This window comes from Burkholderia sp. 9120 (assembly GCF_000745015.1).
GTDB lineage: Bacteria > Pseudomonadota > Gammaproteobacteria > Burkholderiales > Burkholderiaceae > Paraburkholderia.
In genome coordinates, this window is record NZ_JQNA01000001.1 from 115,344 (window position 1) to 172,713 (window position 57,370).

Below are 57,370 nucleotides of genomic sequence, written 5' to 3' on the forward strand. Positions count from 1 at the left end.
GGCCTTCGCCCTTGCGGTCTTCGGTGATCAGCGCGATCCCCGCGCGCACCGCGTCCGACGGCGAATCGATCCGCACCGGCGTGGGCACGGCGCCCGGCGTCGCCGCCAGCGCCACGCTGCCGCTGTCTTTCTGATCGGCGCCGTAGATCAGCCGCATCAGCTCGGTGCGCCCCGCGCCGATCAGACCGCTGATGCCGAAAATCTCACCCGCGCGTACCTCGAACGACACGTCGCGCACCACCTTGCCGCGCGCGAGCCGGTCCACTTTCAGCAACGGCGCGCCGATGTTGCGCACGCCCAGATCGATCCGCTCGCCGAGTTCGCGACCCACCATCCACGTGACGATCTGGTCGCTCGTGAGGTTGGCCATCGCGTCGACATGCACCAGCCGGCCGTCGCGCAACACCGCGATCTGTTCCGCGACCCGCGCCAGCTCTTCGAGCCGGTGCGAGATGTAGACCAGCGCCACGCCGCGCGCCTTGAGACGGTCGATCTGTTCGAACAGCAGATCGACTTCGCGCGCGGTCAGCATCGCGGTCGGCTCGTCGAGGATCAGCACGCGGCAGTCGTCGATCAGATTGCGCGCGATTTCCACCATCTGCTGATGACCGATGCCGAGTTCGCCGACCAGCGTGTCCGGGTCGATCGCATCCAGCCCGACCTGCGCCATCGCCATGCGCGCATCGTCACGCAGCTTGCGGCCGTCGATCCAGCCGAAACTGAACGCACCCGCGCGCGGCAAGCGGTTCAGGAACAGGTTTTCGGCCACCGACAAGGTCGGCAGCAGATTCAACTCCTGCATCACCATGCGCACGCCGAGCCGCTCGGCGTCGGTGCGGCTCGACGGCGCGTAAGGCTCGCCGCCGAGGCGCATCGTGCCGGCGGTCGGGTCCACGAGCCCGCCGATAATTTTGGACAGCGTACTCTTGCCCGCGCCGTTCTCGCCGGTCAGCGCCAATACCTCACCGGCGCGCAGCGACAGCGAGACATCGGCGAGCACCGGTTCGGCATAGGTCTTGCCGATACCGCTGACGGACAGTACGGCAGGCAAGGCGTCGTGGTCGGTTGAATCCATTGCAATCCTGGTTCATGGCGGCCGGACCGGCCTCACGCGATTTCGCTCGCATGAAGCCGACGCCGGCCGCCACGTGTCATGCCGGCCCAATGCGCGGAATGCGCGGGCGCCAACGGCCGCGCCCCTCCCGCCGCGCAGCCACCGTCATGACGCTTACCTCTGGATTTAACGGCGGCCCGGCAGGTTTCTTGAGCGTTTATTGAATAGACGCGAATTCACGCGTTGGTGCGATGCAGACTGCATGCAGCGGCGCCGGCGCGATTTCGCGTGGCTGAGACGGCCTCCCGGGCGATGTCGCCCGGAAGGTTGACTACCTGATTACTCGATTACTCGACTGCCTGACTGCCTGATGGCGTGACCCTTACTTCGTCACCAGATCGCACGGCGTTTCCACCACGCCGGACAACTGCGATTGCTTCTTGTGCTCGCTGATCGCCTTCAGCGCGGTATCGATACCGAACACGGCCTGCTTGGCGGCGTATTGATCCGCCGTAGCCAGTACACGGCCGTCTTTCAGCATCGGCTTGATCGCGCCGATGTTGTCGTAGCCGACCACCAGCACCTTGCCTTGCTTGCCGGCCGCGCGCACCGCCGAGACTGCGCCGATCGCCATGTTGTCGTTACCGGCGAGCAGTGCCTTCAGGTTCGGATATTCATTGAGCATGGCCGACGCGACCGCGTTGCCCTTGTCGATTTCCCATTCACCCGATTGCACCGACACGACCTTCGCGCCGACCGTCTGCATCGCGTCCTTGAAGCCCGCGGTGCGCTGTTGCGCATTGGTGGTGGTCGATACGCCTTCGATAATGCCGACCTCGTCGCCGGCCTTCAGTTTCTTCGCCAGGTAGTCGCCGACCTTCTGCGCGCCCTTGCGGTTATCCGGGCCGACGAACGGCACGTTCAGGTCCTTCGACTTGAGCACGTCCGGATCGAGCCGGTTGTCGATGTTCACGACGATGATGCCCGCGTCCACCGCCTTCTTGACGACCGGCACCAGCGCTTTCGAATCAGCCGGCGCCAGCACGATCGCGTCGACCTTCGAGACGATCATCTGCTCGACGATGCGGATCTGGTTGGCGGTATCGGTCTCGTCCTTGATACCGTTGGTGATCAGGTCGAACTGGGACGGGTTGTGTTTCTGATAGTCCTTCGCGCCGTTTTCCATGGTCAGGAAAAACTCGTTGGCGAGCGACTTCATCACCAGCGCGACTCTCGGCTTGTGCGCGGGCGCGCTCTGCGCGTACGCGGACGACAGCGGCAAGCCCGCGGTAGCGGTGACGAGGACGGCGGCCGTCAACAGGCGGCGGCGAATGCGTTGGTTCATGCACATCTCCAGGGTTGTCGGGCTCTAACAGGAGCCGTATTTTTAGCAATGCGCAAACGTTTGCGAGGCCTATTCTCAGCGTAGTCTTTCCGGAATGTCAACGATTCACGGTGTTGCAACGCACCGGGTTGCCGCATGCGCGGCGGTGCGTTGCAGTCGATCGAATCGAACCGGCGCGCCGGGTAAGCGCGCCGGCAGGCTGAGTGTGGCAAGGATCCCTCGCTCGGTCCGCGCGTAGTCGTTTTGCCGCCGGCTGCAAGATCGACAGCCGGCGGGCCGCTTATGCTGGACTTTTATTGCGTGCGGTGCAAGCGGGGACAACGAGAGGCACGCGTTACAGCCAGCCCGCCTTGCGGAACCGCCAGTACAGCACGCAGTCGACCCCGAACATCACGGCCAGACACAGCGGATAGCCGTACTTGTAGTGCAGTTCGGGGATGCTCTGGAAATTCATTCCGTAGATGCCGGCGATCATGGTCGGCACCGCGAACAGCGCCGCGAACGAACCGAGCCGCTTGGTCACCTCGCTCTCGGCCAGCGAGATCATGCCCAGATTGACCTGCACGGCGGTGACGACGAGTTCACGGCGGCCGTCGATGATCTTGACGATCCGTTCGAGGTGATCGTAGACGTCGCGAAAGTACGCCTGCATGCCTTCGCAAATGCTCGGAATGCGTCCGCCGGTCAGCTTGCTGATCGCTTCCTGCAACGGCGCGATATGGTGTTGCAGGATCACGAGGCGGCGTTTGAGCGAATACAGCTCCTGAATGATTTCACGCGACGCCGCCGAATTGTTGCGCTCGAAAATGCGGTCTTCGAGCGCTTCGATCTCCGTGTTCAGCGCTTCGATGATCGGGAAGTAACGATCGACGATGTCGTCGGCCAGCGCGTACAGCACGAACGCGGAACCTTCCTTGAGCAGTTGCGGCTCGCGCTCGCAGCGGGCGCGCACGTTCTGAAAACCGGCACGCGAGCCGCGGCGCACGGAGAGCACATAGTTTTTGCCGACGAACACGTCGACTTCGCCGATCAGCAGTTCGCCCTCCTCGTCCATTTCGACGGTGTGCATGACGGCGAACAGCGACTCGCCGTACTCCTCGATCTTGGGGCTCTGGTGACCGTTCTGCGCGTCTTCGATTGCGAGTTCGTGGAGGTTGAACTCCTGCTTCATCACGGCCAGTTCGGCCGGCTCCGGGTCTTTCAGCGCGACCCAGACGAAACACTCGGGCCGCGCTACGTAGTCGCTGATGCTATCGATGTCGATATCGGCCAGCTTTCTGCCGTCCTGATAGGCGGCGCAATTGATCAGCATGATGGATTACCTTGAAAACGGAAACAGACCGCCGGGGTTCGCAGGGTGCGTGCCTGGCGTCGGGATCTGCGGGAGTTGAGTCGACGTATCCGCCATGTTAAAGGCGCAGCGTGAACGTCTTGTATTCATTTGTTAAACGTGGCTTGTCGGGCCTGGCGCACGGCGGTCGTTACTGGGCGACCCGGCGCAGCGCGATGCGATGCTCTTCGTTGAAGACGATCGACGCGCGGTTCGTGTAGCGCGTGTCCGCCGTCACCGTAAAGCGCATTTCGACGACCGGATCGAACTGCGTGGACACGCCGATGCGATGCACGCCCGGGCTGAGATAGAAGACCACGTGCTCGCCGTTCATCAGATCGGTGACCTGCTCGCCGTCGATATACACCAGAGCATCGCGAAAGCGCACGATCACGTCGCGCGAACGTTCGCGCCGCACGTCGACCGCGACGAGTCCGTCGCCCCGCTCGGTGTAGCCGGGCTGGATGATGCGCGCGGCCGGCACCGCCTTGAACGGCACCGGCTCGGCCGGCGCGGCGGCGCAACCGGCAAGCAGCGCGACGCTCAACGTGACGGCCGGCACGACAGCGGACGTGGCAGCCGACGCGGCAAGCGCGAGCAACGCAGCCCGGAAGTGGCAATGCAGGCGCTGAGGCATGTGGTTCTCCCTGGTGGTCGGTTGTCGTGCCGGGTTTTGTTATGGGTATGTTGGATGTTGATTTGCCATCCTGAATGCTCCCGCTTACACATTGCCAGGCATGATAGCAACGCGCGGCCGTTCTGCCACCCTGGCCGGATGGCCAACCCCGGCCCGACCTCACCCCGCCCTCTTGCATGACGCCGCATTCTTCTTCATGATCGCTGCAAAGGGACGCTTGCGCAGGTCCGGCGCGTTACGGATTTACCCTCGGTTGCAAGGCGCACCAGCCTCGCTCGTCAGCATGGTCTTCGCCATCGCGTCTATGCGCAATGCGTCACTATGCGCATCGGCGGATAGTCGATCAAGGAGATTGCAATGTGGTACTTCACCTGGATTCTCGGCATTGGTGTGGCGCTGGGCTTCGGCATCATCAACGTGATGTGGCTGGAAGCCGGCGGCAAGTTCGCGCGTGACCCGCAGCTCGGCGCCGCCTCGGCCGCGCCGGAGGACAAGTCTGCGTGACTTATCTGGTGTTCGTTTGCGGTCACGCGGGCGCGGGCAAGACCACGCTTGCGAAAAAGCTGTTCGGCCCGCTGACGCAGGCGAGCGGCACGCCCTTCTGCCTGCTCGACAAGGACACGCTCTACGGCGGCTATAGCGCGGCCGCGATGGCCATGCTGACCGGCGACCCGAACGACCGCGACAGCCCGCTGTTCCTGCAGCATCTGCGCGACCCGGAATATCGCAGCCTGATCGACACGGCCCGCGACAACCTCGAACTCGGCGTAAGCGCGCTGGTGGTCGCCCCGCTGTCGCGCGAAGTGCGGGAACGGCGCCTGTTCGATCGCGCGTGGCTGGGGGTCGGCGAGAAGGTCACGCTCAGGGTCGTGTGGGTCGATACGGAGGAAGAAACCGCGCATCGGCGTATCGTCGAGCGCGGCAATCCGAACGACGCGTACAAGCTCGCGCATTGGGACGAATACCGGCAGCGCCGCTTCGTGCCGGACGGCGAAGTGTGCGACGATCTGTTGACGTTCGACAATACCGCGCCAACTTCGGCGGATTACGAGGCTTTGCTCGCGCGGATTATCGGCGAGCCTTATCCGGCGGCTACGATGCAACCGCCGTTGCCGGTGTAGCTGGCGTTGGCGTTGGCGTTGCACTTACGCAAGCAAGCGCGGTTTGAAAGTCACCTCAGCGTCACCCTCAACATCGCCTGACATCGCGCGAACCTCCCGCAAAAACAAAAACGCCCCGCATGACTCACCGTCAATGCGGAGCGTTTCCACGACCCTCGGCTCAAAACCTCCCCACGTCTCGCAACGCAGCCCAGCCTTAAACCGTCGCCATCGTATCCAGCGACTGCCCTTCATACAGCTGCCCAAACCGGTTCGCGAGGAAGTCGCGCAGCGACACCTGCTCCTGGCGCACGAAACCGCTTTGCGGCAGCTTCTTCTCGCGGAACAGGTCGAGCACCGCGCACATCGCGCCGGCCGTGGTGATCTGGATCGCGCTCATCGGCACGCCGCACACCGTCTTCGCGAAGATCTTGCGGGTGAACACTTCCTGCACCAGTTGACCGTCACGCATGCCGCTCACGGTGATGAACACCAGCACCACGTCCTGCGCGGTCGACGGCACCGAACGGCGCATGATGTTCTTCAGCGTGTCGCGGTCGGTGGCGAGGCGCAGGTCTTCGAGCAGGAACTGCATCAGATTGCGGTGGCCCGGATAGCGCACCGACTTGTAGTCGAGCGATTCGACGCGGCCCGCCAGCGTTTCGCACAGCGTGCCGAGGCCGCCGGACGTATTGAAGGCTTCGTATTCGGTGCCGTCGAGCGAAAAATGTTCGAGGCCTTCGAGCGGCTGCACCCACTGCGTGCGGCTGTCGCGAATCGCTTCGCACGGCTGGCAGTACTCGTTGATCAGACCGTCGACGCTCCACGTCAGGTTGTACTTCAGCGCATTGGTCGGGAATTCCGGCAGCGCACCGACCCGCATCTTGACGTCGCGGATTTCGGTAAAGCGGTTCGCCAGTTCGTGCGCCGCGATGCCGATGAAGCCCGGCGCGAGACCGCACTGCGGCATGAACGCGTGATCGGCCGTCTCCGCGATTTCACGGATCGCCGAAGTGGCGCGCACGTCTTCGGTCAGGTCGAAGTAATGCACGCCCGCGCCCTTGGCCGCCGACGCCACGTTCACCGCGAGGTAATACGGCAACGCGTTGACAAGCGCGTCGAAGCCATGCACGGCGGCGCGCAGCGCGGCGGCATCGGCGGAGTCGACTCGCTGCGTCGGAATCCCCTGGGCGGCGAGCTTGTCGAGCGCGTGCTGATCGCGGTCGAACGCGACGACTTCGTAGTCGCCGGTCTCGCGCAACATGTGGGCGATGGTGTGACCGATCAAACCTGCGCCAACGATGGCTACTTTCATGCGCTTCTCCTGATTCTCTAACTGCTGTCTCCAGCTTGGGAAGTGCGCTGCGCTGTGGCGCTGCGCCCGGCGGGCTGAACCCTTGAGCAACAGTTTAGGGAGAAGCAAAAACACTTCATACGCGCAAAATGCTGCGATATGACCATGAACTTCGACGTTATGACGAACCGATCAGTCGATATGTCGAAAAGTTGTTAAAACGGCGTAAACGGCAAGGGCCGACAAGAGACGACGAGCCACCCGCTCACACCGTACCGCGATCGATCTTGCGCGCCAGAATGATCGAGGTCGTCGTGCGCTCCACGCCCTCCAACCCGCCGATCTGATCGAGCAGATCGTTCAGCCGGTCGGGCGAATCGGCGCGCAGCCACGCGACGTAATCGAACTCGCCGCTCACCGCGCACAGCAGTTGCACTTCCGGCATCTTGCCGAGCCGCTTCTGCACGGCTGGCCCGTGCCTGGGCGCGATGATGATGCCGACATAGGCGACGATGCTCGAGTCGAGCACGTCCTGCCCAAGCCGCACGCTATAGCCGGCGATCACGTTGCTGCGTTCGAGCCGCGCGATGCGCGCAATCACGGTGGTGCGCGCCACGTCGAGCTGGCGCGCGAGATTGGCGACGCTTTCGCGGGCGTTGGCTTGCAGCAGCGCAACGAGGTTGCGGTCGAGGTCGTCGAGTTGGTCGAGGCGCGGAGGTCTCATCGCGGGCGAAAGAAGGAGGTCAAAGGTGGAGCGGATTATCGCGCGTCTTGAGCGGCGGGCGGTGATGTCGTGCGATGGATCACACGCCGAAACGCTCGATCACGAAGTCGATAAAACTGGTGAGCTTCGGCGTGGCGCGCCGGTCGCGCGGATAGACCAGATGAACCGGTGCGCCGTCGGGCAAATAATCCTCCAGCACGGACACCAGCTCGCCGCTGGCAATCTCCCGCGCGAGCAGCGCCTCCGGCTGCAACACCAGGCCGAATCCGCGCAACGCGGCCACCTTCAGCGCCTGGCCGTTGTTCGCGCGGAATCGCCCGGCGCGCAGCTGGTTTTCCGCGACGGTCTCGCCGTCCAGCCGCCACAAACCTTCGCGGCCCCAGTGCAGAAAACCCAGACATTCGTGATCCACCAGATCGGCCGGCGTGCGCGGCGTGCCGACCCGCTCAAGATATGCCGGTGACGCGCACGTACGCATCCGGTAAGGCTTCAGCGGCCGCGCGACGAAACTCGAATCCGCCAGATGACCGATCCGCACCGACGCGTCGAAGCCCTCTTCCACCAGATCGATCACGCGGTTCGACAGATCGAGTTCGAGAATCACGTCCGGCCACGCGGTGAGGTAGTCGGTCATGGCCGGCGCGAAGACTTCGACGCCATAGGTCAGCGGCACGGTCACCTTGAGCACGCCGCGCGGCGCGGCGGCCATTGCCTCGGCGAGTGACTCGGCATTCTTCACGTCGGCCAGAATGCGCCGGCATTGCTCGTAATACTGGCGGCCGATCTCCGTCAAACTTTGCCGGCGTGTGGTGCGTGTCAGCAGCCGCGTGGCCAGCCGGGTTTCGAGCGCGCGGATATGTTTACCAACCATTGCCGACGAAATGTCAAACCGCTCGGCCGCCGCCGTCAGGCTGCCCGCCTCGACCACCGCGACGAAGATTTCCATGCTGACGAATTTATCCACCCGCTATTTCCTGTTGGTTTCGGTTGTAAGCGTTTGTCGCATAAGCGGCGCATTGTAGGGATATCGTGATACTAATAGCGGCGACGGCAAATGGGCAGCCGGCCGCATCGACGCGAGGCGGGCCGCTCGCCACACGCGCCTTGTCCCAATTCGAATAGACATCAGGAGTTTCGATGAAAAAAGCACTGGTAATGCTGGCCACCGCAGTCGCCATGAGCGGCGCGTTCGCACAAACCCCCGCGCCGGCATCGGCACCGGCCGGCGCCATGGCGGCCCCCGCCGGCAAAGCCGGCCACGAGCGCAATGTCGAAGACCGGATCGCCTACCTGCACTCGCAACTGAAGATCACCTCGGCGCAGGAATCGCAATGGAACGCTTTCGCCGACGTCATGCGCAGCAACGGCGAGACGATGGGCCAGTTGTTCCAGCAACGCAAGGCCGCGGGCAACCTGTCCGCGATCGACGACATGAAGCAATACGCTTCAATCGCGCAAGCCCATGCGGATGGCATGAAGAAGCTGGTCGACGCGTTCGACCCGCTGTATAGCAGCTTCTCGCCCGAGCAGAAGAAGCTGGCCGACGTGACGTTCCATCAGCCGGGCGGTCCGAACGCCGCTGCGCGTCATCACGGCAAGGGCAAGGCCGGCAAGGCTGCGCCGGCGCCGGCGAGCGACGCGGCGCAGTAATCGCGCGGAGCGATGCTTAGGTAATTCGATAGTTCAGCAGTAAGAAGGGCGAGCGGCGCGAGCATTCGAGCCGCTCGCCCTGTTCTTTTTGGGGACCGGCGAGTGCTTCGTCGCGCGCTTATCGCGCTACCCGACCCAAAACAAACCGATCGCCGGATCCATCTGGCATGATGCGAGTTCGCGGCCTCCGGCAACGGGTTCAGAGACACCTCGTCGCGATCCCCTGCCCGCACGCTGCCATCACCATCTCTATCTCCGCCCGCTTCATGAACGAACTGAAAAATCTCGATCTGAGTCAAGATCCGCACGCCCGTCGCGTCGTGAAAGACGAAACCGTCAGCGTCGAATTCGCCGCCGTCGAAGGCGAACTGATGAGCCTCGAAGGCCCGAACCGTTATGTCCCGGGCGACGCGCTGATCACCGGATCGACCGGCGACCGCTGGGTCGTCTCGCGCGAACGCTTCGACGCCAAATACGTCCCCGCCGACGCCGCGCTCGCGCACGGCGAAGCGGGCGCCTACCGCAACCGTCCGGCCGTCGTACTCGCCAGGCAGATGACCGAAGCGTTCTCGCTCGCGCGCTCCGCCGCCGGCGGCGACGTGCTGCGCGGTGTCGCCGGCGACTGGATCATGCAATACGCGCCCGGCGATTACGGCGTGGTCCAGGCCGCACGCTTCGCGAAGGTTTATCGGCTTGCCGATTGAGGGAGCTTGGGCCTGAAGCTCACGCCCCAGGCCTCAAGCAAACTCGTCGCCGAGATCCACCGTAACGTCACGCGGCACCGCCTCACCGTTCGCATACTGTTCTTCGAGCGAGCCGATACTCGCTTCGACATACGCGCGCAACACGGCAAAGCTGCGGCCGCGCAACCGTGCCGGCGTCGCGCGATAACGCGCCAGCGCAGCCGGCGTGATCGCCACCGTCATCACGATGCGGCGCGCCGCCGCGCCGAAACGCATCGCCACCCAGTGAATCGCCAGCGTCGGCGTGCCATCTTCCGCCGCGCGCTGGATGAACTGCGTCTGCTCGGGAAACAGATCGCTGATGACTCGCGCCAATTCCTCGAACTCGGGATTCGCGCAGTCGTATTGGTAAGCTTCCATGGGAAGGGTCCAGAGGTCATGCTGAAGGGTCGGCCGCTCACGCGGAGCCGCCGACGAGATAACACCGCGGCCGGATTATGCCGCGACCGCCGGCCGCCGGTACGTTCTGAACAACACCCCCACGACGATCAACGCGCCCAGCGCATACACGCCATCCACCGCGGCGAGCGGCACCAGTTGCGCCTGGAACAGCGCGGCGGGCACATCCACCAGCGCATGCAGCAGGATCGCGAGCGGCAGGATGCCGCGCCAGCCGGCGCGCAGACCGCGCCACATCAGCACCGACAAACCAATCTGGAAGATCAGCGCGGCCACGCGTTCGAGCGCGAAAATCCCGGCCGTCTGCGGCGTCAGACTGGCGAGGATCAGATGGATGCGCATCACCGAATCGGTCGGCAGGTTGCTCAGGTAGCCGTCCAGTTCGCCGCGATTTTCGAACACCGCGAACAGAATCCATTGAATCTGTACCAGCACACCCACCAGCCACGCTTCCGCGCCGCCATGGCCCAAGCCGTAGGTCAGCGCGGTGCCGTCGTCGCCGCGCGCGGCCGCGCTGTCCGACGTGATCGACGTAGTCGACGCCGCTTTAGCCGCGGCGCGCTTGAGCAGCAGCCGCATACCGATGAAACGCCCCACTTCTTCGCAGATACCCGCGGCCAGCGCGCCGTACACCACGAAGGCCAGCGGATTGGCCAGGAAGGTGGCGGTCGCCTCGTTCCGATGCAGCACGTAGTCGTTCAATGCCCGCTCGATCACCATCGCGAACAACGCGAAGATCGCGATACCGGTGATCGCATCACGCGGCCTCAGCGCGAGCGGCCGGCGCAGACGACGGTAGATCAGGAAAGGTAAGGCGGCGACCAGCAGCGTCGCGACGGCGAGACTGGAGAGGGTAAGCGGTGCTACAACCATGAGTGTCCTTGCAATGACCGGCGCGCACCCGCTGCGCGCCGCAGCCCGAATGATCGCAGATCAGCGCGAAGTTGACGCGCGAACGATCAACTCTCCCGGCAGCAGACAGTCGCGCGCGGCAGTCTGAACGCCTTCGATGCGCTCGTGCAGGAACTCGACCGCGCGGTAGCCGATCTCGTAGGTCGGCTGGCGGATCGTCGTCACGCCGGTCAATTCGGCCCAGTCGGGGTCGTCGATGGAAAGCAGCGCGACGCGGCTTTGCCAGTCGGCGCCGTAGCGGGCTTTCAGGTGCAGCGCGAGACACAGCGCGACTGGCGCGTTGGCGGCGAATAGCGCGATGCGGCGCGGGTATGGGCCAACGGGAATAGCTGCCTCCCCTGGCTTCGCCAGGTTGCCGCCGCGGCCTGAACGCCCCGCATGCGTGGCGGCGTCGATCGCGCGGTCCAGTTCGGCGAGGCTGCGTTCGACTTCGGCCGTATCTGCGAGATTCAGCACCAGCGTATGCCCACGCGCGCCGCCTTTACCGCCCTGCTGGCCTGGAGCAACTTGCCCCGTTTGCCCCGTTTGCCCAACGTGCGCGCTCATCGCCTCACGAAACGCCGCCTCGCGCAATTGCCGCGAGCTGACCTGCTCGAACGGTTGAACGGCAAACCAGATTTCGTCGAAGCCGTTTTCGAGCAGATGCCGTGTGCCCAACTCAGCCGCCGCGCGATTGTCCAGCCCCACCATATCGGCGACCAGCCCATCGACCAGACGATCCACCAGCACCGCCGGAATCCCGCTGCCGACCACCGGCCGCAACGTCTCCTCACGCACGCCAAGCGCGTTGACGATCACGCCTTCTACCCGATACGTGGTCAGCAGTTGCAGATAGCGCCGCTCCATTTCGACTTCGTTGGCGGCATGGCAGATCAGCGGCATCAAACCGAGCGCGTGACAGGCGGCTTCCACGCCTTGCAGCACTTCGACGGTGTAGGGATTGGTCAGATCGGCGAGCAACATGCCGATCAACCGGTTGCGGCCGCGCTTGAGGCCGCGCGCCATCTGGTTCGGCTGATAGTCGAGCCGTGCGATCGCGGCCTCGATCCGTGCGCGCAACTCCGGCGACAACACGCTCATCTCGCCGTTCAGATAGCGCGAGATGCTGGTCTTGCCGGTGCCGGCTTCACGCGCGACGTCGGTAATCGTCGCGCGGCGCGGCGCGGTGTGCGGTGTCGTGCTCATCGGCGCCTCGCCCGGCCGTTCACGCGTTGCCTCACTGGCCCAGAACCTCACGATTGACGATGTTATTCGCGAGCGTCCCTTGCAACGCGGCGACCAGATTTTCCGCCGCGTTGCGCGCCATCGCGTGACGCGTCTCATGGGTCGCCGAGCCGATGTGCGGCAGCGCGACCACGTTCGCGAGCTTCAACAGCGGCGAGTCGGCCGGCAACGGCTCGGTCTCGAACACGTCGAGTCCCGCGCCGCGAATCGTGCCGTTTTGCAGCGCCTCGATCAGCGCCGGTTCGTCGACGGTCGCACCGCGCGACGCGTTGATCAGAATCGCGCCCGGCTTCATCGACCTGAGTTCGGCCGCGCCGATCAGATGCTTCGTCTCAGCCGTGAGCGGCACTTGCAGGCAGACGAAATCGGCCGTGGCCAGCAGCTCCGCCAGCTCGACGCGCCGCGCGCCGTAAGCCTGTTCGGCCTGCGGATTCGCGCTGCGGTTGGTGTACAGCACCTTCATGTTGAAGCCCAGCGCCGCGCGCCGCGCGACCGCGCCGCCGATGCGCCCCAGGCCGACGATGCCGAGCGTCTTGCCCTGCACGTCGACGCCGAAGTGAGCCGGCCCGATGCTCTGCCGCCACTCGCCCGCCTTCACCCAGTCGGCGAGTTCGACCACCCGGCGCGCTGACGCGAGAATCAGTGAAAACACGGTATCGGCCGTGGATTCGGTCAGCACGTCCGGCGTGTGCGCGAGCACGATGCCACGACGCGTCAGATCGGCCACGTCGAACTGATCGAAGCCCACCGAGATGGTCGACAGCGCCTTGAGCCGCGTCGCGCCTTCGAGCATGGCCGGCGTGATCTTCACGCTCGAACCGATGCCGCCGTCCGCGTCTCGCAGCGCCGCGACGAACGTGTCGTGCTGAGCCGCATCGACCTGCACGACCTCCCCATGCTGCTGCAGATACGCGAGCACATCTTCGGGCAGCGGCTTCCAGGCGACGATCTTCTTCATCAGCTTATTTTCCTTGCAACGGTGTAGCGAGCGGGGCCGCGTTGTTCGGCGTCTGATCCTGCTGCTGCGGCTTGACGATCAGCGTCAGGATCACCGCGGCGACCAGCGCCACGCTCATGAATGCATACGACGCCGACGGCGAACCGGTGGCGCCGTTCAGATAACCGACCACATACGAGCCGACGAACGAACCGAGCGCGCCCATGCTGTTGATCAGCGCCATGGCGCCGCCCGCGACGTTCTTCGGCAGCAACTCCGGCACGATCGCGAAGAACGGCCCGTACGGCGCGTACATCGCACCGCCGGCGATCACCAGCAGCGCATACGAGAGCCAGAAGTGCGTGGAACCGAGTGCGTACGACGCCGCGAACGCCACCGCGCCGACCAGCAGGAACGGCCACACGAACACTTTGCGGCGATTGAGTTTATCCGATGCCCACGAAGCTGCAAGCATCGCGATGGTCGCGGCCAGATACGGCAGCGCCGAGAGCCAGCCGGTTTCGACCATGCCGAGCGTCGAACCGTTCTTCAGGATCGACGGCAGCCACAGCACGAAGCCGTACACGCCGATACTCCAGCAGAAATATTGCGCGCACAGCTTGATCACCGCGGGATTGCGAAACGCCTCGCTATAGTTGCGCACCGGCTTGATCGCGGCCTGCTCGGCGCGCAGCGTTTGCGCGAGATCGTCCTTTTGCTGTTGGGTCAGCCACGACACCTGTTGCGGCTTGTCCTGCACGATGAACCACCAGCACACTGCCCAGATGATCGCGGGCGCGCCCTCGGCGATGAACATGTGACGCCAGCCGAACGAATGCACCAGATAGCCGGACACGACCGACATCCACAGCACGGTGACCGGATTGCCGAGAATCAGGAAGGTGTTGGCGCGCGAGCGTTCGCCCTTGGTGAACCAGTTGCTGATGAAGATCAGCATGGCCGGCATCACCGCGGCCTCGACCACGCCGAGCGCGAAGCGGATCACCATCAGCGACGGAATATTGCTGACCATGCCGGTCAGCGCCGCGCAGCCGCCCCACAGCACGAGGCTCCAGAACACGAGCTTCTTGACGCTGCGGCGTTCGGCGTAGATCGCGCCGGGAATCTGGAAGAAGAAATAGCCGAGGAAGAACAGCGCGCCAATCAGCGACGCCAACCCTTTGCTGATGCCGAGATCCTGGTTGATGCCGGCCGCCGACGCGAAGCCGAAGTTCGCGCGGTCCAGGTAAGCGAGGCTGTAGGTGATGAATACGATCGGCATGATCGTCCACCAGCGGCGAATCGCGATCGATGAGGTCATGGGTGTCTCCTTTGACGGCTTCCCGAAACAATGATGAACGGTCATGGGGCGCGGTTCGGCGCGCTCTTGGTGTTGGGGGTTGGGGCTCGGCCGTTGGGGGCCTAACGCTGCCGCTCGTCGTTCACAACGCGGTCGCGACCGACGGCACGTCGGCCAGTTCGAGCGCGTCGAGTTCGGCGCGGGTCGGCAAGCCTTCCGAATCGCCGATCACCTGAATCGCCAGCGCGCCGATGCGATTGCCGCGCGCCACGGCTTGCGGCAGCGTGCGGCCTTCGAGCAGCGCGCTGACCACGCCGACCGCGAAACCATCGCCCGCGCCGACCGTATCCACCACCTTCGCGACCGGGCGGCCGGGAATCATCGCGGCATCGTCGGCGGTGCGGAAATACGCGCCTTGTGCGCCGAGTTTGATGATCACGCCGCGCGCGCCCTGGTCGAGATAGAACTTCGCGATGTCGTCCGGCTTCGTGTAGCCGGTCAGAATCTCGCCCTCGCCAATGCCGGGCAACACCCAGTCGGCCAGCGCAGCCAGCGCATTCAAACCGTCGACCATCGCGGCGCGTGACGGCCACAAGGTCGGGCGCAGATTCGGGTCGAACGAAATCGTCTTGCCGGCGGTGCGCATTTCGCGCGCGAGATGAAACGCGAGTTCACGCGAACTCGCCGAGATCGCCGGGGCCACGCCGGTCAGGTGCAGGTGACGCGCGGGCAGCACATAGTCCGTCGCGTAGTCCGCCAACGACAGATGACTCGCCGCCGAGCCTTTGCGGAAGTACTCGATCGCCGGGTCGCTGCCGTCGTCGTTTTTCGACTTCAACTGGAAGCCGGTCGGATAGTGTTCGTCGGTCGTCACGCAGCGCTGATCGATGCCCTCTTTCGTCAACGCATCGCGCACGAACTGGCCGAACGAGTCGCTGCCGACGCGGCTCATCCAGCCCACCTTGAAGCCGAGCCGCGACAGGCCGATCGCCACATTCAGATCGGCGCCGGCAACGCGTTTGGTGAACTGCCCGACCGCCGCGAGCGCGCCGGTTTCGGCGGCTACGAACATGGCCATGGCTTCGCCGTAGGTGATGACGTCGAGTGCTGCGTGGGGGTTGGTGTTGCTCATGCTTCGCTCCTGCATTGATTCGCTGTGTGCTGTTTTCTCTACCGCTTTCTCTCAGGTCCCGCGCACCGCTTACGCCGCCGCCAGCCACGCGACGTAATGCGCCGCGTCCGCATCGATACGATTCGTCTCGAACGGAAACTCAATACCGCGCGGCACAGTCCGCGGCAGCGCGTCGAGCACCGCGGCGAACTGCGCATCGTCGGCGGCCGGGGCGGCGGGAAAACGCCGCGCGCCCTCGCCCGTCGTCGTCTTGCAATGGATATAGTCGACGTGCGCCGCCAACGGCCCGGCCGCGTCGAGCGGCGCGACATCGCGCCAGGCCCAGTTGCCGATGTCGAAGGTCATGCCGAGCAGGTCCGCGTGGCCCTCGCGCGCCAGCGCGTCGAACAGGCCGACGAACTGGTCGAGCGAACCGCCCTCGGCCAGTTGCCCGTTTTCGACGACCAGTCGCAGATCCGCGCAACGCAGGTGATCGGCGATCACGGCCGCGTTGGCCTCACGGGCGAACCCGCCCAGTTGCAGCTTCACGAAGCGCGCGCCGAGCGCCAACGCTTCTTCGATCGACAGGCGCAGCGCGTCGGCGTCGAGCGTGCCGTCTGCCGCGTATAGCGAGGCCGGCGTCGAGTACACGCGCCACAAACCCAGCGCCGCGATCCGCTCGCCGAGTTCGCGCAGCTTGTGTGGGACGGCGTCGGTTTCGTCGGCGAACAACTCGCGACGCACTTCGAAACCCGTCGCGCCGGCTTGCCGGCTCGCTTCCGCCCACTTCAGATGACCGTGCGCACGTACCGCGTCCATCCCGAACGCGCTGGCGACGATCACCACGTCCACTGCGTCAGTCATGTCGAATTTACCCAATCCTGTCTGCCAATCGGCATTTGGAACCGGTTCCAAATGCGTTTCGAAAAAAAGCGCCGAGGCGCTTGCGATGCCGGAATAGTGCGCCGGGGCCGGCGTCATGCACCATAGTGGAAATCCCCAGGGGTGGGCTTCGCGTGTTAGCGAGGCGGCGTGTTGGCGAGTTGGCTGATCGGCCAGCAAGTCCCCCGCGCCCCTCGCTCAAGCCCCCTCCGCCAGACACAACGCGAGAAACTGCTCCACCACCCGCGCCGGCGCACTCGCGTGCGGCACGAGGATCGACAAGCGTCGCGTCAGCGGTTCCGGGCTCAGCGAGAACAAACGCAGCGCGCCGTTTTCATGCCGCATCGACATGGCCGACACGAAACCGATGCCCATGCCAGCCCGCACCGCCTCCTTCACGCCTTCCACGCCGGCAATCTCCAGCGCCACGCGCATCGGCACACCTGCCCGGGCAAACGCGCGCTCGACGATCTGCCGCACACCCGAGCCGGTCTCGCGCAACACCAGCGGATAGTCACCGAACGCCGCCAGTTCGACGCGGCCGCCCTCACCACCCGCCCCGCTCAACCGCGCCAACGGGTGCGAGCTCGGCATGATCGCGACGATCTCATCCTCGCGCCACGCATGCACCGCGGTGTCCGGCGGCAAATCCGCGCCAACCGGTCCTTCGATCATCGCGATGTCGACCGAACCCAGCGCGCCGACGATTTCCGTGGTGTTGCCATCGGCGGCATGCAGCGTGACCTCAGGGAAGCGCCGATGAAACTCGGCGATCAGATACGGCAGCAGATAGCTCGCCGGCGTGGTGCTCGCGCCGATCCGCAAGGTGCCCTGCTCCAACCCGCGCAACGCGTCGCGGTACGCATGCGCCTGCCGCCAGGTATCGCGCAGCCGCGTCGCATAGCTCGCCAACTGCTCGCCGGCGGGCGTCAGACGCACGCCGCGGCCGTCGCGCTGATAAAGCGGTTCGCCGAATTCGTCCTGCAACTGCCGCAACTGGCCGGACACGGCCGGCTGCGACAAATGCATCGCAACCGCCGCCCGGCTGATGTTGCGATGCTCGGCGACGGCAGCGAACGTTATAAGTTGATCGGGGGTCATGGGAACCAAAGTATCAGCACAACCTATACTTTACATCCTAAATCACGATTTTTCATATCGATATATCTAATTTAGGATAAGCCCTATCGAATCTTAGTCAGTCATAGAAAAGGGCTGCAAACCATGTCAACCGCTCATCTCACCGCCCCCCATCCCGCCGCCGAGTCATCCACTCGCGGCCAACTCAACGGCATTCTGTTCGTCGCGCTGTTCGCCGCCGCCGTCACGCGGATCGCCGCGATTCCGGCGATTGCCGGACTGGGTCTGAGCCCGCTGATCGTCGGCATCGTGGCCGGCGCGCTGTACGGCAACGCGTTGCGCGACGGCATGCCCGCCAGCTGGTCGGCCGGCGTCAACTTCTCGGCGCGCAAGCTGCTGCGCATCGCGGTCGCCTTCTTCGGACTGCGCGTCAGCCTGCAGGAAATCGCCCAGGTCGGTTTGCCGGGCCTCGCGGAATCGGTGCTGATCGTCGTCAGCACGCTCGTGATCGGCACGTGGGCCGGCATGAAAATCATGAAGCTCGACCGCGACACCGCGCTGCTGACGGCAGCCGGCAGCGCGATCTGCGGCGCGGCCGCCGTGCTCGCCTTCGAATCGACGCTGCAATCCAAGCCGCACAAGAGCGCAATGGCCGTGGGCAGCGTGGTGCTGTTCGGCACGCTCTCCATGTTCCTCTACCCGGTGCTGTTCAAGGCAGGCTGGCTGCATCTGGACACGGTGGGTGCGGGCCTTTTCTTCGGCGGCACGATTCACGAAGTGGCGCAGGTGGTCGGCGCGGCCAGCAATGTCAGCCCGGAAGCCGAGCATATCGCCACCATCGTCAAGATGACCCGCGTGATGCTGCTGGTGCCGGTGCTGCTGGTGGTCGGCTTGTGGGTGAACCGTTCGGCCCGCCCGGCTTCGTCGCATGAAGGCGCTGCCTCGCATGCCCCGCGCAAGCTGGCGATTCCCTGGTTCGCGCTCGGCTTCCTCGCGTTCGTCGTGATCAACTCGCTGCATGTGCTGCCGGAAGCCGCGACCAGCACGCTGAACATGCTCGACACCTTTGCGCTGACCATGGCCATGACCGCCCTCGGCATCGAAACGCGGATCTCGCAGATTCGCCAGGCCGGGCCCCGTGCGCTGACCACCGGCTTCATTCTGTACGTCTGGCTGATTGCCGGCGGACTCGGGATCACATGGGCCGTCCAGCGCCTGTTCGGCTAAGCGCCGCCCGCCTTCAAACCCACCCCGCCGCGTGCGGGGTTTTGCGCATTCCGGCGCCCCATCCGGCCCGAGCGCACGGCATACTGGTTGCTGACGTCGTCAGTTCACGCAATCCGTCGTGCAACCTGCCCGTTCAAGAGACGCATGGGCAACCGGAATGAGGATCGATCGATGAGCCTGGAACTTTACTATTGGGACGGCCTGCAGGGCCGCGGCGAATTCGTGCGGCTGGCGCTGGAAGAAGCCGGCGCCGACTATGTGGAAGTGGCGCGCGGCGAGCCGTCGGACGGCCTCGGCACCAACGCGATGATGGCTCTCATGAAAAGCCGCGACGAGCCCTATCCGCCGTACGCGCCGCCGTTTCTGAAAGACGGCGATCTGGTGATCGCGCAGACCGCCAACATTCTGTTTTATCTGGGGCCGCGACTCAATCTGGCGCCGCAGGTGGAGAGCCTGCGCTACGTCGCCAACGGCCTGCAACTGACCATCGCCGATATGGTTACCGAAGCGCACGACACGCACCATCCGCTCGCCAGCGCGCTGTATTACGAAGACCAGAAAGACGCTGCCAAGGTGCGCGCGCATGACTTCATCGACAACCGGATTCCGAAGTTCATGACGTACTTCGAGCGCGTGCTGAAGCAGAATCCGGCCGGCGGCACCTGGATGGTCGGCGATGCGCTCAGCTACGTCGACCTGTCGATGTTCCAGTTGATCGACGGCCTGCTGTACGCGTTTCCGCGCGCGCTCAAGCGCTTCGGCGAACACTATCCGCGGCTCGCCGCGTTGCACGACGCGGTGATCGAGCGGCCGAACATCGCCGCGTATCTGCAGTCGGAGCGCCGCATCGAGCATAACGAGGCGTGCATCTTCCGGCACTATCCCGAACTCGACAAGGCGGCGGCTTGAGCCGCGCCGCCCTTCACCGCCCAGCCGTCGCAGCGCGCCCGCCGTCCGTTGCGGGCGCGCTGCGGTGGCTCGGCATGCCGTCCAACCTCTCACACCCTGTCACGCCGACGTGCTTTCATTCCTGCTGAAGCTGCGCACCCGCGCCCAACATCTGTTCCGTCTTTCCGAAGCCCACACGATGCTGGTCTGGTCGGTGGTGGTCGGCGTCGCCGGCGCCTTCGCGACGATCGCCTTCCGCGAGGCCATCGCGTTGCTGCAACTGGCGACGGTCGGCAAGTCCGGCAGCTTCGTCGAAATGGCCCGCAGCCTGCCGTGGACGGTACGGATCTGGCTGCCCGCTGCCGGCGGTCTGATTGCCGGGTTCTTCCTGCTGATCGCGCGGCGTCATACGGACAAGAACAGCCACGTCGACTACATGGAAGCGGTCGCGATCGGCGACGGCGTGGTGCCGGTGAAGCTGAGCTTCTGGCGCAGCGTGTCGTCGCTGTTCACGATTTCGAGCGGCGGCTCGATCGGCCGCGAAGGGCCGATGGTGCAACTGGCGGCGCTGGCCGCGTCGCTGATCGGACGCTGGGTGCATCTCGATCCGCCGCGGCTACGGCTGCTGGTGGCGTGCGGCGCGGCGGCCGGTATCACGTCCGCGTATAGCGCGCCGATTGCCGGCGCGTTTTTCGTCACCGAGATCGTGCTCGGTTCCATCGCCATGGAAAGCTTCGGGCCGGTGGTGGTCGCGGCCGTGGTCGCCAACATCACGATGCGTGAATTCGCCGGCTACAGGCCGCCGTACGAGATGCCGGTGTTTCCGCCGGTGGCCGGCCTCGAGGTGCTGCTGTTCGTCGCGCTCGGCGCGCTGTGCGGCGCGGCGGCGCCGCAGTTTTTGCGGCTGCTCGACGTCTCGAAGGCGAGCTTTCGCAAGCTGCCGTTGCCGCTGCCGGTGAGGCTCGCGATCGGCGGTCTGGTGGTCGGCATTCTGTCGGTCTGGTCGCCCGAGGTGTGGGGCAACGGCTATAGCGTGGTCAACTCGATTCTGCATTCGCCGTGGACATGGACCGCGCTCGTGCTGGTGCTGGTGTTCAAGCTCGTCGCAACCGCGGCGACTGCGGGTTCCGGCGCGGTCGGCGGGGTATTTACGCCGACGCTGTTCGTCGGCGCGGTGGTCGGCTCCCTGTTCGGCCAAGGCATGCATGCGCTGTGGCCGCACGGCACCTCGGCGCCGTTCGCGTACGCGATGGTCGGCATGGGCGCGTTCCTGGCCGGCGCGACCCAGGCGCCGCTGATGGCGATCCTGATGATCTTCGAAATGACCCTCAGCTATCAGGTGGTGCTGCCGCTGATGCTGTCGTGCGTGGTCGCGTATTTCGTGTCGCGCGCGATCGGCAAGACGTCGATGTACGAGATCACGCTGCACCGTAATCAGGAGGAACAGGAGCGCACGCGGCTGCGCTCCACGCAGATGCGCGAACTGATCCGGCCGGCCGAAACCGTCGTGCCGCCGAACGCCACCGTGCACGACATGACGCGCGTGTTTCTCGAGTATCCGGTGAAGTATCTGTACGTGGCCAACGAGTCCGGCGCGTTTCTCGGCGTGGTCGCGCTGAAAGACATTACCTCCGACCTGCTCGAGAAACGCGACACTTCCGCGAAGACCGCCGCCGATTATCTGCAGCCGCATTTCGACGTGCTCACGCCCGACATGCCACTCGGCGTCGCGTTGCAGCACTTCATGGCGTTTCAGGGCGAGCGGCTGCCGGTCGTGGAGAGCGCCGCGCATCCGAAACTCGCGGGCGTGGTGTACAAAACTTCGCTGCTCGATGCTTATTTCCGGATGAATCCGACGCGCTGAGCTTCTCCCGGTTGCCCTTGCGTGCCGTGCAAAGCCCGGCAGATTTTCTACAATAGGGAGACCGCTGCAGCGAAAAGTGAGCACCGGAGCGAAGATGAGCGAACCGTCACACGAAGCCGCGCGCCGCGATCAGGCGGGCTGGATTTTCGTGCATATCGAAGGCGAGCCGTACGATCGCGGCGAGCAGCACGGCCAGTTGCTCGCCGCCGAAATCCGCAACGCGATCCACACGGCCCGCTACCTCGCGAAATGGGACACCGGCGAAGACTTCGACACCTTCGTCGGCGCCGCCGTGTCGCAGTTCGCCAACCAGCTCGACACCGAATTCGCCGACGAAATCCAGGGCATCGCCGACGGCGCGAAGCTGCCGTTCGCCGAAGTGCTGGCGTGGAACGGCTACATGGATCTGCTGCAAAGCTGGTGGCCGGCTCATGCGGCGCAGCAGAAGCCCGAGCTGGGTCTGAAACCGTGGCGCGGACGGCGCGGCCATCATTGCAGCGCGTTCATCGCGACCGGCAGCGCCACGCGCGACGGCCGCATCGTGATGGCCCACAACTCGTGGGACCGCTACGCCGCCGGCGACGCGTTCAACGTGGTGTTCGACATCGTGCCGGAGCGCGGCAACCGCATTCTCATGCAAGGTTTGCCGGGCTGCATTTCGAGCCTCACCGACTTCTGGATCACCGCCGCCGGGCTGATGGTGACCGAAACCACCATCTCGAACTTCGTCGGCTATAACGCGGCCGGCGCGCCCGAGTTCTACCGCTCGCGGCGCGCGTCGCAATACGCGAACAGCATCGCCGAATGGTGCGAGATGTTCGCGCTCGCCAATAACGGCGGCTACGCGAACAGCTGGCTGCTCGGCGACACCAGGACCGGCGAGATCGCGCGCTACGAACTCGGGCTGCATTACGCCGGCTTCGAAAGCACGAAGGATGGGTTCTACAGCGGCTATAACACCGCGACCGATCTGAAGATCCGCAACCAGGAATGCATCGGCGAAGGCGAGGATTACACCGACGTGCGCAAGAACGGCGCGCGGCGTTTGCGCTTCATGCAACTCGCGGAACTGCATCACGGCAAGATCGATGTCGAACTGGCCAAAGCGATGATCGCCGATCATCACGACGTGTATCTCGACCGTAACGACAACCCCTGCTCGCGCACCATCTGCGGGCATCTGGAACTGGACGACGCGCGCTTCGGCGGCAACGATCAAGGGCCGTTCAATCCGTGGGGCGCGAATGACGGCAAAGTGGCCGATAGCGAAATGGCAAGCGCGATGGCGTTCGCCGCGCGTTGGGGGCATCCGTGCGGACGGCCGTTCGATGCGCAGGCGTTCATGAAGCGGCATCCGCAGTGGAACTGGCTGAACGGGTATATGCGCGACCGGCCGTCGTGGCCGTGGACGCGGTTCGAGGTATTGCGCTGAGCGGCTAGTCGGAGCACGTGGATTCGAGGGCCTGCGGTAAGGCAAGGCCGCCGCAGCTTGCCGCTTTGCTGCTTTACCGCTTTACCGCTTTACCGCTTTACCGCTTTACCGCTTTCATGCTTTGCCGCACCGCAATAGAGCCACTCACCAGGTCTTTGCGGCCAGTTCGCCGCCGCACGATTTCCGACTTGACCTGGACTTGCCTTCTGGCTGCCATCATTTGAAATTTACAATACCGTTTTGTCGCAAATGTGCGCGCGTTGCAGGTTTTGCCATCTAAGATGGTAGAAGCACGCGATTCGCATACGACGACATCGCGCGTAGCTTGCGCCTTCCTTTCGACGCGGGGACGGCACAGCGCTTGCTCAACTGACAGCGCCGCATGAGCTTAGGAGGTCGGGCGATGAAAACCTCGACACTGTTGACCATGGTGACACTGTCAGCTTCGTGTTTCGCCGCGCCGGTGCATACCGCGCGCGACGGCACCGATGCGAGCAGCCTCGCCGAACGCGCCAATGCCGCACCGGTTGCCCCCGCGGCGCCGGGCGTCGCCGCCACGGACGACACCCGTCCGCAACAATGGCAACATATTGCGCTGCCGAAATCCCGACATCTCGAACGCAGCTTTACCGGCCAGAACGAGCATCTTCAGACCTGACGGCGACGCGCGCGTGCTTGATGTTGTGCTTGATCTTGTTAAAGTTGCGTGTTTTGTCGTTAAGTCGAATCGCAGGCTTCATCCGTCCAACGAATCCGCAGGAGCGTTTGCATGACCGCATCGGCCATTCCCGGCGAATCGATTGATCTGCAAATCGCCGACGTGCTCGGCGAAGTCCATTTCCCGGCGAACAAAGATGCCCTCGTCGACGCCGCCCGCGAAGCCGGTGCGAGCAACGAAGTGCTGTCGATGCTCGACGGTTTGCCGGAACAGGATTACGCCGACGTCGACTCCGTGACGCGGCTGATCGGCGGTAGTTTTGGCCCGGGTCTCGGCGCGTGAGTCGAGCGCGGGACGTGTTGCCGCGTTTGCTTGCGCCAGGGGCGGCGGCGTCTGAGCCAAGCGCTTCGGCGCGGCCGCCTTCCATGCAAAAACCCGGCGCCGACTGGATCTATCGCTCACCGCTTTCGGACGCCGCGAACGGCATCGAGCGGATCGAGGCGTTCTTTCATCACACCGCCTACGCGATGCACCGGCACGATACCTACGCCATCGGCCACACGCTGGCCGGCGTGCAGAACTTTCGCTATCGCGGCGGTTCCCGCAACAGCCTGCCGGGCGGCACGATGGTGCTGCACCCCGACGAGCCGCATGACGGCCAGGCCGGCACCGGCGACGGCTTCCGCTACCGCATGGTCTATGTCGACCCGGCGCTGTTGCAGCAGGCGCTCGGCGGCAAGCCGTTGCCGTTCGTCAAAGGCGGCCTGTCGGACGATCCGCGTCTCTTCAACGCCACCGCGAACCTGCTGCGCACCATGGATAACGCGCTCGACCCGCTCGAACAGGACGACGCGCTCTACGACCTGGCGATCGCGCTCGACGCCGTGGCCGGCGCCGCGGGCACACGCCGTCCGGTGGATTTTCAGGCTGCGGCACGCGCTCGCGAGTATCTGCTCGCGTCGCTCGAAAGCGCGGTCACGCTCGACGAACTGGCTACCGCGGCCGGTCGTGACCGCTGGAGTTTGTCGCGGGATTTTCGCGCGCTATTCGGCACCAGCCCGCATCGATATCTGACCATGCGGCGTCTCGATCGGGTCCGGCAATTGGTGGTTCATGGCATGTCGCTCGCCGATGCGGCCGCCGCCAGCGGCTTCACCGATCAGAGCCATATGACACGGCATTTCAAACGCGCGTGGGGCGTGGCGCCGGCGCAGTGGCTGAAGATGCTGGGTGCTCCGGCGCCGGGTATGCGCTGAACGAAGGCGTAGACCTGGGCCTGGTCGCAGCCGCAGGCAAAGGCGAGGCCCAAGACGAAGGCGGACACGACGCCTAAGAAGGCGCGTGCGTCCTTGCTGATAAGCCAAACCCCGCCGCGTCGCACCGCCTGAGCGCGCACAAACGTGCAAGACCCCGAAGCGTATCGCGCTCTATGCTTCGGCCTGACCCATCGTGCTCAGGAGGCGCTTTCCATGTCAAACGATCAAACGACCCAACCGTCCTACCAGCCCATCAACTTCGCCGACAAACTCAGCCGGATTCACGATCATTGGCAGCCACGCGTGGTCGCCGAAATGAACGACTACCAGTTCAAGGTGGTGCGGATCGAAGGCGAGTTCATCTGGCACGAACACGCCGATACCGACGAGACCTTCATCGTGCTCGACGGCCAGTTGCGGATCGACATGCGTGACGGTTTCGTGCTGATTTCAGCGGGGGAAATGTTCGTGGTGCCCAAGGGTGTCGAGCACAAGCCGTACGCCGAACGCGAGGTCAGGATGCTGCTGATCGAGCCGCGCGGCGTGAAAAATACCGGCGACGAAACCAGCGACCGCACCGCCGAAAATGACGTGTGGATCTAGCCGGTAAGAAACGCGGATGCGCCGGCCGCCGCGTCGGCGCACCTATGTACCACCTGGCGAGAATATTTCCCCGAATACTGAACACTCCTGCCGATGCCGGCACGGCTCATTACCGCCCACGGAGTGGAGTTATGAAAATCGCGACTAACCAGGATCAGCCGCAGCCAGGTTTGCAAGATCCGCCGCCGCTTAAACCTCAGTCTGTCCCGTTCGGGAATGACGGCGCCGGGGCCACTCCCCAGCCGAATCGACAGGAGATGTCGTCAGCGACCCAACCGCGCATTTATGCCGAGGCGCCCGCGTTGGAGTCAACGACGACCTCCGCGCTCAAGTCATTTTTTAATCCGCCACAGCGTGTCAACGGGCAACTCGGTTATCCGCTCGGTCCGACCCGACCACCGCGATTGCGAGCAGGAACAACTGAACAAATCCCGCCACCCGATGCGCAAGTGATCGCCAATCCGAGAGCGGAAAGCGCCCGTTACTCGAAGCTGCCGTCAGGCATCGATCAGGCATCCGTGTCCACGGCAGCCGGAACACGGTCGGGCTTTTGCGATGAGCCACCCGTTGCGTCGACTTCACGCCAGGCGAGTGGAGAGCAATGGAGATTATCAACGGCGCCTGAACGATCTGAACGCGCAGCCAATGGAACCCATGCGCCTCCCAGACCACTCAGGGGGCAGGACCGGCCCCTGCCGCCGCCGCCGAGCGACCGCGAGTTGTTCTTTTACTCAAAATTCAAGTCCATCGATGATGCCAACCGCCAGCTCGGCCATTTAAAAATGGATCGGAATCCGGCATGGCTCAACATGGGCACGAAGGAGCCTTATTTTGGAGCAAATAAAAACTCGACCATCGGCCCGCTTTCAAACGAAAAAAATTCGCCCTTCATGAAACGATGGCAGGAAGTGTGGGGGACCGAAGAAACCAAAGGGAAAAATCTTTCAAAGATCTGGCAAGCTCTGATAAAAAATCAGCAAATCAATCTAAAAAATTACATCGACGATCAAACCATGGATCTGGTTTTGTTCAACTCGAAATTTCACGAAACAATTTCAGACCCAACAAAATCGATGCCCCAGATTACCCCGAACACGTATAGAAATGAACTGACTGCCCGTCAGGACTTCAAACGGGATCTGTATATCCTGCAGCGCGAGGCGCTCAACGACGACAGCCCCATATTCAAACTGGACGATCGCGCACTCAAATCCCTGAAAAAAATATCTTTCAAGTGGCCGCTCGCGGGCGAAGGAAATGCCGTCACCAGGCTGATGCCTTACAGAAAAAACGACGACTCCATTAAGTATATCGAAGGCAGGAAGGCGTATTACGAGGATGCGCTGTACCGGTACGGAAACGGCGACAATAGCATGCAGGGCGTTATCAGAGAAAGGTCGCGACTTCAGAGCGAATTCGACAATGACGTTTCCGGCTATTTCCGCGATCGACAACTCAAGGCGCAACTAGAGTTCTGGAACTGGTCGAAAGTCAACGTGGCCGGAGGGATTGTGGGGTTCCATCTTATCGACTATCTGAAGAAGAAATACGGCGCCTGAATATCAGATCGGCGACGATAAAAAGGGGCGTCGGCACGCGAGCATGAAAAGAATGCCCGTCTGCAACGCCCCATTTTCAATCAGATCGGCGACAAAGCCGACACCGAAGCCGCGCTTCGCGTCCGCACCGCACTGCGCACCGGACGCACCGTGTCGCTGTGCAAATCCGCTTCCGGCAGATCGTGCGCGGGATCCAGCGCGGTCACAGCGAACGCCGACGCCGACCGATCGCGCGACGACGGCTGACCCGGCTGGAAATACTCGACCAGATGATCGATGAAGGTTCGCACCTTCGCCGGCAAGTGCAAGCGGCTCGGATACGCAATCGTGATTTCGATCTGCGGCAACCGGTAGTCGCCCAGCAACGGCACGAGCCGCCCGGACGCCAGATCGCGGCCAATCAGGTAACTCGGCAGAATCGCGACGCCCATGCCCAGCAGCGCGAACTGCCTGAGCATTTCGGTGTTGTTCGCGGCGATCGCATTGCTGGGCCGCACGCGGACCTCGCCGTCCGGGCCGGTGAACACCCGCTCGTCGCCGCCCTGCTCCGAAGGCCGGCTCAGACACGGATGCTCGAGCAGATGCTCGGGGCGCGTCGGCGTGCCGTGCTGCGCCAGATAGGCGGGCGTTGCACAAACCGTCATATAGCCGGTGGTCAGGCGCCGCGTAACGATGCTCGCGCTGCGCATGTGCCGCGTGACCATGATGCCGACGTCGTAACCCTCTTCGACCAGATCCACCTGGCGATCCGCCAGCGTGACGTCCGGCATCACATCCGGATAGCGCGCCGCGTACGACTGCACCACGGGCGCGAGGCTATGCAGCCCGAACACCACGGGCGCCACGATCCGCAAGGTGCCGACCGGTTCGTGATTACGCGCCACCACCATCTGCTCGACGCCTTCGAGGTCGTCGAGAATGTGCCGCACGCGCTCCAGATATGTGCTGCCCGACTCGGTCAGCGACAGACGGCGCGTGGTGCGATTGAGCAGCCGCGTGCCGAGGCGCGCTTCCAGATCGGCAACGTGACGCGTGACGACCGCGGTGGACAGATCCAGCGCGCCGGCCGCGCCGACGAAACTGCCGAGATCGGCCACTTTGACGAACACGCGCATGGATTGCAATTGATTCATGGGACGACTCCTGCCTCGGTAAAGCCGGGCCGGCGCCACCTCTGGCCGCCTGTGTCGACCCGGGCGGCCAAGCGCGCGCGGGTTTGCCCAACGCTTCCGATTGTATCGATCCGATCATGTCCCAACACTGACTCGAACATGACAATCCGGTCAGGTTGACGCGGACGCGCTCGCTACTTTTTGCGAGGTTTATTGCGGATTTGGAGTAGGTAGAAACCCTTAGATGCTGGTAACATAGCGCCCGAAAGGAAATTAATCGCTATGACACATCGTTTTCAGCTTCTGGAAAAAATCGCGTTTTCGCTGGTTTGCTGGTCCGCGGCGGCCTGTTCGGCCTTTATCGCGTATGAGCGCTGCCCGGATATCAGGGTCGTCCTGCATGTCGGCGAAGAAGCCCTGCGCTACAGCGGGCAATATTCGTTCGCCTGCTCGTCGCCGGTTGCCGACGCCTGCGCGCAATTCCCGACCAACTGATCAACGCAACGGGCGGCAGCCACGCTGCCGGCACGCCGCCTGACTTCGTAGCGCGAGCGCACTGACCCTCCCCGTACGTCAGCGCGTGCTCTCATCACGCGCCGTCTGTCGCGCGCCGCCCATCCGGTCCATCAAGCGTCGCGGCCGAACACCACGCGCGCGAAGAATCCCGCCAGCACCTTCTCCGCCAGTTCCGTCGGCACGTTCTGCGGATCGATCGTGTAGAAAAACTGCACGCCGTCGCACAAGCCCATCAAACCGATCGCCAGCGTTTCCGGCGTCATCAGCATCGGCGTGCCGACCCGCGCCGAGAACTCGCGAATATACGCGCCCAACTGTTCCAGCTTCTCGTGCATGAACGCGTTGAAGCGGATCCGGAAACGGCCGTCGCGCACCGCCAGCAATTTGGCTTCCGCCCACAGCAGGAAACACTTGTTCTCGCAGTGCAGCGTGCTGTAGTAGCGCAGCACGCGCGCCTCCATTTCCTCACGCGACGCCGCGCTCGCGAAGATCGCTCGCAGGCCGCCCTGCATGGCTTCGTGATCGCGCCGAAGCAGTTCGAGAAACAGTTCGTTCTTGCCGCGGAAGTTCGAATAGAACGCACCGCGTGTATAGCCCGCCGCCGCCGCGATGTCTTCGACACTCGCCGCGACAAAACCTTTCTTCATAAAAATCGCTTGCGCGGCATCGAGCAGACGCAGGCGCGTCTGGTCTTTGCTTTGCTCGCGAGTGAGTCTTTGCCTTTTCATGGGCGGAAGTCTAGCACCGAAAAGAATTTCGATTCACCATCACATTCAGATACAGGCGTGTATTAGAATGCGCCCATTCATTCGAAGTCAACTGCGTATGCTGGTTGCATGAATCGGCATGGGCGTTATCGCTGGCGGGCCGCTACGGCTTGCCGTGTTCGTACGCTGTCTCCTGTTGGAGTAATTGTGAAGCGTCCCGGTCCTCCCGCATCGTCAATGATGCGCCAGCAGTCTCATCGGCATGGCCGGCGCGTGCCGCGCGCCGCCATCGCGCTCGCGCTTGCCGGCGTCGTCACGCTGTCAGCGTGCTCGAAGAAAGAAGTGGCGGCAAGCACGCCGCGTCCGGTGGTTGCCGTGGCGGTTCACGCCGATGGCAATGCCCAACAGGCGGCGTCGCTGCCCGGCGAAGTCCAGGCGCGCTATTCGACGCCGCTGTCGTTTCGCGTTAGCGGCAAGATCGTCGAGCGGCTCGTACGCCTCGGCGACGTCGTGAAGAACGGTCAGATCGTCGCCCGGCTCGACCCGGCCGATCAGCAGAAGAATGCGGCCAGCGCGCAGGCGCAACTCGCCGCTGCGGAGCACAGCCTCGTCTACGCGAAGCAGCAACTCGATCGCGACCAGGCGCAGGCGAAAGAAAACCTGATCGCCCCCGCGCAGCTCGAACAGACCACCAATGCTTACGCCTCGGCGGCCGCGCAGCGCGATCAGGCCGCGCAGCAGGCCGCGTTGTCGAAAGATCAGTTGCAGTACACCACATTGAGCGCGGATCACGCGGGCGTGATCACCGCCGAGCAGGCCGACACCGGCCAGAACGTGTCCGCCGGTCAGGCCGTCTACAACCTCGCGTGGAGCGGTGATGTCGACGTGGTCTGCGACGTGCCGGAAAGCGCGCTCGCCGCGCTGTCGGTCGGACAAACCGCGAGCGTCACGCTGGCCGCGCTGCCGGGCCGCAAGTTCAGCGCGCGCGTGCGCGAACTGTCACCCGCCGCCGACCCGCAAAGCCGCACCTATCGCGCCAAACTCACGCTCGAGAATCCCGGTCCGGACGTGCGCCTCGGCATGACCGCGGATATCGCGCTCGCCGCGCCGGCCAATGGCAGCGGCAGCGCGAATCAGAACAGCACCTTCACGGTGGCCGCCACGGCCCTGTTCCACGACGGCACACAGCCGGCCGTGTGGGTCGTGCGCGCCGCGGACAACGCGCTGGAACTGCGCCGCGTCACCGTCACGCGTTACAACGAGCGCACCATCGTGATCGGCCAGGGGCTCAAGGACGGCGAGCGTATCGTGCTGCAAGGCGTGCACACCGTGAGCGCCGGCGAAAAAGTCCGGGTGGTCGCGCCGCTGCATCCCGAGGACTTCGCTTCATGAGCACCCCGCATGAAGAGGGACGCTTCAACCTGTCCGCATGGGCGCTGCGCCATCAGGCGCTGGTCGTTTTCCTGATCGCGCTCGCCACCGCGTTCGGCATTCTCGCTTATACGAAACTCGCGCAATCCGAAGACCCGCCCTTCACGTTCCGCGTGATGGTGATCCGCACCTTCTGGCCCGGCGCCACCGCGCGCCAGGTGCAGGAACAGGTCACGGACCGCATCGGCCGTAAATTGCAGGAAACGCCGGCCATCGACTTCGTGCGCAGCTACTCGCGCCCCGGCGAGTCGCTGATGTTCTTCTCGATGAAAGACTCGGCGCCGGTCAAGGACGTGCCCGAAACCTGGTATCAGGTGCGCAAGAAAGTCGGTGATATCGCGGCCACGTTGCCGCCGGGCATTCAAGGCCCGTTCTTCAACGACGAGTTCGGCGACGTCTACACCAACATCTACACGCTCGAAGGCGACGGCTTTTCCGCCGCGCAACTGCACGACTACGCGGACCAGTTGCGCACGGTGCTGCTGCGCGTGCCGGGCGTCGGCAAGGTCGATTACTTCGGCGATCCGGATCAGCACATCTACATCGAGATCACCAACACGCAGCTCACGCGTCTGGGCATCTCGCCGCAGCAACTCGGCCAAGCGATCAATTCGCAGAACAGCGTCTCGGCGTCCGGCACGCTGACCACCACCGACGACCGCGTGTTCGTGCGCCCCACCGGCCAGTTCAAGGACGTCAACGCGCTCGCCGACACGCTGATCCGCATCAACAACCGTTCGTTCCGTCTCGGCGACATCGCCACGATCAAACGCGGCTACGACGATCCGGTCGTCACGCAGATGCGCTCCGGCGGCAAGGCCGTGCTCGGCATCGGCGTGACGATGCAGCCGGGCGGCGACGTGATCCAGCTCGGCAAGGCGCTCGACAGCCAGATGGTCCAGTTGCGCCACGCGCTGCCCACCGGCCTGCAGCTCGTCGAAGTGTCGAGCATGCCGCACGCCGTCGCGCAATCGGTCGACGACTTCCTCGAAGCCGTGGCCGAAGCGATTGCGATCGTGCTGGTGGTGAGTCTGCTGTCGCTCGGCGTGCGCACCGGCATGGTGGTGGTGATCTCGATTCCGGTCGTGCTCGCCGTCACCGCGCTGTGCATGTATCTGTTCGATATCGGCTTGCACAAGGTGTCGCTCGGCACGCTGGTGCTCGCGCTCGGGCTGCTGGTCGACGACGCGATCATCGCCGTCGAAATGATGTCGGTGAAGCTGGAGCAAGGCTGGAACCGCACGCGCTCGGCCGCGTATGCGTACACCAGTACCGCGTTTCCGATGCTGACCGGCACGCTCGTCACCGTGTCCGGCTTCCTGCCGATCGCGCTCGCCAAGTCGAGCACCGGCGAATACACGCGGTCTATTTTCGAAGTGTCGGCGATCGCGTTGATCGCGTCGTGGCTCGCGGCGGTCGTGCTGATTCCGCTGCTCGGCTATCACATGCTGCCCGAGCGCAAACGCCAGGCGCACGAAGCCGAGGACCACGAACACGACATCTACGACACGCGTTTCTACAAGCGGCTGCGCGGCTGGATCAGCTGGTGCATCGAGCGTCGTTTCATCGTGCTGGCGATCACCGTCGTGCTGTTCGTGGTGGCGATGGCGAGCTTCACGCTGGTGCCGCAACAGTTCTTCCCGAGCTCCGACCGTCCCGAGTTGCTGGTCGACGTGCGGCTACCCGAAGGCGCGTCGTTCCAGGCGACGCTGCGGGAAGCCCAACGGCTCGAAAAAGTGCTGGTGGGCCGTCCTGAAATCGATCATACGGTGGACTTCGTCGGCAGCGGCGCGCCGCGCTTCTATCTGCCGCTCGACCAGCAATTGCAGACGCCGAATTTCGCGCAGTTCGTGATCACCGCGAAATCCGTGAAAGAACGCGAGAAGCTTGCGCAGTGGCTCGAACCGGAATTGCGCGACAACTTCCCGGCGATCCGCACGCGTCTGTCGCGTCTCGAGAACGGGCCGCCGGTCGGTTATCCGGTGCAGTTCCGCGTGAGCGGCGACGACATCGCCACCGTGCGTTCGATCGCCGAGCGCGTCGCGGCCACGCTGCGCGCCGACAGCGGCACCCGCAACGTCCAGTTCGACTGGGACGAACCGGCCGAACGCTCGGTGCGCTTCGAAGTCGACCAGAAGAAAGCGCGCGAACTCGGCGTGAGCTCCGACGACATCTCCAGCTTCCTCGCGATGACCTTGTCCGGCTACACCGTCACGCAGTATCGCGAACGTGACAAGCTGATCAGCGTCGATCTGCGCGCGCCGAAAGCGGAACGCGTCGATCCCTCGCAGCTCGTCACGCTGGCCATGCCGACGCCGAACGGTCCGGTGCCGCTCGGCACGCTCGGTCATCTGCGCAACGATCTCGAATACGGCGTGATCTGGGAACGCGACCGCCAGCCGACCATCACCGTGCAATCCGACGTGGCGCCGGGCGCGCAAGGCATCGACGTCACGCATGCGGTCGACAAGGCGTTGAGCTCGATTCGCGCGACGCTGCCGGTCGGCTACCGGATCGAGATCGGCGGCTCGGTCGAGGAAAGCGGCAAGGGCCAGACGTCGATCAACGCGCAAATGCCGATCATGATCATTGCCGTGCTGGTGTTGCTGATGATCCAGCTGCAGAGCTTCGCGCGCGTCCTGATGGTGGTGCTGACCGCGCCGCTCGGGCTGATCGGCGTGGTCTTCACGCTGCTGCTGTTCGGCCAGCCGTTCGGCTTCGTCGCCATGCTCGGCGTGATCGCGATGTTCGGCATCATCATGCGCAATTCGGTGATTCTGGTCGATCAGATCGAGCAGGACATTACGGCTGGACATAAGCGTTTCGACGCGATCGTCGGCGCGACCGTGCGGCGTTTCCGGCCGATCACGCTGACCGCCGCGGCGGCCGTGCTCGCGCTGATTCCGCTGTTGCGCTCGAACTTCTTCGGTCCGATGGCGACCGCGCTGATGGGCGGCATTACGAGCGCGACCATCCTCACGCTGTTCTATCTGCCCGCGCTATACGCCGCCTCGTTCAGGGTGCGCGGCGATGAGCGCGAGCCACCGGCACCGTCCGGCACGGCGCATTCGGGAAATTGAGCATGGCTACGATCCCCCTCTCCCGCTATCCGCGCATCGTCACGCTGGTCGGCGCTACGTTCGCGCTTGCCGCCTGTTCGTTCGGACCCAACGGCGAGCCGCCCGCGATGCCGCAGCCGGCTCACTACGGCGCCGCCGCACAGCCGACCCAGACCGTGGCCGCGCAAGGCGTCACACAGCAATTCGTGGTCGGCGCGAAGCCGGTGCCCGACTGGTGGAAGCAGTATCAGTCGGACGCGTTGAATGCGCTCGTCGACGAAGGCTTGCGCAACAGCCCGACGCTCGCCGCCACCGACAAGAGCCTGGCCGCCGCGCGCGAGCAGTTGCGCGCGCAGGTCGGCAGTTCGATGCTGCCGACCATCGACGCCGGTGGTCAGGCGACCCGCAATCGTGCGTTGACGATTCCCGGCTTCGGGCCCGGCACGATGCTGTACAACGTCTTCGTCGGGCAACTGGAGGCGCACTACACGATCGACCTGTTCGGCGCCTCGCGGCTCGCCGACGCGGCGCTTGCGTCGCGCGTGAATGTGCAGGCGTATCAGTTCGACGCGGCGCGGCGCGCGCTGGCTGCCAACATCGTGACGGCGGCCATCACGAGCGCCGCGCTGCGTGCGCAGATCGATACAACCGAAAGGCTCGTGACGCTCGCCAACGACCAGGCGCGCGACACGCAGCGGCGCTATGTGCTCGGTGCGGTTTCGCATGCCGATCAGTTGAGCGCGCAACAAAGCGCGGCGAGTCTGTCGGCGAGCTTGCCGGGTCTGCAGCAGCAGTGGTTGACCACGCGTCATGCGCTGGCCGTGCTGCTCGGCCGTACGCCGGACGCCGCGCCCGACGATCTCGTGCTCGCGCAGTTGCAGTTGCCCCAGCAGGTGCCGGTGGTGGTGCCTTCTGAGTTGCTGCGCGCGCGGCCCGATATTCAGGCCGCCGACGCCGCGTTGAAGGCCGCCGCGGCCGATGTCGGCGTCGCGACGGCGCAGATGTTCCCTAGCCTGTCGCTGAGCGCGTCGATGGGACAAGGCGGGTTTAGCTGGCCGGTGGCGCTGTCGGGCGCGGGCGCGATCTGGAGTCTGGGGGCTTCGTTGTCGCAGCCGCTGTTCCACGGCGGCGCGCTGTTCGCGCAGCGCCGCGCGGCGGTGGATACCTACGACGCGACCGTCTCGCAGTACAAGCAGACCGTGTTGGCCGCGTTCCAGAATGTCGCCGATTCGCTCGCCGCGCTCGAGCACGACGCGCAGGCGCTCGACTCAGCGAACGTCGCCGCGCGCTCGGCGCAGGGGATTTTCGAGGAGACGTCCGGACGGTATCGGCTAGGCGCGTTGCCGATCGCGTCGACGCGATCCAGCGAGCAGCAGTTCCGCAATGCGCAGCTCGATGAGATTCGCTATACGAGCGCAAGGTTGACGGATACGGCGGCGTTGTTTCAGGCGATGGGGAATCCGCCAGTTGAGGCGGCGGGTGGCGCTGCGACTTCTGCCAATGCGCCTGCGGCGGCGCTGGTTCCGGCGTCGAGCGTGACGGTGGTCAACTGACTAAACCTGGGATTCCGTACTGACATCCGCTGAGTTATCCCCAGTTTGTGTTGATGAACCTGTTGACAACCTTCTGACAAGCTCGCTAACACGTTGAACGCGCTGGGATTTGTGGGGGCGGTGCGGAATAGGACAGTGGCGTGTCGGCGGTGGATCGTTACGACGCTCAAGCTATCGGCAGCCCTGAATGTTATCCCCAGTTTATGTTGACAGGGTTGTTGATAACTCCTGGGCTAACGGGTTAAGTGCTTGATGCGAATGGCTTTGTTGGGCGCGGTGCGGATGGGGGCAACGGTGGTCAATTTGTGACGCGATCGGCGCGCGGCGAGCGGGTTGATCGGCCCTCCTGACGAGATCGCCTCGCGGCTGAAGGCGGGTTTGAATGCGCCTTCAGCGCTGCTACGGCTTTTTCTTTTTCTTCGAGGCAGTCATGTCCAGACCTTCGGGCGCGAGGTCTGGATACGCTCTCCACAATGGCTCAAGAAGAAGGTATAGCCCTCCAGCGACCTTCCCCGCCTCAGAGCGAAACCCCTCGAATTCGTCTTTTGAACACCGCTCCTGAATTATCCGCGTAGCGTTTTCGACCGATAGGTAAGCGTCCATCAGTTGCTTGCTGACTTCTGACGCGACATGTTTGTCGATTTCCTTATCCATCGTGCTCTCCCTAGCAGTCCTGGTCCGATTTGCACTGGTTCATACATCTGAAAAAACTTACACCATAGTTACCTGTCGGAAAAGTCGTGTCCGCACACCTAACCTGGCAATTTTCATGAATTTCACGGCAACGCTTCGTGATGGGTTTGCCGTACGCACATTAGTTAAAACCGGCATCGGCGTTGTCGTTGCTTCGGAACAGCTGAGCATATAGAACGGCGCGCTTCGACGGGTCGGTCTGTTCCGGCACTAGCACAGGAAACGGCACCTGCTCCTGCGCCGCGATCTGTAACTCGGGCACGTCGCCCTGTACCGGCTGTCCTGTCTGCGTCAATGTAAGCCCGCGATAGAAAAGCTTCCAGCGACCTTGGCGAGCCCAACGGATTCACGGTTGGTCCAACAGGGTCGACACCGTTCTCGTAGTTGCCGATCCACTGATCGACTTCCTCGCTTGATATCGGCTCAGCCGTACCGCCATTTCTGGCGACGCTGCCCGTACGCGATGCAACGCGGCCGTCCGGCGTGTAACTGTAGTCCACCGTCAGGAAACGCTTCAAGCCGGCGGTCAGTACGGTCGCGTCTTCGTTGTAAGTGAAACGGGTTATCCGGCCACGCTTGTCGTAAGTGAAACGTGCCTCTCGACTGTTGCCCGTGACCCGCGTCACGCGATTCGAAGTGTCACGGTCAAATTCGCCGAGAAGCCAATGTGAAACCAATTCCTGAGCGATCTGCAGGTTGCCGGTTTCATCGGTCCTGTACAGCCAGTCTTCGGTTTTGACTCCGTTCACGTAGACCGTCGCCTGCTTCAGGCGATTGTTGACGTCATAGACGGCGCCAACGGTGAGCTTGCTGCCCGTTGCGGTTGCACAAAACCGTTCGCGCCGGTCGAGTCGGACGTGTCGTACTCACTGTATCCCGTGACGTTACCGTTCACGTCGTACACAAACGCGCGCATTTTTCCGGGCGTTGCGACTAGTGATGGATGTAGCGTCGTGGTGTCGGCATATCGCACCGACGTGATCACCGAGCCGCTTGCGCTGTTGACGGCCGCACGGGCTGGTCGGCCCGCCGTGTCGTAAGAATAAGTGGCGGTTCCGTCCGGCGCCGCCTTCTGCAGCAGGTTGCCGTGCGCATCCAGCGTCCGGTTTTCGCTGCCCTCTGCAGTGCTACCACCGGTGAGCCGCAGCATACCAGCGATCGACGCAAACCTGATCGTGCCGGACATGTCTGCCCCGGTGATCGTCGTTGAACCATTGCCATACCCAAACTGGACGTTCCGCGTGACATCGGGATGCGTCGCCGAAACAGCCCGTCCCATCGCCTCATACACCCATGTCGCGATGCGCACGCCGGTTTCGTCAATGACGCCTGTCAGCGCATTCCTGAATCGCGGATCGTCGTACACGTAGCGACGCATGTACCCATCAGGCCATGTCGCGGTGACCAGGTTGCCATTCGCGTCGTACCCGTACTGCGTGAGGCCACCGGACGGATCGGTCATGCGATAGAGACGACCCTGCGTGTCGTACTCGAGCCGGATCGTCAGCAATGCATACCGGGTTGCAGCACCCGCAGTTCGTTGCTCAATCGCGGTGAGCCGCCCCGCTCCGTCGTAAGTGAGCGTACGGGTGAAGCCCGAATGCGTCGCCTCGGACAGCAGGACGCCTTGAGCCGAATAAAATTCCTCGGTGTCAGTGGTCAGATCCTTCAGTACCCAGCCCGCTCCGGCCTGAGCTAACGCTAGCCCGCTGAAAGCCGCCGTGCTCCACTGACCGCCGATTGACTGAAACGTGAGAGGTTGACCATTTGCCCGGTAGGCGACGATCTTCGGTGAGCTTCCGGTCGCGCCAGCGACGTTCAACTGCCGTTGCCAGTTGTTCAGCCATACCGGCCCCATGGCAGTCGCCGACTTCAAAAACGGGGACGACAGGTAGCTGCGCGTAAACGTCAGGGGCACCGCATCGCCACTGCGGAAGTCGCTTTCTACCAGACTCACTTTGCCATTGGCTGGATAGACAGGATCGGCGACCGGGCATGACTCATCCGGCTCAGCCGGCGCGGAACACCACTGATCGATCAGGGCAAGGTCGTTAATACACGCATAGTTGCCCATCCCGCCGGGCGTATTGCCCACCACATCGAGGCGACACGTCTTCGATCCCGGCGTTGCACCGGACTGCGCGTAAAGCGTGAGACAGTCGACGGCATTCGCGCCGAAGGCCACCGTTAGCAACATGAATGCGGCAAGCAGGCGAACCACTATGCCGACCGGCCACTCAGTCATGCTGTAGTTTTTCACCGTCGTTCCTATCAGTCATACCTGTTCGGAGAACAAGCACGCTATAAGGAACGGTGAGGCGCGAGGCGGCGAAAATTCTTAAGCTTCTGCCGTTATTTCATCGATGACAGAACGCTTCCCACGGTGCCTGCATCGGACTTAGGAAACTGCCCACGGGTATGTCATCCGCGAACTGGGTACGACGATGTCAATTGAAGAATAACGATTGGAAACGTACGTGCAAGATAGCCCGCACGCCGTCCAACACGCAGCCCCACAACTTATCCACAGATAATGTTGACAGCCCTGTTGATAACGCCTGGAGATCCCAACTAAGTACTTGAGCGCGCAACGGATTCAGTGCGAGACCCATTTGCCGACGCGGGCGCGTCAAGCGGCACCAAGGCGGCACCCAGGCAGCAGCGCAGTCGCTGCCGCCCCCTCACCACCAACACTCAATAAACCCCCGCCTCTCCCGCCGGCCGGTTCTTGAACCGCTTATGCACCCAATAATATTGATCAGGAATCCGCCGCACCTGCGTCTCGAGAAACTCGGTAATCCTGCGCGCGTCGACGGACACGTCGTCCGACGGAAAGTTACTTAGCGGTTCGAAAATCGTCAGCTTGTACCCGCGATAATCCGGCAGCACTTCCGTCACGAACGGCACGACGCGCGCATTGCCCGCGCGCGCCATGCGCGATACGGAAGTCAGCGTGCAAGCCGGCACGCCGAAGAACGGCACGAACACCGAGTCGCGCAAACCGAAGTCCATATCCGCCGCCAGCATCACCGGCTTGCCCTCGCGCAGCACGCGCAACGCGCGCCGCACGCTGTCGCTGCGCGGAATCATCTCCGTGCCGAAACGGCCCCGCTGACGCCGCGCCATCGCATCGAGCAGCAGGTTCGACATCGGCGTGTAAAGCGACGCCACCGGATGCCGCGTCGAATACATCATGCAGCCCGCCTCGATGCCGACGAAATGGAAGCCGACGAAAATCGTCGGCTGCGATTGCATGTCGGACAGATCGATCGCGCTCTCCACTTCCACGAGGCGCGCGAGCGCCTGCGCGTTACCGAACCATTGCGGCCCGCGCTCCACATAACTGCGAATCACGTGACAGAAATGCGCGCGCGCGAGCCGTTCGCGCGCCTCGTCGCTCATGTCAGGAAAACACAGCTTCAGATTGGTGTGAACGACGCGCCGGCGGGCGCTCGGAATGCGGTACAGCAAGGCGCCGATACCGGTGCCGATCCGCGCGACGGCGCCATACGGCAGGAATGCAAACGCGCGCAACAGACCTGTCATCAGAAAGATGAGGATTCGACTTTTCACTCGGCGTGGACCCGGTGGATGCTAAATGGCGAACACGCCGGCCGCCACGGCCTCACGGCGCGCGACGATCGAAGTGGCATGCGCGTGCGTCAAACCCTGTCCCGCGCCGCGCGTTTTTTCTGAGGTGGACGCTTCGCCCGGGGCGAAACGTAGAGGTGCTGGAGATCGAAACCGCCAGTTATCGGGTGTCCGTTAGGACCCTGTATGAAAGCACCGCAGGCGTGATTAAAACATACTGCGAATGCCGGGCACAAAAACTGCTGGAAGCGGCGCCGCCCCATGCCGTGAAACCCATGCCAGGCGGGCGCTTCGTCGATCTTTCAAAATTTTTCGTGCGCGACCCACCGCAGTGTGGACCGCGCCCGCTTAACGCAACCTGAAGAAAATCCCCGTGGGAGACATCAAGGCTTGTTCGATTCGAACAGATCGAGAATCTGCTTCTTCTCGTTCGACGACACGTTCGGCGGCGGCACCGCCGGCGGCGTCATGCCCGCCGGTCCGACGCCGCCCACGGCGTCGCTCGCGCCCGCAGTCGGATTCGCCGAATCCAGACCGATGCTGGCGACGAAACCGTTGCCCGGCGTCATGTCGGTATAGAACAACTCACCGTCGACCGAGGTCACGCCGTCAGGCTGCGCGGGTTCGGCTTGCGGCACGCCACGCAGCGCGCGCTGCATGTACTCGACCCAGATCGGCAACGCGAGCTGCGCGCCGAATTCACGGCTGCCGAGGCTCTTCGGCTGGTCGTAACCCATCCACGCCACCGCCACCAGCGACTGCTGATAGCCCGCGAACCAGCCGTCTTTCGCGTCGTTGGTCGTACCCGTCTTGCCCTGCAGGTCCGAGCGATGCAGCACGTTGGTGCCCGCGCCCGTACCGGCCGTCGCCACCGAATGCAGCAGGCTGTTCATGATGTAGGCGTTACGCGGTTCGAGCGTGCGCGGCGCGTCGCGGCCGGCCGTCAGCGGCTGCGCTTTGGAGAGCGGCTGGCCGCGTGCGTCCGTCACCTCGGCGATCAGATACGGATTGATCCGATAACCGCCGTTCGCGAACACCGAGTACGCCCCCGCCGACTGCAACGGCGTGACGAGGCCGGCGCCGAGCGCCATCGGCAGATACGGCGGGGTCTTGTCGGCGTCGAAACCGAAACGCTGCGTGACGAAGTCCTGCGCGTACTTGGTGCCGATGAACGACAGAATGCGGATCGACACCAGGTTCTTCGACTTCTGCAGCGCGAGACGCATCGGCATCGGACCGTCCGGCTGGTCGTCGTCCTTCGGCTCCCACGCGTCGCCGCCCGGCGTGCTCGACGGGAAGTACAGCGGCGCGTCGTTGATGATCGTAGCCGGTCCGAGGCCTTTATCCAGCGCCGCCGAATAGATGAACGGCTTGAAGCTCGAACCCGGCTGACGCCACGCCTGGGTGACGTGATTGAACTTGTTCTTGTTGAAGTCGAAGCCGCCCACCAGCGCGCGGATCGCGCCGTCCTGCGGCGTGAGCGACACCAGCGCGCCTTCCACCTGCGGCAACTGCGTGATCTGCCAGTTGCCTTTATCGTCGGCGATGAGACGCACGATCGAGCCCGGCTTGATCTTCGTGGCCGCCGTGGCGCGCGCGCTCAACCCGCCCGCGACGAAGCGCAGCCCGTCGCCGCTGATCGCCACCTGCGTGCCGTCCACCAGTTGCGCTTTCACCAGCTTAGGATTCGCGTCGGTCACCACGGCGGCGATGATCTCGCCGTTGTCGGGGTGATCGGTGAGCGCGTCGTCGATCGCCTGATCGCGGTCGTCGCCCGGTGCGGGCAATTGCACGAAGCCTTCCGGCCCGCGATAGCCGTGCCGGCGCTCGTAGTCCATCACGCCTTTACGCACCGCCTGATACGCGGCGTCCTGATCCGCCGAATCGATCGTGGTCGTGACGTTCAGACCGCGCGTATAGGTTTCGTCCTTGTACTGCGCGTACATCATCTGCCGCACCATTTCGGCGATGTACTCGGCGTGCACGCTGTATTCGTTGCCCGGATTCTTGGTGTGAATCTCTTCCTTCACCGCCTGGTCGTACTGGTCCTGGGTGATGTATTTCAGCTCGAACATGCGCCGCAGAATGTACTCCTGACGGATCTTCGCGCGCTTCGGATTGACCACCGGGTTATACGCGGACGGCGCTTTCGGCAGGCCGGCCAGCATCGCGGACTCGGCCAGCGTGATGTCCTTCAGATCCTTGCCGAAATACACGCGCGCCGCCGACGCGAAGCCGTAAGCGCGCTCGCCCAGATAAATCTGGTTCATGTACAACTCGAGAATCTGATCTTTGGTCAGCGCGCGCTCGATCTTGTACGCGAGCAGCATTTCGTAGATCTTGCGGGTGTAGGTCTTTTCGCTCGACAGGAAGAAGTTGCGCGCCACCTGCATGGTGATCGTGCTAGCTCCCTGCGAGGCGCCGCCGTGCGCGAGGTCGGCAAAGCCGGCGCGCAGAATGCCCAGGAAGTCGACGCCGCCGTGCTCGTAGAAGCGATAGTCTTCGATCGCGAGCACCGCTTTCTTCATCTGGTCGGGAATGTCCTGGAAGCGCACGATGCTGCGCCGCTCGTCGCCGAATTCGCCGATCAGCACGTGGTCGGCCGTGTAGACCCGCAGCGGCACTTTCGGACGATAGTCGGTCAACGCGTCGAGCGACGGCAACTGCGGCCCCATCACCACCAGCGCATAGCCGACAATCAGCGCGCCCACCACCGCGAGCGTGCCCATCAGGCTGGCGAACCAGATCACGAGGGTCAAGCCGATCGAACGGCGGCCGCGCGTGTCGCCCTCGGCCTCGCGCGAAGCCGCATTGCGTCCTGGAGTGCGTTGGTAGGAGTCCCGGTCTTCGCCAGCCGGAGAATTGGAAGAATGCGGTCGTTTGATGATTGGCATGACTGGAATAGTGGGCGCGTAACTGAACGCCTTTCTGCGCGCGCTCGTAGCGCGTGCATGGATCGTGATCGAGCACCGTGGCCTCGGACGCACACCGCCGCGCGGCCCTGTGCCCCCGGCCAGCCGCACGGCGCCCGGGACAGTGTCCGGCGCAACGTAACAGCGCATTTTAAAGAAATCAAGACAGGCCGAAGCGAGTTTTTTTGTAAGAATTCCCTTCGCGTTCCTTGCGCGCCCGCCGCTGCCGCCCTATGCCGCCACGCCTTGCGCGGACGGTCGGGGTTATCAACAGAAACTGTTGAAGGGCCTGTGGGCAAGCTCGCCGGCAACGCTACAAGCCGTTGATGTCACGGGATTTTCATGTCACGCCCGTTCCGCATCGTTGCAACTCGTCATATGATGGGTTCGGCGCGTGCGTCGAACCCGCGCGCTGCCGGCAGTACCAGCAGGCGCACTATCAGACGCACCACCAGACGCACCACCAAGCCGTCCCGCCCATGCCAACAAGTATGCGAGCCGATCATGAACAAGCCCAGCGAACGCATCGTCGTATTCGTCACGACCGCGCAGAAACGCGCGATCGCCGCCACCGCCGAGAATCTGGGCATTAGCGTCAGCGAGTTGATGCGGCGCGCGGTGTTGAGCTTCGGCGCCACCAGCGAACAGGTGAAGGCGGCCAGTATCGTCGACCGCTTGCGCGCCCCGCGCGCGCCGGATGCACTCGACGCCGCGCTGCAGCGGGTCGCGCGCGGCACGCGCCACGCGCGCGCGGCGCTGCCGGCGGCGTTGCAGACGCGTGGCGGCAGCGAAACCGGTGCGTCGGCGGAAGGTGGGGCTTCGGTAAGCGCAGCGGACGCGCTGTCGAATGCGAATGCGGTGCCCCGCAAGCCCGCCGCAGCCGAGCCTGCGCCGTTGTTGCCGGCGGGGGTCGCCGCCGCGCTGGCCGCCGAGATCGACGAAGAAGCTGTGGCCACCGCGGAAGCCGTGGCACGCGTGGCAGCCGCGAAAGCCGCCGCGGTTGAAGCCGCGAGCACGCTGCAGACCGATACGGAAGCGCAACTGCGCAGCGTGCTCAAGCGCCCGCGCGTCGACAGTTCGCGCGACGACGACGATCCCCGCACCGATCCGAGCACCGAAGGCGGCCGCTTCGCCTGACGAAGCGCCTTAGCGTGAAATGGACGTCGCAAATCGCGCATTGGCGCGTCATCCAACGTCATGCTCGGCGCGGTGAAACGCGCGAGCTTTCGATATTGCAAGCTTGACGATTTGTGCCGGCTACCGTCGCGCGAGGTAAAAGCTTTGGGCCAGCTTCGACCCAGCTTATGTCCGCTTATCCGCATCGTCTTTCACGTCGCCAATCTCATCTGGCTGAACAAACTTCTACTCTGCAAGTCAGCACAAACAAGCCGCAGCGCTTCACATCGACGACACCCAAAGCGCGCAAACTACGCGATTCTGTCATCGCGCCCTTTAAGGCGGATTTAAGCGAGCCCGTGGTGTAATATCCGCGGGCGGCTGAATCACTGGCCGCGTGTTCTAACCGTCATCACTATTAGTGTCGGCCATTCGATCCATCGATCGAACAATTTACGGCGCTGCTATTGCAATTGGCGAGCACGCCCCGAACTCCGGTCCGAACGTTGCGCAGCTTCACGCGCAGCGGCGTAAAGTAGCAGTTAAAAGCAGTTGGACGCGCGGATTTATTCAGCGCCGACACCATTCTCTGGAGGTTTTCATGTCGCTATTCGACAGCATTTCGCGCACGCTTAAAGGTCTCCTTAACGACGCAGCCGATTCCGTGCAAGACCCGTCGCGCGACTCGCGCCAGATCGTGCGCGAACTCGACGAGAGCATCGCCAAAGCCGAGAACTCGCTGATCGAGATTCAGGCGCAAGTGGCCACGCAGCAAAGCAAGCGCGATGTTGCCGCGGACAAGGCGAAGAAGTACGAAGACGGCGCGAAGCGCGCGCTGCAATCCGGCGACGAAGCCCTCGCGCGCGAAGCCCTCGGCGCACAAGCCACGGCCGAAGCCGAACGCGACGCGCTGGCGAAAGAACTGACCACGCTCGAACCGTCGGTCGCGCAGTTGAAGAGCCAGATCGACGACATGCGCAGCCGTCGTAACGACCTGAACGCACGCTCGAACATTCTGCAAGCCAAGCAGCAGATCGCGCAGGCGAAAGACGTCGCGGCTACCGCATTGGGTGGCATCGGCGGCAAGAACCTGTCGCAGGATTTCCAGAAGCTGGAAGACAAGGTCGCGCTGTCGAATGCCCGTTCCGACGCGCGTCTGAATTCCGCCGACGCAACGAGCGGCAAGGCACTCGACGACAAGCTCGCGGATCTGAACCGCGGCCCGTCCGTCGAAGATCGTCTCGAAGCATTGAAGAAGCAGATCAATACGCCGGCTCAGTAATTGCGTCAGCAGTAGCTCCTCGCGGTTGCGCATGCAACCGTCGGAGCGCCTGGTAGCCGGTCGCCGGGTTTCCGGCCGCCGGCCACCAGAAACGACTGAAGGAGACGGGCGCCACGCGCCTGGTCCGACCATGAAAAAATTTCTCGCAGGCGCCTTCGCTTCCTTGCTGTTCGTCTCGGCCGCAGCCTTCGCGGTGCCGACGGTTCAGCAGATCGAATCCGCCATGTCGCAGGGCAACTGGCAGCAGGCCGACGCCGGCCTGAGCGAAGTGCTGCAGGCGCATCCGAACAATGCCCGCGCGCGCTATCTGTACAGCCAGGTGCTGGATCGCGAAGGCCGTTATGCCGACGCGCTCGCCCAGGTGCAACAGGCCAAAACGCTCGACCCGCAAATCCGCTTCACCGACCCGACCCGTTTCGCGCAGACCGAAGCGCGCATCCGTAAAGACGCGGAACGTGCGGGCGGCAACTCGGGCAACACGACCGCACCGAATCCGTTCGCGCAACAGAACACGCCGGCCGTGCAGCAGCAGTCGGCGATGGTGTCGCAAGCGCCGCAACGGCATGGTCCGGGCATGGGCATGTGGATCGGCATCATTCTGCTGATCGGCGCGATCGCGCTGGTGTTGCGCTGGACGCTGCGTCGCGCGCGCTCGCAGGACGATACGCGCGCCGACGACGATCGTCGCGTGCAGTTGAAGCGCGCGACCGAGATGCTCAACGCCGTGCGTTCGCTCAAGCTCGACGTGAAACTCTCCACCGTGCAAGGTCACGAGGCGCTGGAGAAAGAAGTCGAAGCGACCGAAGACCAGCTGCGCGGCCTCGTCGAAACGCTGTCGAGCAGCAAGAACCCGGTGCCGCCGTATCAGCTCGACGAACTCGAACAACGCATCGGCAGCCTGCGCGCACGCGCCGACGGCCGGCCCGATCCGTATGCGGCGCCGGCGGCCGCCACGCAACAATCGCCGTATGCGCAGGAAGCCGACCGCTTCGGCAATCCGCCGCAAGCGCCCTATCCGCAGCAAGGCCCGTATCAACAGCAGCCGCAGGTCATCGTGCAGCAAGGCGGCGGCGGCTTCGGCGGTGGCATGGGCGGTCTGCTGACCGGCGTGCTGCTCGGCGAAGCGCTGAACTCCGGGCGTGAGCGGGTGGTCGAGCGCGACGTGATCGTCGACGACGAAACACGCCGCCGCGGCAACGACGGCGGCAACGGCGGCGGCCTCGACTTCGGTCAGGGCTCGAACGACTGGAACGATAACAGCGGCGGTGGCGTCGATATGGGCAGCAACGACGACTCCGGCGGCTGGAACGATACCTGAGCGGCGTAGCCAGTCGGCAAGCTGAAACAAGAACGGGCTCCTTCTTTTGAGGGAGCCCATTTTTTATGCCGGTTTTATTCAGCTAGCGGATTTCACACGCGCACTGAAGCTAAAGCCGAAGCCCTGCCTGATTCATGCTGCGCAAGCAACATCGACCCAGCAAACAGCCTGACGATGAAACGCTCCGCGTACGCAACCAGCGCATCGCGACGCGCCGCATCCGCGCCGATATATTCCGCCGACAGATGAAACAGTTGCAGCACGATCTGCGTGCAGACTTCGTCGACGGTGTCGCGCCCGAGCGTGGGCATCAGTTCCAGTTGCACGACGTCGTCGGCCATTTCCGCCGATACCTCGTGGAGGTTCGCGCGCACCGCCTCGCGCAACGCCGGCGACGTGCCGTGATACTCGGCCAGCGCGCTCAGAAAGGCCTCGCGGTTCTCCAGTGCGAATTCGAAGAACGCCACGCACGCGCGACGCGGCACGCTATGCGGCTCGTCGTGCGCGGCGAGCCAGCGCTCGCGCCGCAGCATCGGCCGCAAGCGTCGGCTCACCGATTCGACCGCCTCGCGCGCGAGGTCGTCGAGCGTGTCGAAATGACGGTAGAACGTGTTCGGATTCAGCCCCGCCTCGCGCGCCAGTTCGCGCAAACCCAGGCTCGCGAAGCTGCGGCCGCCCGCGGTGAGCCGCAATGCGGCTTCAATCAGCTTGCGCTTGCCGGCCGGCAATTCCTGCGCGGCCGCGAGATCGGGGTCGGCGGCGTTCGCCGCTTCGGGGACGGGGTTCATAAGCGTTCAACCACTGCGCGCCATGCGCGTTTAATAGCAGCACTCTAAACGATCTTGACGCCAAGTGTACAGTTGTCTACTCTGCGCGTTATACCGGAGTAGACATGTGTAGACTCCCGAACTTCGTTCCATGCCGGAGATCACCGTGACGCCCGCCTCTTCCACTCCCTCCGCCGCGCCGCGCATTGCTATCGTCGGCAGCGGCTTTGCCGGCATCGGCATGGCGATCCGTCTGCTGCAAATGGGGATTACGTCGTTCACCGTGTACGAAGCGGCCGCCGACATAGGCGGTACGTGGCGTGACAACACCTATCCCGGCGCGGCGTGCGATGTGCCGTCGCATCTCTATTCGTTTTCGTTCGAGCCGAACCCGGCCTGGTCGCGCGCGTTCGGCGGCCAGGCGGAAATTCTCGACTATCTGAAGCATTGCGCGCGCAAGTACGGCGTGGATCGCTACGTGCGTTGCAACGCGCCCGTGGCCGCCGCCCGCTTCGATGCAACGCGCCAGGTGTGGCACGTCGAGATCGACGCGCACGGCGCGCGTGAAACCATCGAAGCGGATGTGGTGATCGCCGCGAGCGGCCCGCTTTCGCGTCCGGCGATGCCGCGGATCGCCGGGCTCGAGCAGTTCGAAGGCAAGCTGTTTCATTCGGCGCGCTGGGACCACGCGTATCCGCTCGAAGGCAAACGCGTCGCCGTGATCGGCACCGGCGCGAGCGCGATCCAGTTCGTGCCGCGAATCCAGCCGCGCGTTGCGCAACTCGAACTCTTCCAGCGCACCGCGCCGTGGATCATGCCGAAACCGGACAAGCCGGTCGGCCCGCGCGCGCACTGGCTGTTCCGGCATCTGCCGTTCACGCAGCGATTCGTGCGCAGCGCGATTTACTGGCAACTCGAATCGCGCGCCATTGCGTTCGTGGTCAATCCGAAGCTGATGAAAATGCCGATGAAGTTCGGCCTCAGCTATCTCGAACGACGCGTGCCGGACCCGACGCTGCGCGCCAAACTCACGCCGAACTACCGGCTCGGCTGCAAGCGCGTGCTGCTGTCGAGCGATTACTACCCGGCGCTCGGCAAACCGAATGTCGACGTGGTCACGACCGGCATCCGCGAAGTCGTCGCCGACGGCATCGTGACCGAAGATGGTGTGCTGCATCGTGCCGACGCGATCATCTGCGGCACGGGTTTCCAGGTCAACGACGTCGGCGCGCCGTTCGACGTGACCGGTCTCGATGGCGCGGATCTCGGCGCGATGTGGCTGCGCGACGGTCCGGAAGCGTACCTCGGCGTGAGCGTCGCGGACTTCCCGAACTTCTTCATGATCGTCGGCCCGAACACCGGGCTCGGTCATAACTCGATGATCTACATGATCGAGTCGCAAGTGCAATACATCGCCGATTGTCTGCGCGAACTGCGCCGGCGCAAAGCACGCACGATGAATCTACGGTCCGACGTGCAACGCGATTTCAATGCGCGCTTGCAGAAGGAGATGCAGCACTCGGTGTGGGTCAGCGGCTGTCATAGCTGGTATCAGACGAAAAGCGGCAAGGTGACCGCGCTGTGGCCGGGGTTCACGTTCAGCTTCCGCAAGCGTACCCGGCGCGTGCGGCCGGGCGAATATCGCTTCGCGCGGTGAGGCTGCGGGCGGCGGCGGCTTAACGCATTCGAAGCATTCGAAGCAAGCAAAGCATTCGAACCAGTGGGACTAGTCGAACAACAAGGGAGACAAGCATCATGGCAAGCGTCGAATCCACCTCACCCGCCACCGCGCCGCTGCCGCCGCGCTCGCTCGCCGCGCGCCTCGGCTTGACCAGCGTGCCGCGCGATGAATTGCGCCGCCGCTACACGCAACCCGGCTCGCAGTTCGTCGAGATCATGGGCGCCGACGTGCACTACATCGACGAAGGCAGCGGCGACACGATCGTGATGATCCATGGTTTCGCGTCGTCGCTGCATACGTGGAACCGTGTCGCCGATGAACTCAAGCGCGGGCATCGGGTGATTCGTCTCGATCTGCCGCCGTTCGGCGTCACCGGCCCGCTGCGTTCCAGCAGCGGCGAAATCGAGACGATGAACCTGCCGACTTATCGCCGCTTCATCGACACGTTCATGCAGGCGCTCGGCATTGCGCGCGCGACCTTGATCGGCAACTCGCTCGGCGGGCTGATTTCGTGGGACTACGCGGTGCGCCACCGCGACGCCGTCGAGCGTCTGGTGCTGATCGATTCCGCTGGCTTTCCGATGAAGCTGCCGATTTACATCGACCTGTTCAATCACGCGCTGGTGCGGCTGAGTTCGCCGTGGTGGCTGCCCGAAGCCATTGTCAAAAGCGCGGTGCGCAACGTGTACGGCGATCCGCGCAAGATCGACGCGGTGACGATGCGGCGCTACGTCGATTTCTTTCACGCCGAGGGCGCGCGCACCGCGATCGGCAAGATGGTGCCGACACTCGACTTCAACGAGGTCGACACGGAGGTGCTCAGAACGCTCGACGTGCCCACGCTGGTGCTGTGGGGCGCCAAGGACCGCTGGATTCCGCCCGCACACGCGAGCGAGTTCGCGAGCCGTATTCCGGGCGCTAAATCGGTGATGTATCCGGGGCTCGGGCACATTCCGATGGAAGAGGCGCCCGGGCGCGTGATGACCGATTTGCGCGCGTTTCTCGGCACGCCTGGCGCAGGTGTTTCGATTGACGAAGACAGTCGTCGCGCGCCGGCCTGAACGTCATCCCGGTTCCACTCACCCGCCGCCGAGAAAACGCAACAGCCCCCACAAGAACTTGCAGAGCATCACGATCAGTTCCCACAGGTGATAGAGCTGTTGCCAGCCCGAAACGCGCGCGAAGGAGTCGATCATGATGGGCGAAGGCAAGATATTAGGGCTGCGGATGGCGGTTTGACCGCCCATCATAACGACTGCGGGATAGCCCGTATCAAGTCGCTTGAAAGTCTGCCGTAAACGCATCGAGGAGACGCTGCATACGCCATGGATGACAGCGCAACCCGAGCGCGCCACGCGCGCCATCGAGGAGACGTAAATGATGCGTTTCAAATTCCGCAGACGGACTCAGTCACAGGGTGTGGTCGGCGATATTGCGGCGCAAGCCGGCAAACTGGGCATTGAAATCTGCGACGTCTCGGGCCACGTCGAGGAAGTCGCCGCGCGCGTGCAACGCCAGGCGCAGGTCTGCCGCGCGCTGCGCGAATCGGCGGCGCAAACACTGGCGGGCAATCATCGCATTGCGACGGCCGCGCGGGAAATGCGCAATGTGTCGGCCGAAGCCGCGACGGGCGTGCAGGCGTCGCAGGAGACTTTGCAGGCCTCGCTCGCCGACATTCACGGACTGGTTGAAGGCGTGACGGTGATCGAGAGTCAGATCGGCGCGTTACGCAGCGCGTTGGCGCATGTGAGCCGGGTGTCGGAAGAGATTTCGCTGATCGCACGGCAGACGCATTTGCTAGCGTTGAACGCCGCGATCGAAGCGGCGCGTGCGGGCGAATCCGGCAAGAGTTTCGCGGTGGTGGCCGCCGAGGTGAAGAATTTGTCGGCGAAGACCGCGCAGGCTACCGGGCAGATCGAGACGACGCTCGCGCAACTCACGCAGCAGACCGAGCAACTGATTAGCGAGGGATCGGTGAATACCGCGCGGGCGCATCGGGTGCGTGAAGGCACGCGCAAGATCGGCGACGTCGTGCATGCGACGGGCGACGCGATTGCGCAGTTGAACAACGAGGCGGGCGAGATTGCCGCGTTGACCGGCGAGATCGAAACGCAGTGCGACGGGCTCGAGGCGCAGGTGCTGGAGATGGCGAGCGGCGTCGAGGATTCCAGCGAGAACTTTGCGCAGGCCAAGGACCGGTTGGGGAATCTGCTCGGGGTGTCGGAGACGTTGATCGAATTGACGGCCGCGACCGGCGTCGAGACGGCGGATACGCTTTTTATCGATGCGGTGCAGCGGGCCGCGGCGGCGGTGAGCAAGGTGTTCGAGGGCGCTGTCGCGCGAGGTGAAGTGTCGATTGAGGATCTGTTCGATCAGCGGTATGTGCCGGTTGCCGGGAGTAATCCTCCGCAGTTCGTTACCCGGTTTACTTCGTTTACCGATCGGGTGTTGCCGGCGATTCAGGAGCCTTTGCTCAAGCTCGATTCGCGGGTGGCGTTTTGTGCTGCAGTCGATTTGCGCGGGTATTTGCCTACGCATAATCTGAAGTTCTCTTTGGCGCAGCGGGAGGATGTTGTGTGGAATATGGCGAATTGCCGGAATCGACGGATGTTCGATGATCGGACCGGGATTGCTGCGGCTTCGCATACGAAGCGGTTTTTGTTGCAGACGTATCGGCGGGATATGGGGGGTGGGGAGTTTGTGTTGATGAAGGATGCGTCCGCGCCGGTTTTTGTGGGGGGGAGGCATTGGGGTGGGGTTCGGGTGGGGTATCGGGTTTGAATTTTTTGGTTTTGGTGTGCTGTGCGGTTTTGGGTGTGCTCTTTTGGTGTTGGCCTTTCCTTGTGTTGGTAGTGGTCTATTAGCGATCCCCCTGTGCGGGGGGGCACTTACTTCTCTTTGCCGCGGCAAAGAGAAGTAAGCAAGAGAAAGCCGCTCACACCGCTAATTCTGAAGTGGGTTCCTCGCACAGCAACGGTAGTGGCTCATCTGGAATCCGTGCTCTCGCACATTCCGCGCCGGTGACAAAGGCGTCATTCTTCCGGCGGCGCTGCGCGCGCCGTCCCGGTCGTTCACAAAACCAGCAGTATTTTTCGGGCCATGCCGGTCCGTTGGCGTAGCGTCGCCGACGCGAGGCCGATGGCCTTCCCCACAAAAAAACGAAGCCCCTGGTTTCAGGCAAACCGTTCTGACGAGCGCATTGCGCGAGGCAGGATGTATGACGGCTTTGTCACTGCCGCCGAGTGTGCGAGGGCACGGATTCCAGATGCACCACTACCGGTGGTAAACCACCAAACCCACTTATGAGCTGGCGGTGTGAGCCGCTTTCTTTTGCCTACTTTTCTTTGCGGCAGGCAAAGAAAAGTAGGTGCCCCCCGCACAGGGGGATCGCTAATAGACCACCGTGAATTCAAGGAAAGGCCAACACAAAAAAAACCAACACCTCAAAAATTCCCCAAACACACCTTTCAACAAAACCCCCTTTATCCCCCACCCCGCAAAAAATAAACTCCCCTACACCAGCCCCCACCGAAGGTCGCAAAACCCCATGCCCCACGACCCAACCCTCCAAATCTCCCTCTTAATCCTCGAAGAGATAACCCACATCCACCGCCACCACCCAGGACAAAAACCCGCATCCGAAACACACAACGACAACGAAATACTCACCAGCACCCACCTCCCCAAAATCCAGTCCTTCGTCGAAGCCAACAACCCCATCGAATTCGTACTACCCGCCTTCCCATCGAAATCCCCCAACCCCGCGAAAGTACTCGGCCGCCTCCCCGACATGGCGGAAAAGCTCTCGCTCTCCTTCCTCAATACGTTCTGTCAGCGCATTCAACGCCACCACCCGCCCGGCGCCAAAATAAAAATCTGCTCGGACGGCCGCGTCTTCGGCGATCTGATTCGAGTCGACGATCACGACATCAGCGCTTATCAGAAGACCTTGCAACACATCATCGCCGACTGCCGCGCAGACCATCTCACCCTCTTCAACCTGGAACACATCAGTCCACACGCCACCAGCGCCACAAACTTCAATGAAATGCGCGAACGGCTAGTCGACGAATACGCCGACCCGATCGACACGATCAAACAGAAACTCATCGACGATCCAGCGGGTACGCAGCTCTATCGCGCCATCACCCGCTTCCTGTTCGAAGACGGCCTGACGGCTCACTATCGCGGCTCCCGAACCGCTCTGCAGAAAGACGCCAAAACTCGCGCGCTCGGCGTGATTCAACGCAGTTGGGCATGGGGCGCGCTGCTCGGCGACCGGTTCCCGGACGCGATCCGTCTGTCGATCCATCCGCAGCCGGCAGCCAGCCCAAAGATCGGCATCCACCTGATGCCGACGCACGACAACTGGCTAACGCCGTGGCACGGCGTCGCGGTCGAACGCAAAGGACAGTTCACGCTGATGAAACGCCGCGACGCCGAGCGGCTAGGTGGCCGCATCGTGATGCACGATCAGCAACCGAGCCACTATCGGATCGATCCATCGCATCCCGCCAATCGCTATCCTCCCGTGCCCACAAACAGCCGTCGCCATCCGGCATGGGCGCGCGCTAACGTCATCCTGACGGCCAAGCCGGAGGTTCAATGAACGACCTCTTCGTCCAACGATCGCTGACCCTCGAACCGTTGATCGGCAGCACCGGCAACGCCTGTTCGTTCGGCATCCTCGTGACCTCGCGCCGCGCGGATCTTCACGTCGACGAACTGTGGATCGAATGGCTGCGCGCGCTGGTGCACAGCCATCAACTGGTTGTCTTGCGCGGTTTCGACAGCTTCGACGACGCCGACAGCCTGACCCGTTTCTGCGCGACGTTCGGCGAAATCATGATGTGGCCATTTGGCGCGGTGCTCGAACTGGTCGAGCATGCCGATCCCCAGGACCATATCTTTGCGAGCGGCTATGTGCCTTTGCATTGGGACGGGATGTATCTGGAAACCGTGCCGGAATACCAGCTATTTCATTGCGTCCGCGCACCGGACGACACGCAAGGCGGACGCACCACGTTTTCGAGCACGACCGAGGCGCTGCGCATCGCGACGCCGCAGGCCCACGCGCTGTGGCGCCGGGCCAGCGGAATCTATCAACGAACGGTCGAGCTCTACAGCGCCACGGTGGCGGCGCCCATTGTCGGCCGGCATCCACGGCGCGCGTTTCCGGTGCTGCGGTTTTGCGAACCACCGGTCGACGGCGACAGCACCTTTATCAATCCATCGATCTACGCGTTCGACGGCATCGGCGCACACGAGCGGGAAGCGCTGCTCACCAGTTTGCGGCATGCGCTCTACGATCCGCGCGCGCACTACGCGCATCGCTGGCAAACGGGCGATGTCGTGCTGACCGACAACTTCACGTTGCTGCACGGACGCGAACGCTTCGTCAGCCGCAGCGGGCGACATCTGCGCCGCGTTCACGTGCATAGCGAGCCACCGCTGGACAACCCGCATCTTTTGAAACTGCCGCGTGATGCAGCCGTCTGAGCCCTTCTTCAGCGGAGCAAAAGACATGGCGTCGATGAACGGAGACGATTACTTCGACAGGCTGCGCAGCGGCCGCATCTAGATCGTCCGATTCCTAATCGTTCAACTCAAGGGAGCTACCATGTGCGGGATCGCTGGATGGGTCGACTTCGAACGCGACTTGCGGTGCACCGCGGCCATCGTCGACGGGATGACCGACAGCCTGGCTCATCGCGGCCCGGACGGGCGAGGCCTGTGGCTCGATACACACGTGGCGCTGGGACACCGGCGGCTCGCGATCATCGATCCCGCACACGGCGCGCAACCCATGTGCAGCCCCGCGTACGATGCGCGCGGCCTGCCTCGCGCGGTGATCTGCTACGGCGGAGAAACCTACAACTTTCGCGAGCTGCGGGCCGAACTCGGCGCGCTCGGCCACCGCTTTGATACACGGTGCGATACCGAAGTCGTGCTGCACGCGTATCTGCAGTGGGGCGCGCAGTTCGTCGAACGCCTGAACGGAATGTATGCGATTGCGCTGTGGGATACGGTGCGGCACGAGCTTCTGCTTGTGCGTGATCGCCTCGGCGTGAAGCCGTTGTTCTACTATCCGACGGCACACGGCGTGATCTTCGGTTCCGAACCGAAAGCGATTCTCGCCCACCCCGACGTGCGGGCACGCACCTCGTCCGAAGGGCTCTGCGACGCACTCCTCTTTCTGCGCACACCGGGACGGGTGCCGCTCTCCGGCATGCGTGAGCTGAAGCCGGGCCACCTGCTGCGGGTGCGGCGCGGGCGCATCGTGGAGGAGCGCTATTGGGCGCTGGAGGCGCGCGCGCACACCGACGATCTGCCGACGACCATCGCGACGCTGCGCGCGTTGCTCGACGACATCGTGTCGCACCAGATGATCGCCGATGTGCCGCTGTGCGCGCTGCTGTCCGGCGGCGTGGATTCGAGTACCGTCGCGGCACTTGCGCAGAAACATCGCAACGCGTCCGGCGGCGGCCGGCTCCCGACCTTCTGCGTCGACTTCACCGGGCACACGCAACACTTTCGGGCCGACCCGGTTCGTCCGACGGCCGACGCGCCGTTCGCCCGCGAAGTCGCGCGGCATATTGGCAGCGACCATCACACGATCGAGCTGAACCATGCCGCGCTGCTCGATCCCAAAGTGCGCGAAGCGGTGCTGCGCGCGTGGGATCTACCGTTCAACTTCGCCGACCTCGATGTGTCGCTGCATCAGTTGTTCGCCGAAATACGCCGGCACGCGACCGTCGCGCTATCGGGTGAAGCCGCCGACGAAATTTTCGGCGGTTACCTGTGGTTTACCGATCCGGCCGCGCGCCGCGCGCACACTTTTCCGTGGCTCAAGCTCGGCGCGCATCGCGGCCTCGATCCCCGCGCGCTGTTTCGCGCGGATTTCATCGACGCACTGAAACTCGACGAATACGAAGCCGATCTCTATCGCGCGGCTCTCGCGGAAGTGCCGCGCCTTGCCGGAGAGAGCCCGGAACAGCGACGCACGCGCGAGGTGAGCTATCTGACGCTGACGCGCTGGCTGCCGCTGCTGCTCGACAAGAAAGACCGGATGGGCATGGCCAACGCGATCGAAGGACGGGTGCCGTTCTGCGATCACCGGCTCGTCGAGTACGCCTTCAACATTCCCTGGGCGATGAAGACCTTCGACGGCCGCGACAAAGCGCTGCTGCGGGCTGCCGCGGACGATCTACTCCCTGAATCGGTATTGCGCCGCAAGAAGGCGGCTTATCCGTCGATCCAGACGCCCGCCTACGACCGCGGCCTCATCGCCCGTCTGAACACGGCGCTCGACGACCCACGCGCGCCGCTGCAGCCCTTTATCGACCGGGACGCGTTAAACAGGTTCGCGACGCGCATCACGGCCGGCGGCCTTGCCGAACTGGAACGGATTCTGGTGGAGTCGACCACCCGGCTCAATAGCTGGCTCGCGCTGTATCAGGTCGACCTCGACGGCGTACCGGCGGGTTGAGTTGTTGCATCGACACCCGGAGCGACTCGATGGATGCGATCCAGATCCGACAGATACGTCTGCACGGCATCGAGAAACAGACGCTCCCGGATCGACGCATGGCGGGCGGCGGTACGAAACGCATAGATGCCCCCTGGCGGCGTAGTCCAGGCCGGCAGCAAGCGGCACAGACGCCCTTCGCGCAGGTCTTTGGCGACGAGATAGTCGGGGAACACGCCGACGCCGGCGCCTGCCAGTACCAGTTGAAGGGCGAGCAGGACGCTTTGTACTTTGAGGCGTCCATTGGTGGGAATGCGGGCGGACTGCCCGTCGTTGACGAACAGCGAATAACCCGAATTGGCCTGACCGTCGTGCGTGATCCAGTGCGCGCCGTGCAGATCATTCGGATGACGTGGCGCGGCGTGTTGCCGCGCGAAGTCGGGCGACGCAACGAGAAATTGCTCGAAGGAGCCGAGCGATTTCATGCGAAAGCCTTTCTTTTTAGGCCAGCCGGTTTGGAAGGCGAGATCGATGCGTTGCCCGATCAGATCGACGTCCAGGTCATTGCAGAGAATTTCCACATCGATATGCGGATATTGATTAACGAACAGGGCGACGACGCGACTCAGCAGCGCCGTGGCGAACGCGCTGGGCGCCGCGACGCGCAGCAGCCCGGCTGATTTGTGGCGGAGTTGCCGGATGCTGCCGACGGTTTCCTGCAGATGGCTGACGAATTCCTGTGCTGCGAGGTAGAGGGTCAGTCCGGCATCGGTGGGGGCGATTTTGCGGGTACTACGCAGGACGAGTTGGGTATCGATTTCCGTTTCGAGGCGACTGAGATATTCGCTCACGAGCGATTTAGAGATGCAGAGACGCTCCGCCGCAGCGGTAAAACTCCCGTGTTCGACGACGGCGACAAAGACGCGAAGATAATTCAGATTCCTGATTCCCCCCT

Annotated in this window: 52 protein-coding genes (2 of these 52 only partly in view); 27 read left to right on the forward strand and 25 right to left on the reverse strand. The window is 63.6% G+C overall.

From position 1 onward, the window contains the following. The 4 genes from FA94_RS00505 to FA94_RS00520 all read right to left on the reverse strand — a co-directional run. On the reverse strand, positions 1-1,075 hold the 5' portion of the coding sequence (locus tag FA94_RS00505; protein WP_035545823.1) for a sugar ABC transporter ATP-binding protein. It extends 521 nt beyond the left edge of the window; the window shows 1,075 of its 1,596 coding nt (coding positions 1-1,075); it begins with the start codon at positions 1,073-1,075; its stop codon lies off the left edge, out of view. Between the two features lie 361 nt (positions 1,076-1,436). Continuing rightward, positions 1,437-2,399, reverse strand: coding sequence for a sugar ABC transporter substrate-binding protein (locus tag FA94_RS00510; protein ID WP_035545824.1), 963 nt, complete (start codon positions 2,397-2,399; stop codon positions 1,437-1,439). Between the two features lie 334 nt (positions 2,400-2,733). Further along, a complete protein-coding gene (gene corA, locus FA94_RS00515; RefSeq protein WP_035545826.1) occupies positions 2,734-3,711 on the reverse strand; it encodes a magnesium/cobalt transporter CorA in 978 nt (325 codons plus the stop codon). Between the two features lie 169 nt (positions 3,712-3,880). After that, positions 3,881-4,366 carry a hypothetical protein gene (locus FA94_RS00520; RefSeq protein ID WP_035545827.1) on the reverse strand — a complete coding sequence of 162 codons (486 nt, stop codon included), beginning with the start codon at positions 4,364-4,366 and terminating at the stop codon, positions 3,881-3,883. 357 nt (positions 4,367-4,723) lie between these two features. Here FA94_RS00520 and cydX point away from each other — a divergent pair, with 357 nt between their 5' ends. Then, positions 4,724-4,870 carry a cytochrome bd-I oxidase subunit CydX gene (cydX, locus tag FA94_RS37525; protein ID WP_035545829.1) on the forward strand — a complete coding sequence of 49 codons (147 nt, stop codon included), beginning with the start codon at positions 4,724-4,726 and terminating at the stop codon, positions 4,868-4,870. Further along, positions 4,867-5,487 (forward strand): P-loop nucleotide/nucleoside kinase family protein, encoded by a 621-nt coding sequence (locus FA94_RS00530; RefSeq protein WP_035545832.1) that lies wholly within the window; start codon positions 4,867-4,869, stop codon positions 5,485-5,487. The genes cydX and FA94_RS00530 overlap by 4 nt, the downstream gene beginning before the upstream one ends. Positions 5,488-5,683: 196 nt before the next feature. On the opposite strand, the gene FA94_RS00535 is transcribed toward FA94_RS00530, so the two are convergent. The 3 genes from FA94_RS00535 to FA94_RS00545 form a co-directional block, all read right to left on the reverse strand. Continuing rightward, on the reverse strand, positions 5,684-6,781 hold the full coding sequence (locus FA94_RS00535) for a saccharopine dehydrogenase family protein (RefSeq protein WP_035545833.1): 1,098 nt from the start codon (positions 6,779-6,781) through the stop codon (positions 5,684-5,686). Positions 6,782-7,025: 244 nt separating this feature from the next. Then, positions 7,026-7,484: an Lrp/AsnC family transcriptional regulator gene (locus FA94_RS00540; RefSeq protein ID WP_035545836.1), complete on the reverse strand. Its 459-nt coding sequence runs from the start codon at positions 7,482-7,484 to the stop codon at positions 7,026-7,028. Positions 7,485-7,563: 79 nt separating this feature from the next. Then, complete coding sequence (locus FA94_RS00545; RefSeq protein WP_035545839.1) at positions 7,564-8,448, reverse strand: LysR substrate-binding domain-containing protein; 885 nt, start codon at positions 8,446-8,448, stop codon at positions 7,564-7,566. Positions 8,449-8,621: 173 nt separating this feature from the next. Here FA94_RS00545 and FA94_RS00550 point away from each other — a divergent pair, with 173 nt between their 5' ends. Both FA94_RS00550 and FA94_RS00555 read left to right on the forward strand, forming a co-directional pair. Beyond that, positions 8,622-9,134, forward strand: a complete 513-nt coding sequence (locus FA94_RS00550) for a Spy/CpxP family protein refolding chaperone (protein ID WP_035545840.1) — start codon at positions 8,622-8,624, stop codon at positions 9,132-9,134. Between the two features lie 266 nt (positions 9,135-9,400). Beyond that, positions 9,401-9,838, forward strand: a complete 438-nt coding sequence (locus tag FA94_RS00555) for a PGDYG domain-containing protein (RefSeq protein ID WP_035545842.1) — start codon at positions 9,401-9,403, stop codon at positions 9,836-9,838. A gap of 33 nt (positions 9,839-9,871) precedes the next feature. On the opposite strand, the gene FA94_RS00560 is transcribed toward FA94_RS00555, so the two are convergent. The 8 genes from FA94_RS00560 to FA94_RS00595 form a co-directional block, all read right to left on the reverse strand. After that, positions 9,872-10,237 carry a DUF3022 domain-containing protein gene (locus FA94_RS00560; protein WP_035545844.1) on the reverse strand — a complete coding sequence of 122 codons (366 nt, stop codon included), beginning with the start codon at positions 10,235-10,237 and terminating at the stop codon, positions 9,872-9,874. Positions 10,238-10,312: 75 nt separating this feature from the next. Beyond that, positions 10,313-11,149: a YhfC family intramembrane metalloprotease gene (locus tag FA94_RS00565; RefSeq protein ID WP_035545847.1), complete on the reverse strand. Its 837-nt coding sequence runs from the start codon at positions 11,147-11,149 to the stop codon at positions 10,313-10,315. A 60-nt stretch (positions 11,150-11,209) separates the two neighbouring features. Beyond that, a complete protein-coding gene (locus FA94_RS00570) occupies positions 11,210-12,373 on the reverse strand; it encodes a LacI family DNA-binding transcriptional regulator (protein ID WP_035545850.1) in 1,164 nt (387 codons plus the stop codon). Positions 12,374-12,404: 31 nt separating this feature from the next. Continuing rightward, positions 12,405-13,370 (reverse strand): 2-hydroxyacid dehydrogenase, encoded by a 966-nt coding sequence (locus tag FA94_RS00575; RefSeq protein ID WP_035545851.1) that lies wholly within the window; start codon positions 13,368-13,370, stop codon positions 12,405-12,407. Between the two features lie 4 nt (positions 13,371-13,374). After that, entirely contained in the window at positions 13,375-14,670 is a 1,296-nt protein-coding gene (locus FA94_RS00580; protein ID WP_035545853.1) for an MFS transporter, read from the reverse strand. Positions 14,671-14,791: 121 nt separating this feature from the next. Then, positions 14,792-15,781 carry a sugar kinase gene (locus FA94_RS00585; protein WP_035545855.1) on the reverse strand — a complete coding sequence of 330 codons (990 nt, stop codon included), beginning with the start codon at positions 15,779-15,781 and terminating at the stop codon, positions 14,792-14,794. A gap of 69 nt (positions 15,782-15,850) precedes the next feature. Further along, positions 15,851-16,624 (reverse strand): sugar phosphate isomerase/epimerase family protein, encoded by a 774-nt coding sequence (locus FA94_RS00590; protein WP_035548949.1) that lies wholly within the window; start codon positions 16,622-16,624, stop codon positions 15,851-15,853. Between the two features lie 216 nt (positions 16,625-16,840). Then, positions 16,841-17,743 carry a LysR family transcriptional regulator gene (locus FA94_RS00595; protein WP_035545857.1) on the reverse strand — a complete coding sequence of 301 codons (903 nt, stop codon included), beginning with the start codon at positions 17,741-17,743 and terminating at the stop codon, positions 16,841-16,843. Between the two features lie 123 nt (positions 17,744-17,866). Here FA94_RS00595 and FA94_RS00600 point away from each other — a divergent pair, with 123 nt between their 5' ends. The 9 genes from FA94_RS00600 (at position 17,867) to FA94_RS38445 (ending at position 27,209) form a co-directional block, all read left to right on the forward strand. Next, a complete protein-coding gene (locus FA94_RS00600; RefSeq protein WP_035545860.1) occupies positions 17,867-18,949 on the forward strand; it encodes a YeiH family protein in 1,083 nt (360 codons plus the stop codon). A gap of 171 nt (positions 18,950-19,120) precedes the next feature. Next, complete coding sequence (locus FA94_RS00605; protein ID WP_035545862.1) at positions 19,121-19,858, forward strand: glutathione S-transferase; 738 nt, start codon at positions 19,121-19,123, stop codon at positions 19,856-19,858. Between the two features lie 109 nt (positions 19,859-19,967). Further along, positions 19,968-21,701: a ClcB-like voltage-gated chloride channel protein gene (locus tag FA94_RS00610; protein WP_035545865.1), complete on the forward strand. Its 1,734-nt coding sequence runs from the start codon at positions 19,968-19,970 to the stop codon at positions 21,699-21,701. A 94-nt stretch (positions 21,702-21,795) separates the two neighbouring features. After that, positions 21,796-23,133, forward strand: coding sequence for a C45 family autoproteolytic acyltransferase/hydrolase (locus FA94_RS00615; RefSeq protein ID WP_035545866.1), 1,338 nt, complete (start codon positions 21,796-21,798; stop codon positions 23,131-23,133). Positions 23,134-23,536: 403 nt separating this feature from the next. Beyond that, complete coding sequence (locus FA94_RS00620) at positions 23,537-23,791, forward strand: hypothetical protein (RefSeq protein ID WP_035545868.1); 255 nt, start codon at positions 23,537-23,539, stop codon at positions 23,789-23,791. A 111-nt stretch (positions 23,792-23,902) separates the two neighbouring features. Then, complete coding sequence (locus FA94_RS00625) at positions 23,903-24,133, forward strand: DUF2795 domain-containing protein (protein WP_035545870.1); 231 nt, start codon at positions 23,903-23,905, stop codon at positions 24,131-24,133. Positions 24,134-24,216: 83 nt separating this feature from the next. Further along, entirely contained in the window at positions 24,217-25,047 is an 831-nt protein-coding gene (locus FA94_RS00630; protein ID WP_035545872.1) for an AraC family transcriptional regulator, read from the forward strand. 213 nt (positions 25,048-25,260) lie between these two features. Then, complete coding sequence (locus FA94_RS00635; RefSeq protein ID WP_035545875.1) at positions 25,261-25,650, forward strand: cupin domain-containing protein; 390 nt, start codon at positions 25,261-25,263, stop codon at positions 25,648-25,650. 131 nt (positions 25,651-25,781) lie between these two features. Then, positions 25,782-27,209, forward strand: a complete 1,428-nt coding sequence (locus FA94_RS38445; RefSeq protein WP_156126469.1) for a hypothetical protein — start codon at positions 25,782-25,784, stop codon at positions 27,207-27,209. Positions 27,210-27,289: 80 nt separating this feature from the next. Here the strand turns inward: FA94_RS38445 and FA94_RS00645 are convergent, their stop codons facing one another. Next, positions 27,290-28,342, reverse strand: a complete 1,053-nt coding sequence (locus FA94_RS00645; protein WP_035545879.1) for a LysR family transcriptional regulator — start codon at positions 28,340-28,342, stop codon at positions 27,290-27,292. A 261-nt stretch (positions 28,343-28,603) separates the two neighbouring features. Here FA94_RS00645 and FA94_RS00650 point away from each other — a divergent pair, with 261 nt between their 5' ends. Continuing rightward, positions 28,604-28,816 (forward strand): hypothetical protein, encoded by a 213-nt coding sequence (locus FA94_RS00650; protein WP_035545882.1) that lies wholly within the window; start codon positions 28,604-28,606, stop codon positions 28,814-28,816. Between the two features lie 131 nt (positions 28,817-28,947). Here FA94_RS00650 and FA94_RS00655 read toward each other — a convergent pair whose 3' ends face one another. Further along, the gene (locus FA94_RS00655; RefSeq protein WP_035545883.1) at positions 28,948-29,565 is read right to left on the reverse strand and encodes a TetR/AcrR family transcriptional regulator; all 618 of its coding nucleotides are present in this window, start codon (positions 29,563-29,565) and stop codon (positions 28,948-28,950) included. A gap of 219 nt (positions 29,566-29,784) precedes the next feature. Here FA94_RS00655 and FA94_RS00660 point away from each other — a divergent pair, with 219 nt between their 5' ends. Genes FA94_RS00660 through FA94_RS00670 form a run of 3 tightly spaced genes read left to right on the forward strand, consistent with a single transcriptional unit; the run spans position 29,785 to position 35,587 of the window. Next, on the forward strand, positions 29,785-30,936 hold the full coding sequence (locus FA94_RS00660; protein WP_035548951.1) for an efflux RND transporter periplasmic adaptor subunit: 1,152 nt from the start codon (positions 29,785-29,787) through the stop codon (positions 30,934-30,936). Beyond that, positions 30,933-34,055, forward strand: coding sequence for an efflux RND transporter permease subunit (locus FA94_RS00665; RefSeq protein ID WP_035545885.1), 3,123 nt, complete (start codon positions 30,933-30,935; stop codon positions 34,053-34,055). Before FA94_RS00660 ends, FA94_RS00665 begins: the two co-directional genes overlap by 4 nt. A gap of 2 nt (positions 34,056-34,057) precedes the next feature. Next, complete coding sequence (locus tag FA94_RS00670) at positions 34,058-35,587, forward strand: efflux transporter outer membrane subunit (protein ID WP_035545891.1); 1,530 nt, start codon at positions 34,058-34,060, stop codon at positions 35,585-35,587. A gap of 399 nt (positions 35,588-35,986) precedes the next feature. Here FA94_RS00670 and FA94_RS00675 read toward each other — a convergent pair whose 3' ends face one another. The 4 genes from FA94_RS00675 to FA94_RS00685 form a co-directional block, all read right to left on the reverse strand. Further along, positions 35,987-36,241 (reverse strand): hypothetical protein, encoded by a 255-nt coding sequence (locus tag FA94_RS00675; protein WP_035545904.1) that lies wholly within the window; start codon positions 36,239-36,241, stop codon positions 35,987-35,989. Between the two features lie 164 nt (positions 36,242-36,405). Next, positions 36,406-37,029 (reverse strand): hypothetical protein, encoded by a 624-nt coding sequence (locus tag FA94_RS38450; RefSeq protein WP_156126471.1) that lies wholly within the window; start codon positions 37,027-37,029, stop codon positions 36,406-36,408. A gap of 17 nt (positions 37,030-37,046) precedes the next feature. Further along, on the reverse strand, positions 37,047-38,540 hold the full coding sequence (locus FA94_RS00680; RefSeq protein ID WP_051980245.1) for a DUF6531 domain-containing protein: 1,494 nt from the start codon (positions 38,538-38,540) through the stop codon (positions 37,047-37,049). 434 nt (positions 38,541-38,974) lie between these two features. Further along, a complete protein-coding gene (locus tag FA94_RS00685; protein ID WP_035545913.1) occupies positions 38,975-39,853 on the reverse strand; it encodes a lipid A biosynthesis lauroyl acyltransferase in 879 nt (292 codons plus the stop codon). A gap of 155 nt (positions 39,854-40,008) precedes the next feature. On the opposite strand from FA94_RS00685, the gene FA94_RS38455 reads away from it, so the two are divergent. Next, positions 40,009-40,233: a hypothetical protein gene (locus FA94_RS38455; RefSeq protein ID WP_156126473.1), complete on the forward strand. Its 225-nt coding sequence runs from the start codon at positions 40,009-40,011 to the stop codon at positions 40,231-40,233. Positions 40,234-40,254: 21 nt separating this feature from the next. Here the strand turns inward: FA94_RS38455 and FA94_RS00690 are convergent, their stop codons facing one another. Then, the gene (locus FA94_RS00690) at positions 40,255-42,765 is read right to left on the reverse strand and encodes a penicillin-binding protein 1A (protein WP_035545915.1); all 2,511 of its coding nucleotides are present in this window, start codon (positions 42,763-42,765) and stop codon (positions 40,255-40,257) included. Positions 42,766-43,287: 522 nt separating this feature from the next. Between FA94_RS00690 and FA94_RS00695 the strand changes: the two genes are divergently transcribed. The 3 genes from FA94_RS00695 to FA94_RS00705 all read left to right on the forward strand — a co-directional run bounded on the left by FA94_RS00695 (position 43,288) and on the right by FA94_RS00705 (position 46,499). After that, positions 43,288-43,920, forward strand: a complete 633-nt coding sequence (locus FA94_RS00695) for a hypothetical protein (protein ID WP_035545917.1) — start codon at positions 43,288-43,290, stop codon at positions 43,918-43,920. A 580-nt stretch (positions 43,921-44,500) separates the two neighbouring features. Then, on the forward strand, positions 44,501-45,181 hold the full coding sequence (locus tag FA94_RS00700; protein WP_035545919.1) for a PspA/IM30 family protein: 681 nt from the start codon (positions 44,501-44,503) through the stop codon (positions 45,179-45,181). Between the two features lie 130 nt (positions 45,182-45,311). Next, entirely contained in the window at positions 45,312-46,499 is a 1,188-nt protein-coding gene (locus FA94_RS00705) for a tetratricopeptide repeat protein (RefSeq protein WP_035545920.1), read from the forward strand. A gap of 92 nt (positions 46,500-46,591) precedes the next feature. Here FA94_RS00705 and FA94_RS00710 read toward each other — a convergent pair whose 3' ends face one another. Continuing rightward, positions 46,592-47,287 carry a TetR family transcriptional regulator gene (locus FA94_RS00710; RefSeq protein WP_035545921.1) on the reverse strand — a complete coding sequence of 232 codons (696 nt, stop codon included), beginning with the start codon at positions 47,285-47,287 and terminating at the stop codon, positions 46,592-46,594. Between the two features lie 145 nt (positions 47,288-47,432). Here FA94_RS00710 and FA94_RS00715 point away from each other — a divergent pair, with 145 nt between their 5' ends. Together FA94_RS00715 and FA94_RS00720 are read left to right on the forward strand one after the other, a co-directional pair. Continuing rightward, positions 47,433-48,923 (forward strand): flavin-containing monooxygenase, encoded by a 1,491-nt coding sequence (locus FA94_RS00715; RefSeq protein ID WP_035548954.1) that lies wholly within the window; start codon positions 47,433-47,435, stop codon positions 48,921-48,923. A 98-nt stretch (positions 48,924-49,021) separates the two neighbouring features. Continuing rightward, entirely contained in the window at positions 49,022-50,008 is a 987-nt protein-coding gene (locus FA94_RS00720; protein WP_035545923.1) for an alpha/beta fold hydrolase, read from the forward strand. An 18-nt stretch (positions 50,009-50,026) separates the two neighbouring features. Here the strand turns inward: FA94_RS00720 and FA94_RS38460 are convergent, their stop codons facing one another. Then, positions 50,027-50,338 carry a hypothetical protein gene (locus FA94_RS38460; RefSeq protein WP_156126475.1) on the reverse strand — a complete coding sequence of 104 codons (312 nt, stop codon included), beginning with the start codon at positions 50,336-50,338 and terminating at the stop codon, positions 50,027-50,029. On the opposite strand from FA94_RS38460, the gene FA94_RS00725 reads away from it, so the two are divergent. The 4 genes from FA94_RS00725 (at position 50,325) to asnB (ending at position 56,436) form a co-directional block, all read left to right on the forward strand. Then, positions 50,325-51,728, forward strand: a complete 1,404-nt coding sequence (locus FA94_RS00725; protein WP_035545925.1) for a methyl-accepting chemotaxis protein — start codon at positions 50,325-50,327, stop codon at positions 51,726-51,728. The two genes, FA94_RS38460 and FA94_RS00725, sit on opposite strands and share 14 nt — an antisense overlap. Before the next feature lie 766 nt (positions 51,729-52,494). Then, on the forward strand, positions 52,495-53,556 hold the full coding sequence (locus tag FA94_RS00730; protein ID WP_081935621.1) for an L-tyrosine/L-tryptophan isonitrile synthase family protein: 1,062 nt from the start codon (positions 52,495-52,497) through the stop codon (positions 53,554-53,556). Beyond that, positions 53,553-54,446 (forward strand): TauD/TfdA dioxygenase family protein, encoded by an 894-nt coding sequence (locus FA94_RS00735; RefSeq protein WP_035545927.1) that lies wholly within the window; start codon positions 53,553-53,555, stop codon positions 54,444-54,446. The genes FA94_RS00730 and FA94_RS00735 overlap by 4 nt, the downstream gene beginning before the upstream one ends. A 121-nt stretch (positions 54,447-54,567) precedes the next feature. Beyond that, complete coding sequence (asnB, locus tag FA94_RS00740) at positions 54,568-56,436, forward strand: asparagine synthase (glutamine-hydrolyzing) (RefSeq protein ID WP_035545929.1); 1,869 nt, start codon at positions 54,568-54,570, stop codon at positions 56,434-56,436. Here the strand turns inward: asnB and FA94_RS00745 are convergent. After that, positions 56,403-57,370, reverse strand: partial view of a LysR family transcriptional regulator gene (locus FA94_RS00745; RefSeq protein WP_081935783.1) — the 3' portion only. It continues 7 nt past the right edge of the window; only the last 968 of its 975 coding nucleotides appear in the window; the start codon falls outside the window, past its right edge; it ends in the stop codon at positions 56,403-56,405. The two genes, asnB and FA94_RS00745, sit on opposite strands and share 34 nt — an antisense overlap.

What these genes read in the sequence shown, in the direction of transcription:
- FA94_RS00510 (WP_035545824.1), bottom strand. Translation starts at nt 2,399, where the DNA reads ATGAACCAACGCATTCGCCGCCGCCTGTTGACGGCCGCCGTCCTCGTC.
- corA (WP_035545826.1), bottom strand. Translation starts at nt 3,711, where the DNA reads ATGCTGATCAATTGCGCCGCCTATCAGGACGGCAGAAAGCTGGCCGAT.
- FA94_RS00520 (WP_035545827.1), bottom strand. Translation starts at nt 4,366, where the DNA reads ATGCCTCAGCGCCTGCATTGCCACTTCCGGGCTGCGTTGCTCGCGCTT.
- cydX (WP_035545829.1), top strand. Translation starts at nt 4,724, where the DNA reads ATGTGGTACTTCACCTGGATTCTCGGCATTGGTGTGGCGCTGGGCTTC.
- FA94_RS00535 (WP_035545833.1), bottom strand. Translation starts at nt 6,781, where the DNA reads ATGAAAGTAGCCATCGTTGGCGCAGGTTTGATCGGTCACACCATCGCC.
- FA94_RS00540 (WP_035545836.1), bottom strand. Translation starts at nt 7,484, where the DNA reads ATGAGACCTCCGCGCCTCGACCAACTCGACGACCTCGACCGCAACCTC.
- FA94_RS00550 (WP_035545840.1), top strand. Translation starts at nt 8,622, where the DNA reads ATGAAAAAAGCACTGGTAATGCTGGCCACCGCAGTCGCCATGAGCGGC.
- FA94_RS00555 (WP_035545842.1), top strand. Translation starts at nt 9,401, where the DNA reads ATGAACGAACTGAAAAATCTCGATCTGAGTCAAGATCCGCACGCCCGT.
- FA94_RS00560 (WP_035545844.1), bottom strand. Translation starts at nt 10,237, where the DNA reads ATGGAAGCTTACCAATACGACTGCGCGAATCCCGAGTTCGAGGAATTG.
- FA94_RS00565 (WP_035545847.1), bottom strand. Translation starts at nt 11,149, where the DNA reads ATGGTTGTAGCACCGCTTACCCTCTCCAGTCTCGCCGTCGCGACGCTG.
- FA94_RS00570 (WP_035545850.1), bottom strand. Translation starts at nt 12,373, where the DNA reads ATGAGCACGACACCGCACACCGCGCCGCGCCGCGCGACGATTACCGAC.
- FA94_RS00575 (WP_035545851.1), bottom strand. Translation starts at nt 13,370, where the DNA reads ATGAAGAAGATCGTCGCCTGGAAGCCGCTGCCCGAAGATGTGCTCGCG.
- FA94_RS00580 (WP_035545853.1), bottom strand. Translation starts at nt 14,670, where the DNA reads ATGACCTCATCGATCGCGATTCGCCGCTGGTGGACGATCATGCCGATC.
- FA94_RS00585 (WP_035545855.1), bottom strand. Translation starts at nt 15,781, where the DNA reads ATGAGCAACACCAACCCCCACGCAGCACTCGACGTCATCACCTACGGC.
- FA94_RS00590 (WP_035548949.1), bottom strand. Translation starts at nt 16,624, where the DNA reads ATGACTGACGCAGTGGACGTGGTGATCGTCGCCAGCGCGTTCGGGATG.
- FA94_RS00595 (WP_035545857.1), bottom strand. Translation starts at nt 17,743, where the DNA reads ATGACCCCCGATCAACTTATAACGTTCGCTGCCGTCGCCGAGCATCGC.
- FA94_RS00600 (WP_035545860.1), top strand. Translation starts at nt 17,867, where the DNA reads ATGTCAACCGCTCATCTCACCGCCCCCCATCCCGCCGCCGAGTCATCC.
- FA94_RS00605 (WP_035545862.1), top strand. Translation starts at nt 19,121, where the DNA reads ATGAGCCTGGAACTTTACTATTGGGACGGCCTGCAGGGCCGCGGCGAA.
- FA94_RS00615 (WP_035545866.1), top strand. Translation starts at nt 21,796, where the DNA reads ATGAGCGAACCGTCACACGAAGCCGCGCGCCGCGATCAGGCGGGCTGG.
- FA94_RS00620 (WP_035545868.1), top strand. Translation starts at nt 23,537, where the DNA reads ATGAAAACCTCGACACTGTTGACCATGGTGACACTGTCAGCTTCGTGT.
- FA94_RS00625 (WP_035545870.1), top strand. Translation starts at nt 23,903, where the DNA reads ATGACCGCATCGGCCATTCCCGGCGAATCGATTGATCTGCAAATCGCC.
- FA94_RS00630 (WP_035545872.1), top strand. Translation starts at nt 24,217, where the DNA reads ATGCAAAAACCCGGCGCCGACTGGATCTATCGCTCACCGCTTTCGGAC.
- FA94_RS00635 (WP_035545875.1), top strand. Translation starts at nt 25,261, where the DNA reads ATGTCAAACGATCAAACGACCCAACCGTCCTACCAGCCCATCAACTTC.
- FA94_RS38445 (WP_156126469.1), top strand. Translation starts at nt 25,782, where the DNA reads ATGAAAATCGCGACTAACCAGGATCAGCCGCAGCCAGGTTTGCAAGAT.
- FA94_RS00645 (WP_035545879.1), bottom strand. Translation starts at nt 28,342, where the DNA reads ATGAATCAATTGCAATCCATGCGCGTGTTCGTCAAAGTGGCCGATCTC.
- FA94_RS00650 (WP_035545882.1), top strand. Translation starts at nt 28,604, where the DNA reads ATGACACATCGTTTTCAGCTTCTGGAAAAAATCGCGTTTTCGCTGGTT.
- FA94_RS00655 (WP_035545883.1), bottom strand. Translation starts at nt 29,565, where the DNA reads ATGAAAAGGCAAAGACTCACTCGCGAGCAAAGCAAAGACCAGACGCGC.
- FA94_RS00660 (WP_035548951.1), top strand. Translation starts at nt 29,785, where the DNA reads ATGCGCCAGCAGTCTCATCGGCATGGCCGGCGCGTGCCGCGCGCCGCC.
- FA94_RS00665 (WP_035545885.1), top strand. Translation starts at nt 30,933, where the DNA reads ATGAGCACCCCGCATGAAGAGGGACGCTTCAACCTGTCCGCATGGGCG.
- FA94_RS00670 (WP_035545891.1), top strand. Translation starts at nt 34,058, where the DNA reads ATGGCTACGATCCCCCTCTCCCGCTATCCGCGCATCGTCACGCTGGTC.
- FA94_RS00675 (WP_035545904.1), bottom strand. Translation starts at nt 36,241, where the DNA reads ATGGATAAGGAAATCGACAAACATGTCGCGTCAGAAGTCAGCAAGCAA.
- FA94_RS00690 (WP_035545915.1), bottom strand. Translation starts at nt 42,765, where the DNA reads ATGCCAATCATCAAACGACCGCATTCTTCCAATTCTCCGGCTGGCGAA.
- FA94_RS00695 (WP_035545917.1), top strand. Translation starts at nt 43,288, where the DNA reads ATGAACAAGCCCAGCGAACGCATCGTCGTATTCGTCACGACCGCGCAG.
- FA94_RS00700 (WP_035545919.1), top strand. Translation starts at nt 44,501, where the DNA reads ATGTCGCTATTCGACAGCATTTCGCGCACGCTTAAAGGTCTCCTTAAC.
- FA94_RS00705 (WP_035545920.1), top strand. Translation starts at nt 45,312, where the DNA reads ATGAAAAAATTTCTCGCAGGCGCCTTCGCTTCCTTGCTGTTCGTCTCG.
- FA94_RS00710 (WP_035545921.1), bottom strand. Translation starts at nt 47,287, where the DNA reads ATGAACCCCGTCCCCGAAGCGGCGAACGCCGCCGACCCCGATCTCGCG.
- FA94_RS00720 (WP_035545923.1), top strand. Translation starts at nt 49,022, where the DNA reads ATGGCAAGCGTCGAATCCACCTCACCCGCCACCGCGCCGCTGCCGCCG.
- FA94_RS00725 (WP_035545925.1), top strand. Translation starts at nt 50,325, where the DNA reads ATGATGCGTTTCAAATTCCGCAGACGGACTCAGTCACAGGGTGTGGTC.
- FA94_RS00730 (WP_081935621.1), top strand. Translation starts at nt 52,495, where the DNA reads ATGCCCCACGACCCAACCCTCCAAATCTCCCTCTTAATCCTCGAAGAG.
- FA94_RS00735 (WP_035545927.1), top strand. Translation starts at nt 53,553, where the DNA reads ATGAACGACCTCTTCGTCCAACGATCGCTGACCCTCGAACCGTTGATC.
- asnB (WP_035545929.1), top strand. Translation starts at nt 54,568, where the DNA reads ATGTGCGGGATCGCTGGATGGGTCGACTTCGAACGCGACTTGCGGTGC.